The following is a 57,671-nucleotide window of genomic DNA, read 5'->3' as shown; positions in this document are numbered from 1 at the left end:
AAGATTGAGTAGGGTTAAAGGTACGAGCGTCACCACCATTAATTAAATCTTTCAAACTTAATTGGGTATAACCAAAACTGAGATTTAAATGATCTGTGAGCTGTCCTGCAAGACCAAATTCATAACCTTGTGAACGTAAGTCACTGACTTGAGTTTTACGTGTTGTTGGTAAGCCATCTGAATTACGTAAAGGATAGTTACTTTCTTCAGTACGGAAAATAGCCATTGTTGCAGTCAATTTATCATCTAGCCACGAACTTTTTACACCAACCTCATAGCTTTCACCTTCGATCGGTTTATTAATACCACCATCTACAGCTTTAGTCGTTTGTGGGCGGAAAATTGAGCTATAACTCATGTACCCTGTATATTCAGGAGTGAAATTATAAGTGATGCCTGCATAAGGCAAAACTTTATTTTCATCATAAATAGTGTCTGCGCCATAACTTGTGCCTTTGCTTTCAGCTTGCACATAGTTTGCACCTAAAAGCAGCCTTAAATCATCGCTTAAATGCAGACGTGTCGCCGCATAATAGCTTTGATTTTTTTGCTTCATATGCATTTCACCACTGGTTTGAGAAAAATCCCAAGTCGGTTCAGGAGGTGTCCAGCTGGTTAGGTCCGTAGTGAGGTGATTAGCATAACTACCACTATAGCCTAATTCATTACTGTCGTTTTCAGACCATGAATATCCGACAGTGGCTTCATGCCGTTGTCCAAATAATGGATAAGTCCCTGAAAAATTAAGATTGGCTTGGCGAGCTTTATTATCATCTACATATATACCAGGCCATAGGTATACGCCTGAAGTTCCATCGGCACTTGGATTCCCCGATAAAAACAGGAGTTTTGAATTCCGTGTTGTATGCTTTTCATCATAAGAGAGTTTTGCAACCCAATCACCACCAAGTTTTTGCTGTAACTCGGCAAAATAATTTTTGATATTGGTATCCCAATAGGTCCAATCAGGGCTGTAGTTATAGTCTCTTGAATAATCTAACTGCTCACCTTCAGTATTAATCAGTGGGTTTGCACCCCAGTTATTACCATTCGATTTATTGTTGGTTTCGGTATAACCCGCAGTAAATAAAGTTGAGTCAGTGAGATCTGCTTCAATGATTGCACCAAATCCATTTTTCTCAAGTTCATAGTTATCTAAATAACTATCACCCGTTTGCTCATAACCAAATACACGGCCACGAATTTTACCATCTTGGGTTAGCGCAGATGACACATCAGCTTCATAACGTTGCGTATTCCAAGAACCATAGCTTGCATTAAAAGAAGCCTGTAAGTCTTGAGTCGGGCGTTTACGGATCATGTTAATGGTTGCACTAGGGTCACCTACACCATTATTTAAAGCATCTGCACCTTTTACCACTTCAATTCGATCAAACAAAAAACTGTCTGGGTTGTCGTTATTATAATTATAACTTTCTAAAGGAAAACCAACGCCGTCTACAAGCACATTTGAAATTTCAAAACCACGTGCAAGATAAGTTGTACGATCAGTTTCCTGATTACTCACAATGACGCCAGGAACATTACGCAAAACCTCACGTGTACTATTTAGTGCGAAGTCATCAAGTTGTTGACGTGTCACAACATTGACTGTTTGAGGTGTTTCTTTGAGTGGGATATTTAGTTTAGTTGCACTAATGGACTGTTGAACAATATAGGATTTAGACTGTTCAGAGCTTTGTGTTGCTTGATCATCACTTGCTTGTACGGTAATGGTTGCTAAGTTTTGCGTGTCTTGCGCAAAACTATACTGAGCGCTAAGAATAGCTAAACTAATGATAGAGAGCTTAAAGCTGCGAGAGGAGATGTTGAGCATTAATAAATACTAATGAGAATAATTATTAATAAGTTTATTGTTTATTTGTGTGCTTTACAAGTTATTTACAATTGAAAAAATAAATCAAAAATTATCTTTGATTGAGGCGATATGAAGTGGTTAAGAGTTCATGAAGGCCATTGATGTAAGTTGACGGCACTTTATCATTGTTGCTTAAACATACCCACGCCAAACTAAAAGACGCTATGTTATGATGCATGGGTTGAAAAATAAGGAATAATGCTTTGCAAAATCGGAAACTTAAAATTGGAATCGTAGTGGGTGAAGTATCGGGTGATACTTTAGGTGCTAAACTTATTCGCAGTTTTCGTGAGCAAGGAATTGATGCAGAATTTGAGGGTATTGGTGGCCCGCAAATGATTGCAGAGGGTTTCAAGAGCTTTTATCCGATGGATATTTTGTCTGTTATGGGGTTGGTTGAGGTTCTTAAAGACATTAAAAAGCTTTTTGCTGTACGTGATGGACTGGTAGAGAAGTGGACAGCCCATCCTGTCGATGTGTTTATTGGGATTGATGCACCAGACTTTAATTTGCGCCTTTCAAAAAGTTTAAAGCAAAAACAACTGCCCATAAAAACCGTGCAGTATGTTAGTCCTTCCGTCTGGGCATGGCGTCAGGGACGGGTTCATGGCATCAAAGCTTCTATTGATTTGGTACTGTGTTTATTTCCGTTTGAAAAAGCATTTTATAAAAAATGGGATGTTCCTGCTGCGTTTGTAGGACACCCCTTGGCGAGCCAATTGCCTTTGGAAAACCCAATTTTACAAGCCAAAGAAGAACTGGGTTTAGATCTGACCCAAAAGCATATTGCGTTATTGCCGGGAAGTCGACGTGGTGAAATTGAAAAGCTCGGTCCACTGGTTTTAGATGCTGCAAAATTGCTCTACGCCAAATATCCAAACTATCGCTTTGTGATACCAGCAATCAATGATGCACGTAAGCAACAAATCGAAGCTTTGCTTACTCAGTATCCAAAAGCATTGGTCGATCAAATTGACTTGCTTGAAAACTCAGGCACCGAGTCGAAGATTGGCCGCCAAGTTATGAATGCCGCTAATATTGTAGCTTTGGCTTCAGGTACAGCAACTTTAGAAGCTATGCTGTTACACCGACCAATGGTGACCTTCTATAAGTTGAACTGGCTCACCTATCATGTGGTGAAATTCTTGATCAAGATTCAATATTATTCATTGCCGAATATTATTGCGGGCAAGAAAGTGATACAAGAATTAATTCAAAAAGATGCAACAGCTGAGAAATTGGCGGCTGAAATTGAAAAATTAATGAATATTGAAACCGCACAGATTCAGGCTATGCAGCACATTACCATGCATAAACAGTTACTTGCAGGTAATAGTGAAAACCCTGTTGAGGCGATTTTAAATATTTTAGATTAATTCTCTTTAAGACATCGTGATAGTGCAGTGAGAAACAACCCAAACGTATTTGGGTTGTTTCTTTTTATTTTAAGGTTTTAGTCCAACAGCTTTGGCACGTGCAGCATGTAACTTTTTATAACTGTCGATTAAACGTAAGTGACGGTCCAAACCTTCAAGTTTCATACTGGTTTCTGTTAAACCATAGAAACGAATACGACCTTCAACTGTGCCTATGACCGCATCCATACGTTCATCACCGAACATACGGCGGAAGTTGGCTTCATACTCTTCCAGTTCCATGTCGTCATCTAACATCACTTCGAGCACGACATTCATGCATTGATAGAACAGACCACGTTCAACGGTATTGGTGTTGTATTGTAAGAATGCTTCAACCAAGTCTTTCGCTTCCTCAAACTGCTCTAATGCAAGATAGATGAGTAGTTTAAGTTCAAGCAGAGTCAATTGACCCCATTCGGTATTGTCATCAAACTCAATCCCGATCAAAGTCTTGATTTCAGTATAGTCGTCTAGCTCACATTCTTCTAAACGTTCAACCAGTGCTTCGAGCTGTTCGTCGTCTAAACGGTGTAAGTTGAGGATGTCTTCACGGTAAAGCAACGCTTTGTTGGTGTTATCCCAAACCAAGTCTTCAACCAAGTAGATTTCTGAGTAGCCCGGTACCAAGATGCGACATGCTGTTGCGCCTAAATGTTGGTAAATGGCCATATAGACTTCTTTGCCCATATTTTCCAAAATACCGAACAGTTCATCAGCCTCATCAGCATTTGAGTTTTGGCCTTGATTGGTAAAGTCCCACTCGACAAAGTCATAGTCTGATTTGGCACTAAAGAAGCGCCATGACACCACACCACTTGAGTCAATGAAGTGTTCAACAAAGTTATTGGGTTCAGTGACCGCATTTGAGCTAAATGTTGGGCGAGGTAAGTCGTTCAGACCTTCAAAACTACGACCTTGAAGTAGCTCAGTTAAGCTACGCTCAAGCGCAACTTCAAAGCTTGGGTGTGCACCGAAAGAGGCGAATACACCACCTGTACGTGGGTTCATTAACGTCACACACATCACAGGGTATTGACCGCCTAGAGAGGCATCTTTCACCAGTACCGGGAAACCTTGCTCTTCTAAACCTTGGATGCCCGCTAAAATGCTAGGATATTTTGCTAAAACCTCTTGCGGTACATCTGGCAGGGTCAGTTCACCTTCCAAAATTTCACGTTTTACCGCACGCTCAAAAATTTCAGACAAACACTGTACTTGTGCTTCAGCTAAGGTGTTTCCTGCACTCATCCCGTTACTAAGGTATAAGTTTTCAATCAAGTTTGATGGGAAGTAAACCACTTCAGCATCAGACTGGCGAACAAAAGGTAAAGAGCAAATACCGCGCTCAGTTTTCCCTGAGTTGGTGTCGTATAAATGCGTACCTAATAGTTCTTCTTCAGGGTCATAAATTTCAAGGGTGTACTCATCCAGTACACCTTCTGGCATTTCACCATTTGGACCTGGCATGAACCATTTTTCATCTGGATAGTGCACAAACTCGGCATTGGCAATGTCTTCACCCCAGAACTGGTCGTTATAGAAGAAGTTACAGTTCAGACGTTCAATGAACTCACCCAGCGCAGAAGCTAAAGCGCTTTCTTTGCTTGACCCTTTACCGTTGGTAAAACACATTGGCGATTGAGCATCACGAATATGTAAAGACCATACATTCGGTACAATGTTACGCCAAGAGGCAATCTCAATTTTCATGCCCAGACCAGCCAAAATACCTGACATATTGGCAATGGTTTCTTCTAAAGGCAGGTCTTTACCTGCAATGATGGTGCTGCTTTCAGAAGCAAGGCTTGGAATAAGCAGGGCTTGTGCATCGGCATCAATGCTTTCTACTTCTTCAATAATAAACTCAGGGCCTGTTTGGATTACTTTCTTAACCGTACAACGGTCGATAGAGCGCAAAATACCTTGGCGATCTTTTTCTGAAATGTCCGCTGGGAGTTCAACTTGAATTTTGAAAATTTGTTTATAGCGGTTTTCAGGGTCAACAATGTTGTTTTGTGACAAGCGAATGTTGTCGGTTGGGATGTCACGTGCCAAACAATACACTTTGACAAAGTAAGCCGCGCAAAGCGCAGAAGATGCTAAAAAATAGTCAAATGGACCGGGTGCAGAGCCATCACCTTTGTAGCGAATCGGTTGATCGGCAATGACTGTAAAATCATCGAACTTCGCTTCTTGGCGAAGATTATCGAGATAATTAACCTTGATTTCCATGCTGGCACCTAAATTTTCTTATATGTCAGCATGGACATATAAGAGATAAAATATTGAAAAATAAGCCGAATCACGGATGAAAACTGGACTTAAAAAAGTGTGGCTAGAGCGAAAAAGAACAAACAAGCAGTGGTTTGAAGCCATCTCTAGCAAGGATGCGGGATATTATAGTGTGATTTTCACAAGATGCTAATCTTTGTCTGCAAGTTCAGGGTATTTATCTTGATGGACAAAGACATAAGCTGAGAGAAGATTGCTATTAAACCATTACGGACGAGCATTTTAAGTTGGGTTTGGATTATTTCTATATTGGCTTGGGCTCATTTGGTACTGTCGTTTAAAGCTTTGGCTAAAAGCCGTTTCTGAGTTATAACCCACCCGATGTGCTATTTGCTGAATGGTTCCTTGTCCATTACGTAAGTATTGAGCGGCTAAACGCAGACGGTGTTGTTGTAAATAAGCCAAAGGGCTAGTGCCTAAAATTTGGCTAAACAATGTGGCAAATTTAGATCGTGACATACAACACTGTTCCGCAAGGGACTCAACTGTCCAAGGCTGTGCAGGTTCCGCATGAATTTTTGCAAGGGCATTGGAGAGTTCAGGGTGAGACAAAGCACTCAGCCAATTGTTCGAATCTTGTAGCGCATCAATATAATCACGTACACATTCAATTAATAAAATACTCACCAAATGATCCAAAATTTTGTCACGGCCTGGGCGTATACGTTGGACTTCTAGAGCGAGAAATTGCAGTCCAATTTGTAACCATTCAGGTACTGTGCTGAGATCTTTGTGCTGAAGGTGAATAAACGCGGGTAAGGCCTGTACTAAAGGACGCGCCATGATTGGGTCCATATGTGCATGTAAGGCCAAGATCACGGTTTCTTGTTGTGTCACATTACTCCCAAAAGTGACTTCTTTATGTTGGTTTTGGGCAAATAAGTCAGAAATATCGAATACTTCTAACAGTTGGTCGGTAGTTGAGGAGCGACACTCATGGCTTGGCCCTGAAGGCAGTAAGATCAAGTCTCCGACTTCAGCAACAATAATTTGTTTAGCATCTAAACAAATGGTGAATTTTCCTTGAAGTACCGCATAGGCCATCATGGTGGATTGTTCGGTATAGCGAAAAGCCCACTCACCGTGCGGTTTAAGGTAGAGGTACTCAGATTGGTTGAGGTGTATATCTTCAAAAATTTTACTTAAAGCATCCATACTTTACGGTTTCTAGTCTTTATTTCTTAGGCTTAATATTTGATTTAGGGTCAATTTAAGTCATTTTAGGCCAAGGACGATTACGCTGTTTTCTTGGACGTTAGCAACTGTTCTTTATGTCCCATTTCTAGAAATATAAAGGCATAACAAGAAAATTGGAAGAATGGTAATGAATGCATCAGTGAAAATGACGAATTCTAGCGTGGTCGTCAAAAATGCAGCAGGGATCGATAAAAAGCGTTTTGGCTGGTTATTGAGTCCTGGGCTTCCTGTGATTGGCATGGGCATTTTAGCGGGCTATCATTTTGGTCCGAAACCCACTAAGAAAATCTTCGCTTTGGGTGGGCCGCTGTTACTGCATGTCATTATTCCTGCGGTAGATGGTTTGGTCGGTGCGGATGAAAACAACCCTTCAGATGATGAAATTAAGGTCTTGGTAAATGACCCGTACTATGACCGTATTGTGAAATTGTTCATTCCGCTACAAATGGCAGCCAATTTGTTTGCAGGTTATGTGGTGACTCGCCAAAATGTCTCGATGCTCGACCAAATATTATTGGGTGTCTCCATGGGGGCAATTAATGGAGTAGCGGTAAATACAGCACATGAGCTGTGCCACCGTCCTAAAAAATCAGATCATTATTGGTCGCATATGACTTTATCGCCGTTGGTCTACAACCATTTCCGCATTGAGCACCCTTATGGGCACCATAAACGTGCTGCAACGCCAGAAGATCCTGCTTCATCGAAAATGGGGGAGACTTTTTATGAGTTTTGGCCACGTACCGTTTTCGGTGGGTTGAAGTCGGCGGTTGAAATTGAACATAAACGCCTAAAACGAAAAGGACTGTCTTTTTTCTCTAAAGAAAATGAACTGTTTCATGGATGGGCGATGAGTGCTGGTTTTCATGCAACCATGTTGAAGTTGTTTGGTAAAAAAGTGACGCCATATCTGGTGACACAAGCATTTTATGGCGTGAGTCTGTTTGAAATTATTAATTATATTGAACACTATGGTTTAAAGCGTAGCCAAAAAGAAGATGGCAGCTATGCGCGAACCATGCCAGAACACAGCTGGAATAATAACAATATTGTGACTAATTTATTCTTATATCAGCTACAACGCCATTCAGATCATCATGCCTATCCAACCCGCCCATTTCAGGCCTTAAGACATTTTGATGAAGCCCCTGAGCTACCAAGTGGTTATGCCACCATGTTGATTCCAGCGTTAATTCCAAAGCTATGGTTTAAAATGATGGATCAAAGAGTGTTCGATCACTACGAAGGTGATTTGACCAAAGCCAATATCTTGCCAAAGCGCCGTGCTCAAATCTTTAAGAAATTTGGATTAAGTGCTGACTAAACTGTGATATTTCAGCGCTAGCAAGCTGCATACATAGTTGACATCGAACTTACAGTCATTGATTCGTTAAGTGCCCGTAAGTTCGATGATCATGATAGGTGTACCGCTAAACTTTCTTTTTGAATAGGCATATAATGCTGGGTATGTAGTGAAAATATTGAACAGAAATGACACCTGCAACCAAACTTTTAAAAGCCAATAAAATCGATTTTTCTATTCATGAATATGAACATGATGCCAATGCAAAAAGTTTTGGGCTTGAAGCCGCGGAAAAATTAAATCTACGTGTCGAAGAGGTGTTTAAAACACTGTTGGTGACCGACGAAAAAAACTATTTTGTTGCGATTCTTCCTGTACACCATCAGTTAAACTTGAAAAAAGTTGCACAGGCAGTGGGGGCAAAAAAACTAAAAATGTCCGATCCTAAAGATGCAGAACGACTGACAGGTTATTTGGTCGGTGGGATTAGTCCTGTTGGACAGAAAAAAAGGTTAAAAACCGTGATTGACCAAAGCGCAGTACAGTTGGAAAAACTCTATGTCAGTGGGGGGAAGCGCGGCTTAGATATCGGTTTAAAACCGCAGGATTTAGCAAAAGTGCTTTCAGCCACTTTTGCAGATGTACTGGATGAATAAAGAGCAGTGACGTTTTCGATGCTTTATCTATTATATTAATTTAGTCTTGAGTTCTTTTGAGTATTAATTTGAGCACAAATGAAAGCCCATTCAGGTGACTGAATGGGCTTTTCCTTATGAAATATAGGGAAATTTTATAGTTCGAATCAATTATAAATTCATAAACTATCATTTAAAGCTATGGTGTAATTTTATATAGGCTTTATTAGAAAAACTGATTAAATTTTTAAAAGTATTAAAAAACAATAATATATGTTGGTGTCGTGCGTATATTTTCAAAATTAAACAAAATTGCAAAGACAAATGATAATAATTACCATTAACATGCTTTTGCAGCGTTGGCCAACGTGAACACCTTTAAGAAACATAATTACATGAAATGAGCTTGGAATAAGCTTTAAAAAGAGGAAATGGTCAGATGAAAGAGCTAGCCAATCGCTTGGCGATGCAGCATCTTGTCAATGCATACTCACAAGAAACAGGCAAGGCAAGCTTGTTTGAGAAGTATCAACAAAATTCAACTCAACTCGCGTTTAGCCAAGGTTTGACGCTGTTATCTTTGCCGCTGAGTTTAATCCAAGCACAGCTTTTTGTTCCGTTGAGCTATGTCAGTCGTGTCGGGCGACATCGTATTGCGGCTTTACCGCAAATTTTTCAAAAAGGCCAAAAGCTTAACTTTAGCGCAGCAGCCATGGTCAGTCTGTTACTAGAAGAGTTAGTGCAACAATCCGAATGCCATGTCGATGCTGCATCCTTGGTTGAGCGTTGGATTCAAAGTCGTGATGCATTACAACAGTTTTTAAATATTCGGGCAGAGGATTTTGATGCGCTCGTACAGGTTGAACAAGGTTTTATAGAGTCTGAACAGGCTTTGATTTTAGGTCATAGCATGCATCCTGCACCGAAAAGCCGAACAGGTTTTGTCCATGAGGACTGGCAAAAATATTCTCCCGAAGCTTGTGGTCAGACCCAACTGCATTATTGGTTGGTGGCACCTGAATATATTGCAGAAGGAACAGCGCTTGAGCAGGCTTTTTCAATACAACTTAAACAAGAAATCAAATGGCATTTGTCTGAATCGGAACTTGAAACCTTAGCTGCATATGTACATTACAAGCTGCTACCACTGCATCCATGGCAAGCTCGCTATTTACAAAGCAAAGTATGGTTTAAAAGTTTAAAAGCTAAACTGAAAATCATCGATTTGGGTGAAAAAGCATGGATATTTTCACCAACCACTTCTGTACGTACTTTGGCGAGTTTTAACGCGCGGTGGATGCTGAAACCTTCGCTTTCAGTGATGATTACCAACTCTATCCGCGTCAATTTAGCAAAAGAATGTCACCGTGGTGAAATGACCCATCGACTTTGGCACAGTGAGTTAGGGCAAAGTATCTTAAAGCAATGTCCAACTCTAAAAGCGGTCAATGATCCTGCATGGATTGCTCTTCAGTTAGATGGTGAAATCATCGATGAAACGATTTGTATTGTACGTGATCAGCCGTTTACTCCCGAACAGCAGGTCACGTGTATTGCTTCATTGTGTCAGGATCATCCCGTAGAAGAACGTAATCGTTTTAATGCATTATTTGATCAAATTGCTTCTCAACAAAAGTTAAATGATAAAGCACAAATCGCTCATGATTGGTTTAAGACCTTTTTAAACATCAGTCTGAGCCCACTCATGTACGTCTACCATCGTTATGGTATGGCCTTTGAGTCACATCAGCAAAATGTCTTGGTTGAATTGAAAGATGGCTGGCCACAGTGGCTATGGCTACGGGACAATCAAGGTTTTTATTATATCGAAGAACTCGCAGATGAAATTTTACAACAATTTCCAGAACTACATGATAAAGCCCATGCGGTAGGTTCAAAGGCTTTTGTCGATGAGCGCTTTAGTTATTATTTCTTTGGCAATACCTTGTTTGGCATCATCAATGCCATCGGTGCAACAGGTTTTGTTAGTGAGCAAGATTTACTGTCTGTTTTACAGCAACACCTCTTTGACCTTTTGAAGCAATATCCAGAGAGTAGTTTGATTCAAAGTCTGTTGTATCAACCGACGCTGCCTTATAAGGGTAACTTACTGACCCGTTTACATGAACTAGATGAATTGATTGCACCCGTTGAAAATCAGTCTGTCTATATTCAGTTAGCCAATCCGCTCTATATCAAACAAGAGGATGTCCTTTATGCTTGATTTTATTGCGATTGGCCTTGGGCCATTTAACTTAAGCCTAGCCAGTTTATTGCATGAAAAGACAGAATTGCACTATCTATTTTTTGAAAAAAAAGCGCAGTTCGACTGGCATGCAGGTATGCAACTTCCCAATACTGTCTTGCAAGTTCCATTCATGGCGGATTTGGTGTCGATGGTCGATCCGACCAGTCCGTTAAGTTTTTTGAATTACCTAAAATCACAGCAGCGCTTATATAAGTTCTACTTCCTTGAGCAGCCTCATATTCCGCGCCGTGAATATAACCATTATTGCCAGTGGGTGGCAGATCAACTGGGTCATATACAGTACCAGTCAACGGTGAAGGCCATTTATGCCAAAAGCGAAGGTTTTGAGGTGGTGGTTGAGCAAGGCGGGCGTTTTATTCGTTACTTGTGTCGAAACTTGGTGATTGGTTCGGGCAACCAGCCTTATCTACCTGAATGTCTGCGTAAGTTACAACAACAAGTCCCTGAAAAATGTATCCATTCAGCAGAGTACTTAACCCATAAAAAAGACAAGCTCAAAGGCAATGTCGTAGTTTTAGGCTCAGGACAGTCTTCTGCTGAAGTCTTTTTAGATTTGTTCGATCAGCAGTATCAACATGACTGTGTATCAACGGCTGACTTTAAGTTGCATTGGCTGACGCGTTCCAATGGTTTTTTCCCGATGGAATATGCACCTTTGGGATTGGAACATTTTAGTCCGAACTATACCCAACATTTTTATAGACTTTCAGAAACACAAAAAGCAGCGCAGTTGAAAGATCAAAGCTTGCTGTACAAAGGCATTAGTGCCAAAACCATACGTGAGATTTACCAAAAACTTTACCATCGTAGTATTGCCTCTGCTACACAAGCAACACATTTGCATGCACAAATTCAGTTGCTTAATGCTGAACTACTGGAAAGTCAGCACATTCGCTTGAGCCTTGAACATACGGTAACCAAGCAACGTTTTTATATGGATGTTGATTTTGTAGTGGCATCTACAGGTTATTACAGCCCTGAGTTTTCATTTTTAAAATACTTAAAGCCCTTGATTACAACAGATCAAGCGGGGCGTTGGAAGGTGAGACAAGACTATCGTTTGCAACATACAGCAATGGGGGAAATTTATGTGCAAAACCAAGAAATGCACAGTCATGGCGTAGGTACACCAGATTTAGGCCTAGGCGCATTTCGTGCTGCAACCATTGCCAATCAACTATTGGGTTATCAGCTTTATGAGCTGGACAGCAATGAAGAGACCTTTCAGCATTTCAACGCTGAGCAGAACCCTGAAATGTATGTGCAGAATGACACATCTATTACACGAACAGCTGCTTTAGCACCATCGATTCCTAAATCAAAAAATATTGAGCAGCGCAAAATACAAACAGGGGCACATCCCTCTATGCAGCCTTATACATTCGAGAAAATCATATGAGCTTTGCACAACTTCAAGTGAATCAGAAACAGTGGCGTTTGGCGGGACAGCGCTTAATTGAAATGGCGATTGCTGAATTTCTATATGAAGAAATTATTCAAGTGACCTATTTAAAGGAAAATCGTTACCAGCTGACGCTGGATGATCAAACCTATACTTTTAAAGCACAAAACTATTTATTGGGACATTGGCAGATTGAGGAGGGTTCAGTACGTGAATTGAGCACGGTTGAAGATCTGCCTGCATGGAACTTACATACTTTTATTCGCGCGTTTTCAAATCAAACCGAAGTTAAGCCTTTTACCAAGGCATATCTCATCAAAGAAATGAACAATACATGGTTAGCTGAGGCGCATTTATTTGATGAAAGTCGTTTAAGCAGTGAAGCAGCATTGACGGCATCGCATCATGAAATTGAAGGTATGCTCCGTGGTCATCCGTGGTTGATTATGAGCAAAGGTCGTATGGGTTTTGGTTATGACGACTACTTAAGTGCCGCTCCAGAACTTTCGCCAACGGTCAAAGTACTGTGGCTCGCAGTGCATCGTGATTTGGCAGAGTTCCGTTCTACTGAGGAGTGGCAAGCAGGGAGACTTTATCAATATGAGTTGGATGCAGAAGAGTTAGAGAGCTTTGAACAACAGTTATATGAAAGAGGCTGCTCTTGTCGTGACTATTTCCTTATTCCAGTACATGCATGGCAGTGGCATCAATGGTTAGTGCCAACTTATGCCAATGAAATCGTGGATCGGCGCATTATTGAACTAGGCGTTGGGCAAGATGATTATGTACCTATGCAATCGATTCGCACGCTTTGCAATATCAGTCAGCCTGAGCGTCATTATGTCAAATTACCGGTCAGTATCTTCAATACCGCAGTGTATCGTGGCTTACCTTCTAAACGAAACTTAGCAGCTCCAGCCGTCACAGCTTGGCTAAAGCAGATTCAATCTCAAGATCCAGACTTGAAACAGTCAGGCGTTGCATTCTTAGGTGAAGTGGCAACTTTGACTATTCATCAGCCTTGTTTTGATCAGATTGAAGGTGCGCCGTATCAGTTTAAAGAACTGTTTGGGTGTTTGTGGCGTGAAAGTGTAGATCCAGTGATTGGAGCAGGTGAACAGGCACTTTCTCAAGCGGCTTTATTACATCGAGATATCAATGGCCAGTCAATATTAGCTGTGTTGATTCAAGCGTCAGGTTTGAGTCCATTACAGTGGTTAAAACGCTTTGCCGAGGTATCGGTCACTCCACTCTTAATCTGTTTGTACAAATATGGCTTGGCTTTTTCTCCACATGGGGAAAATACCATGCTCATTCATGCCAATGGCGTACCGCAGAAAATGGTGCTGAAAGACTTTATTGATGATATCAATTTGGTTGATGAAGACTTTCCAGAATTGGCAAGTTTACCTATCGAAGGGCAAATTTTACTGCGTCATCCTGCGCATGAACTCAGTCATTTTATTTTCACGGGACTGTTTATGGTGCATTACCGTTATATCTGTAATGTATTCCTACAAGACTACCCTGAGCATAGCGAAGTTGAATTTTGGCAAACCATTTCATCGGTCATTGATGCTTTTCATCAGGCGCATCCAGAGTTGGCAGAACGCATCGAAAAATTTGCCATGTTTAGAGCCGAATTTGAAAAAATTTGTTTAAACCGAGTGCGTCTATTTACCACCAGTTATAACGATGAAGCAGAACGTCCTGTCCCTGTATTTTTAGATCCAATTGCCAATCCTGTCAGCCCTGAAACTTTAAAACGATGGTCAGAGCAGGTATCTAAGTCAACTGACGATACAACCACAAAGCGTATTGCATCATAAAAAACCAAAAAATTTAGCAGGCTACCATATGAAAACACTTTCACAGCAACTTCCCGATTTTTACGAATATTATGAGAATGAGACGCAATTTTACTTGCGCCAAGTACAGTATCCGCAGGACTTAGCACTGTTACATAAATGGATGCATGAGCCTCATGTTATTCCACAGTGGCAGCTGAATAAGTCTGAAATCGACCTTGCTGTTTATTTTGAAAAAATGCTGGCCGATGACCATCACCGTTTGTTGATCGTTGGGGTGGATGGGCAGGATGTGGGCTATACCGAAATCTATGAAGGCAAGCGTGACCGTCTAGGACGTTATTACGATGGTGATGATTTAGACCTCGGTTGGCATTTATTGTTTGGTGAAAAGTCGGCTTTCGGTAAAGGCTACTTGCGTCCAGTAATGCGGCTATTAGGTTTTTATATTTTTGAAAATGCACCTTCCGACAAAATTGTCGGGGAGCCTGACCATACGGTTAAACCCTATGCCGCAGTGGTCGAAGAAATGTGCTATGAGGCGCAGCGCTTGATCCCGATGCCTGAAAAAACGGCCATGTTGTATTACTGCTTTAAACAAAAATTCTATGAAAAATTTGGGGGGTATTTAACTGATTCAAATGCATTTATGCAAAACCATAATCCACTCAATAGGACTGAGGAACTTACATGAGCTATAGCTCAGAACATATACAAATCATGGACATGCGCTTTTCAGCGCATGTCACTGTTGCCGAATTTGAACAATGGCTCAGTCAAGTTGAACGTTTTTTCTTAAAAAAACAGAACTTTGTTTTGGTCATGCAAACCGATATCGGTACGGAATTTCCTGAGGAATACCGTCAACTGCAAGCGGTTTGGTACAAAAAGTATAAACAACTTTTCTTTCAATACTGCTTGGGTCTGGTTCGAATTGCACAAGACCCAACCGATCAACAACGACTGAATACACCTTCACTGCATGCTGCATGGCGGGTGCCTTACTACGTCACACTTGATCATTCTGATGCACTGCAATGGGCAGTGCAGAGGTGGATATGCAAAACCTAAATACACAAAGAGCAACACGCCAAATCTCAGCTTTGAGCTTAGCCGTTGTCATTGTTTTATATCTGGCACATGCCTTGCCTTTGTATTTTTACAATGTGGCATTGCCCGCTATTTTGCGACATCAGGGGGTAGATTTACGTTGGATTGGAATGCTGTCGCTACTTTATATTCCATGGGCGTTTAAGTTCTTATGGGCGCCACTCATTGACCGACTTTATATCAAGAAGTTAGGTAAACGAAAAACATGGCTGCTCTTTACACAAATAGCCCTAGTACTTGGGGTATTGGCCTTGGCATTTACCCAGTTCTCTTATGGGCTGGTGGTGTTTGTTGTGATTGGCTTGTGGATTTCAAGCTTTGCGGCGACTCAAGACATTGCCATTGATGGTTATACCGTAGAAACCTTTTCAGCATCTGAGTACCGCCTAGGTAGTATGGCTCAGAGTATAGGGGTGGCTTTGGGGAGTATGTTGGGGGGCGCAGCTACACTGTGGCTCTACCAGTACTATGGTTGGGAAAGCGCATTGGTGTGTTTAGCACTCATGACCGCTTTAACGATGTTTGCTGTTTTTTATATTCAAGAAAATACAACCGAACAGACGAATATCGCTAAACAAGCGCCAAGCTTAATCCGTGCTTTTAAACGACCAGAGATTTTATCTGCCTTGGTCCTGATCCTATGTTATCGCGTGGTGGAAGCACCAGCAATGGCGATGCTCAATCCAATGCTGATTGACCAAAAATGGACGCTTGCCCAAATTGGGGTGCTGATGTCTGTGATTGGAGCAGGTGTTGGTTTGTTGGCGGCTGTGAGTGCCGCATTTTTATTGAAAAAAATTCAGGCTACACAGTTGCTTATTTGGGCGGGGTGGTGCCGAACAGCATTGTATGGGGTGATTGGCGCAGCCATTATTTTGGGCTGGTTAAACCATTGGCATTTGCTCTTGGGGGGATTTGTAATTGTTATGCTTGCGATTCGTTATGTCGCGATGACTTCATTATATGCCTATTTCATGCAAAGCAGTTCCAAAGAACAGGCAGGCACGGACTTCACCATCTTGGTGTGTTTTGAACTGTTGGTTTATTTCATCGGGGGAGCCGCATCGGGCTTTTTAGCCAAATCACTTGGCTATGGCAATTTTTATGTGGTGTTGGCGGTTGCATCTGTAGTCAGTGTACTACTGAGCCAATACATCATTGCACGTCATCAAAAAACTCAACAAAAACTGTTGAATCAAGAAATTTAATAAAAGGAAAAAGAAATGAACCGTTTTATGTTACCAATGCAATTGACTTGTTTAACACTGGCTGTATGTACACAGTTATATGCTCAAGATAACGTTCTAACAAATTCAGCAAGTCAGACAAGTAGTGTTGGGGCCCAACAAAAAGAAACCACACAACTCGCACCGATTGTGGTGACAGCAACCCGCTCTGCAAAGAGTATTGCAGACATTGCGGGCACCGTTTATAGCATTGATCAAGCTGAAATTGAAAAACAGGCCAATGCAGGTCGTTCAACTGCTGACATTATTGGCTTTTTAATTCCTTCATTGACACCAAGTTCAGGTACAACCAGTAACTATGGGATGACCATGCGTGGTCGTGCAGTGCAATACATGATTGACGGAGTACCTCAGACAGGTTCTCGTGATAGTTCACGTCAGTTGAATAGTATCAGCCCAAATTCGATTGAACGTATCGAAGTGGTATCTGGTGCAAGTAGTATCTATGGTGCAGGTGCGACAGGCGGGATTATTAATATTATTACTAAACGTGGTGGTCAAGACCCAATTAGCTTTGAATCTAAACTCGGTGTGACGTCGGGTGATAGTATCCGTAGCGCTGCTATGGCATATGAAGCATTCCAATCGGTTGCCTTTAATCAAGGTGATGTGAGTGGTTATTTAGGTGCGAGTTATAACAAACGTGGCGAATTTCAAGATAGTCACGGTGAGCGTATCGGACCTGAAGTTGCACAGACTGATCGTCAAGACACAGAAACTGTCGATGTGAATGGTCGTCTAAGTTGGCAATTTACTGACAATCAAAAGCTAAGCTTTGGTGCGCAATATTATAATGATGAGCAAGATAGTGAGTATGGTCCTGATTATGGTACAGGCTTAGCCGTCCTGTTTGGTGCGGAGCCGACTTTAAATGCTGTAAAAGGTTTAGATCTCGATACTCAGCCAAGAACCAAACGTTCGAACTTTAATCTGCAATATGAGCATCAAGATTTATTAGGGCAGATATTAAATGCGGAAGCTTATTATCGTTCAGAAACAGGGCGTTTTTATCCAAGTGCAAATTATTTAGCACATTCTGCAATTCCAAGTGGTGGTACATATATCGTAACGCAATCTGAAACTGATATTGATGTATGGGGCGCTCGACTTGCTTTACAAAAAGCCTTTGATCTTGGTAGCCGTAGTCTGAACCTAACTTATGGTATGGATTATGATTTTGAGCAAGGTTCTCAGACTGCACAACAATATAATCTTGGAACCTTTATGGCGAGTAATGGTTTGACACTCGATCCACAAAATGAATATGCCTTTGGTCCAGATGTTGATACGTCGAAATTTGGTCTTTTCTTACAAACACAATTCGATGTTACGGATCACTTAAATCTACAAGCTGGCATTCGTCATGAGCGTATTGATAGTGAAGTTCAGGACTCGATTCCTTACAGTGAAGCGATGGTTGCAGATGCTATTCCAACATATACACCAGTTGCTTTAAATGGTGGTAAGGTAAAGCATGATGCGACATTATTTAATTTGGGCGCGCTTTATCACTTAACAGATGCTCAACAAATTTTTGCAAACTTTTCTCAAGGATCAAATTTACCTGATATTCAACGTATGCTTCGTGATGTACCCGCAAGTTTTACTGTGAATAGTCAAACTATTGATCCAATTAAAGTCAATAACTATGAGCTGGGATGGCGTGTACAAGCTGCAAACGGTTTAAATGCGAGTGTCACCACTTTCTATAATGACTCAGATAAAAGTTTAAAATTTGGCCGTCCCAACTACACGATTGAAGTACTAGATACCGATGAACGCGTTTATGGTGTTGAAGGAAATCTGTCATATCGACTACAACCGAATTGGACAGTGGGTGGAACCATGGCTTATACCCGCGGACAGTTTAAAAATACCGCAGGAAAGTGGCAAGAGCTAGACGCAATTCGTGTTGCACCACTGAAAGGCACGGCATTTTCTGAGTGGCAGTTTAACAACGATATGAGCCTGCGCGTTCAATCTCTTGCTATCGGTGGTACAGATAAAGCCAAAAAAGATGCGGTAAAGTATGGTTCAACGCTTCCTGCTGAAATCAAAGGTTTCGCAACAATGGACGTTATAGCCAATGCCAAAGCAGGTCCTGGTACTGTGGGCTTTGGTGTGTATAACGTATGGAATGCAGACTATAAAACTGTATTTAGTCAGGCTGTCGCACCAACCTATGGCGCCATTTCAAGCTTAGCAGCTCAAGGTCGAACCTATGGTCTGAGCTATACATTAAAATATTAATTGCACAACCAGAGGTAGCTTTCAGCTACCTCTTTGCTTTGTAATCTCGCTTTAAGAAATGGTTTAAATAATAAAATGAATAGCAATAACAAAATCTTTATTGCAGGCAGCCTTGCCAATGGCGCTTGTTTTTCGATGATTTTACCTTTACTTGCACCGTTTATTCGGCAACTGGGGCTGACTGAACTGCAAGGTGGAGCATTGGTTTCGGCTGGTGCTTTGGTGATGGCCATTTCAGCTATTTATATTTCCAAACAAACTCAAAAATTCAGCATTTATCAATTGTTAAGTATCGGTTTTATCGGTATGGCGATCACTTGGGGCTTATTTGCGGCGGTACTCAGTTATGGGCTGAGTTATGCCATTTCATTTGCTGCTTTGTTTAGTTTATTGATATTGACCCGTGCCAGTACTGGCTTTTTTATGGCGATGCCACAAATTGCGCTGCAGAGTTATGTCATGACGGCTTTTCACAGTGAACAGGAACGTAGCCAGAATATGGCGAAGTTTGGCGCGCTGAACAGTTTAGGCGTGGTGATAGGTCCTTTAGCGACGACATTATTGTTGACATGGAGCATGTTGACACCATTGTGGGGTGCAGTGGCTATTCTAACGGCTATGGCGGCTTGGATTGTACTAGGCTTTCAAGGGAAGCAAGCGTCACAGACACAAGAACGGGACGAAACCACAGCGAAATTACAAGACGTGTCTACAGAAAAGCTGCAATGGTCAAAGTTAGGGATTTGGTTATTGCTGGGCTTTAGCCTATATGTCGCTATTGTCACCCTGAATTTAACCGCTGGTTTTTATATCCAAGATCGATTTCATTTTGATACCTACCAAAGTGCAGTGTATTTTTCTCAGTGTTCATTGATTGTGGGGATAGCGCTCGTTTTGATGCAATTGGCGATTTCAAAATGGTTTAAGTGGTCGATTAAACAATTGCTTTGGGTCGGTCTTGTGACGATGGTTTTGGGTTTATTACTTTCACTGAGTGCCAGTCAGATTTGGACTTTCCAAGCAGCTTATATTTTTTACGGAATCGCCGTGGCCTGTTTAATCCCAGCTTTTACCACGGGGGCAGCCCAAACCGCACCAACCACGCTACAAACTACAATTGCTAGTTTATGCACAGCTACGCAAGCACTGAGTTTCGTTTTTGCACCGTTGTTAAGTACAGGCTTATATCAGTGGAATCAGCATTTACCCTATTATTTTTTATTGGCATTGATGACGGGGCTGATGCTGTACTTTAGCTTTAAACACATACAAGTAAACAAGGATCTCAGTAGTGTGGTATGAGATCCTTTATTGATGATGTTTAACCAAGAAGATAAACGACAGCGTGAATTAAACTTGGGCCAAACAGCACCATGAAAATACCTGCCAAAACCATACTGAGGCAGGCCGCGACGCCTTCTTCTTTATGACGTTTGAAAGCAGTGCTGGTACCAAAACCATGTGCGGCACTACCCAATGATGCACCTTGAGCAAATTTAGAATCCAATTTTAGAACAAGCAATACGCTGTTAGCCAAGAGTCCACCAACGATACCTGTAATCACAGTGAATAAAATCACCAGCTCGACTGAGCCTCCGACGGCTTGCGTGACTTCCATGGCAAAAGGGGTAGAGATAGAGCGGCTCATCAGACTGTAACTGGTCACAGCATCAAAATGGAACAAACGTGCCAAGTAAAAAGAGCTGACTACGCCAACCAACATACCCACGATAATGCCTAAAGCAATCGAAAAAGCATGCTGCTGAATGACTTTGCGATATTCATAGATCGGGATGGCAAACGCGACCGTTGCAGGGCCTAACATCCAGACTAACCATTTGCTGTAGTACATATAGTTGTCATATTGGATGTTGAAAAACACCAGACACAAAATAATCAGACAGGGAATAAAAACCGCTGGTGAGAGCAATACATAAGGATGTTTTTGATAAAACTTTTTACCCCAAAGATAGGCCAGTACAGTCCCGATAAAACAGATCAAGGCAACGAAATGAATATGCATGATTGTTCCTTAAATTTGACTTTTCAACTGATGTGACTGCTTGGGCTTTTTTTGAAACTTGGCTTCAATCTTAAAGCCCAAGAAAACACAGTATGCAGTGCAGGTCATCACGCAAATGGTCCCAAGGACAATAGATAAAACGAGTTGCCAACCTTGGGTAAGAAAAAGATGTTTATATTTGATTAAGCCAATAATACAAGGAATAAAAAACAACAACAGCTCAGCTAAAAGTAGATCCGAACCTGACTTAATCCAGTCCAGCTTAAATACACCCGCTAACAGAGAAATAAGTAAAAGCGTTAGACCCACGACCCCACCTGATATCGGTAAAGACAGGGCGACTTGTATCAGCGTTCCGATATACCAAATCCCAATCAGCAAACCTACTTGAAGAGTAGAACGATAAGGCAATTTGAACGAACGCATTGGAAGGCCACAGAGTATAAGTTGTTGGTGTTATTTTAAGTTTGACCTGATCGTGTAATTATGAATAATAAAATAATAATTATGCTTAATTGGAATAATATTGGATTTTAAAGCGCTAAAAATATTTGTGCAGCTGGTGAAAAGTCACAGTTTTAGTCTTGCTGCGGAGGAACTATCGGTGACTCAACCCACTATTAGTAAATCTTTAAAACAGTTAGAAGATGAAATAGGGCTGCCTCTATTTCATAAAGGCGAAGCAGGGCGCAAGCGAGAAGTCAAACTGACCTATATGGGAGAACAAGTCTATTTACATGCTGTGCAGATTTTGCAGCAGGAGCAACATATCTTTGAAGCAGCAGATCAAATTCGTGGGCTGAAACAAGGTGTGCTGAGATTGGGTTTGCCACCTTTAGGCTCAGTATTGTTGAGTTCCTTAATCGTTAAATTTCACAAATTGTATCCCAACATTGAATTGAACTTTTTAGAAGTCGGCGCGACAGGCATTGAAGAAGCCATTTTGGCCAAAAAAATTGACGTTGGGATTTTATTGGGCGAGTTAAAACCCAGCATTCAAGGCATTCAAATTATCGATTCACCGTTGTGTTTGCTTTCCAACTACGATTCACAGTGGAGAAAGCGCGGTGTGGTGCAATTCGCTGAACTCCAAGAAGAGTCATTTTTACTGTATGCAGACACCTTTACTTTAAACCATGTGATTCTAGATGCTGCGATGGCGGCTGGTTTTGAACCCAAAGTGTTATGTAAAAGTAGCCAGTGGGACTTTATTGCCAAAATGGTCGAGTCAGGTGTCGGGATTGCTTTACTGCCGCAAATTTATTGTGAGCAGTTAGATCGCGCGAAATTCAGTGTCAGTTTAGTGGAACAACCCAGCTTGCGATGGAACTTAAATATGGCATGGAATTCAACCGTGGTGATGAATCCTGCAACACGTGCATGGTTATCGATCATTGATGAATATAAAGATCAAATTCATTTTTAGAAGTTTTATCTTCAGACACGCTTTATTAAAAAAATGATCTACATGGTTACGTTTTGATTACTTAATATTACCTAGTGGTTACAAAAAAACGCCTAAATGCTAATTTATTGATCAATAAACAGACAAAAATGTTTCATAAAATCAGATCAAAGTCTCTGTGCCCGATTTTTGTATAGTCTAAGTGCAAACATAAAAACGGAGGCTAAATGTTTAAATTTAAGAATGATATTGTGCATGGTGCGCTTTTTGACATGGATGGAACAATGTTTGATACCGAGCGTTTACGGTTTCAAACCTTGAAACAGGCATCCAAAGAGCTGATTGGGGTTGAGTTTTCAGATGCCTACCTTATGGCATGTTTAGGTTTAAGTGCCCGAAGTGCGGAGGCCTTGGCGCAAAAGCAATATGGACAGGAAGTTCCCTATGCTGAGATTCGTAAGCGTGCAGATGAATTAGAATTAGAAACAGTGCGCCAATATGGTGTGCCGATTAAAAAAGGTTTGGTACAAGTTCTAGAACGCTTACGTAAAGCAGGATTACGTATGGCTGTGGCGACCTCGAGTCGAAGAGCGATTGCTGAAGAGTATTTAATCAATGCCAATGTTTATAAGTTTTTTGACGTCTTGGTGTGTGGTGATGAGGTTGAAGAGGGGAAACCACATCCTGAAATTTTCTTAAGTGCGGCACAAAAACTAAACCTTGAACCTGCGCAGTGTTTTATGTTTGAAGACTCGGAAAATGGTATCCGCTCGGCACATGATGCTGGGGGCATCTGTGTACTGTTTAAAGATATTAAAGAACCCAATGCAAGCATGTTGGCACATGCCAATTATTATTTTGAAAATATGTATGACTATCTAACGGAATTAGATATCTATAGCACGCATCTGGAAATGCCCAATTTACAAGAAAGCTTTCCTCAAACTTTAAATCAACTAACTGTGGGGATTCATGGATTTGGCGCCATTGGCGGAGGCTATATTGCACAAATCCTGTCGCATTGGGATGGCTATACGCGTCCTAAAAAAATCTATGCATCTACACGCAACAGTTTATACCGTTCAGCTGTAAACGCTTTTGGGGCGTATTGTATTCGCTATGGGCAAGTGTCTTATGATGAGCGTATTGAAAATATGCATATTATTGATGCTGAAGACTTACAGCAGATGCATGCCATGTACGTCGAGTCGAGTTTAATTGCAATTTGTTTAGCTGAAAATGCATTAGCCAGTGAAGCTGCAACCATTGCACAGGGTCTCTACGCACGCTATCTGGCACAAGATGAGCAAGTTAAAACTCCACTGACGCTGTTAATTATCTTAAATAAAATAGGCGCCAAGCAGTTGGTTCTAGAGCAGGTACGTAAAGCCTTGGTGGAATTAACAGACCATGCTGTTGCTGATTTTATTTTAGAGCAGCACTATTTCTGCGATACGGTAGTCAACCGTATGGTGTCTAAGCTGAGCGATAAAAATCTATATCGTCAACTGTGTATTAAATACAATATTTTTAAGCAATATCAACTTGATGACGAGAGTAATCAAATTGAAGTTGAAGATGTTAGTAAGCTCAGTGCAGAACAAGAGCGCCGTGCCAGTGAATATGTAGAAGATTTAAGGCAAAATTTCCAACCCAGTCATATTTTACAGCATATGGATTTAATCCTTTTCAATGCTGAAATGGATATGCCGATTTACGTGGAAAATAAAAGTCCCTTACTCAGTAAAATGCGTCAAATGATCTTGGTCGATCAAATTTCAGATATTCAACTTATTAAAAACCGTTTATGGAATGGCGTACATGCCATGACTGCATGGTATGCAAGCCTACTCGGGCATCAGACTATTGGTGTGGCGATGGGCGATCCGCGAGTGCAGTATTATGTTGAAAAACTGCTTGCAGAAGTGACGCAGGGTCTGACGCATTACCTGCCAAAACGCAAAAATGATTTAACGCGTTTAGCCCGAAGTTTTGATCAATCTTGCCAGTATGCCTATAAAGATCCATGTAGTCGGGTTGGGCGTGATCCACTGCGTAAGTTGAGTGCATTTGAACGTGTATTTTCATCGGTCGCATATAATGTCTCGCATGGCTTTTCTTTTGAAGCGCTATTAAGTGGTGCGATCTTTGGCTATTTGTATTTGATGGAAGAAGAGGAACAGCCCATAGATGTGTTGTTAGGGCATTTGAAGCAACAACTTCAACAGATGAACCTGTCAAAAGCGCACAAAAAAGCGCTGTATTATGTCATTCAAAAACGTCTCAATGAATATCAAAATGGTGAGTTGGGAATGGAAGAATTTATGATCCCTGACCAACCTCAAAAGGCTGAAATGAGCTGTGCTTAAGCCTTCATGACGTTCAGATGTCTTTGAGCCGACTAAAATGTGGAAACACCATAAGAAAAGCTGGGTAAAAAGAGCTTTTCTTATGGTCTTAAATCTTTTAACGTTAGACCTAAGAGAGACTTGGTTTTTTTACAATGAAATGGGATGAGATCGGGGAACAACCGTGTTCAATTGCACGAACGCTGTCAGTGATTGGCGATCGGTGGACGATGTTGATTTTACGAAATGCATTCTTGGGTGCACGCCGTTTTGAAAGTTTTCAACAAAACTTAGGTGTCACTCGTCATGTGCTTTCTGAGCGTTTAAAGCGTTTGGTTGAACATGATATTTTGGAGAAAAGACCCTATACAGATCGCCAAGAGCGCTTTGAATATTGTCTGACTGAAAAAGGCCTAGCTTTATACCCAGTGCTGATGTCCATGGCAACATGGGCCGATCAATGGATGGACGAAGGCTTAGGTCGTCCCGTGCAATTTATTCATAAAACCTGTGGGCATAGCATTCAGCCACATTTGGTTTGTAACGAATGTGGTGATGCTATACATGCCAAAGACATCAAAGCGATACCGACACAGGTTTATGTCGATGCTTTAGCTGCTCAATCAGACGTTAAACAAGCTTAAGTTTATAAACAGTTTGCAGGTTTTGGCACGCCTGCCAAACGACTCAGATGGCGCGCTACAAGCCCAGTATTAAACTTTTCTTGCAGTATGGCATTATTGATGTCTGCACTGACTGTTTTCATTAAAAACTTAATCAGCGGACGTGTTGCAGGTGAGTGTCCAAACTGTTGGTAAAATTGACGCACTGCCATGAGGATTTCAAAGTGCCAATCGGTCAATTCAAGCTCTAAAGATTTTGCTAAATCTTTTGCAACCTCTTGATTCCAAATGGTGTAATCGACTAAATGACCATCTTGGTCTAATTCTAAATTCATCTAAACACTCAAAACTATTTCAAACTGATACAACGACTATGGTTTAAGCATAGCTCAGCAAACCTAGTATAGCTGATGGTTTCTAAATTACTCGGATGGACAGCAGCAATATTTTCAGCATCCTGTTCAAGCACAAATATACAAGGCAACTGCTGAATAAAAGTATGCTGTATATACAGGGCTGCATCACCCATTAAAACCACATCATCCCCTGATTGATAGAGGTTTTGTAATTTACTCAGCGCTTGTTCCGTCGCGGAAAATGGAGACTGTACGAAATAAAGTGTTTTGCTCATAATTGTTTCCTTACCAATATAATACATGGTCAAACTGTTGTATTAAATTGGAATTGAGTTCAACACATTCAATTTCTTGCTCGGTTTGTTGAACAAAAGCAGAAGCTTGATTCTTGGTTTCAATCCAAATCGGGCTTAAGTCATAAAACTCAAAGCTATCAACCATGTTTGAAGCCAGTTTAAACGCATGTTTTAAGGGTTCAAATGATTGAGCATTGTTTAATAAGCTGAGTGCAGCATCTTGTAATAAGACTTTGACTTCACAGCCAAAAGTTGCAAGAACCATGGTTGCAGAGAGGCTTTCATGCACCTGCAAAGAGTTTAAATTGGCTTGGGTTAAAATAACAAGTACAGATTTCACACAATATACCTTTTAAAAGCAACAAATTCTTGAAAACTTAGCACTTAGAATTGAATTAAGCGCTTTGCAGACTGAACGGCATCGGCCAGTTCCCCTAGGCCTACCAAGTCAAAACCTGTAGCAAGATTATGCTGTGCTAACTGATGACGCTGTGCATTTTCGGCATCGGTAATTCCTCGGGCCAAAGCTGCACTTACACAAACGGGTAGGCGAATGGCGAGTTTTTGCCACTCAGAACATAGATTCCGTTGGTCGTCAGGTACCCATTGCAGGGCATTGGCAACTTGAACAGCATCTTGGTAGAAAAACACTCGAAAGGGTTCATTTTTCCCATGCAGTGCTTGCGCTAAACCTAGAGCATGCCATGCATGAATTGAACTCGGTGCGGAGGTAATTAGTAATAAAGTACTCATCAAACTTCACTAGAGGAATGTCCAAAGCTTGCTTGGTACATTCGGACTTCATAATAAAAAGGTAGTATACAATGATTTTAGTGACTGGTGGTTTAGGCTTTATAGGCTCTCATATTGCTTTGAGCTTTATGGCGCATGGGCAAGAGGTCATTATTGTAGACAATTTATCCAATGCGAACTTACAAACTCTTGAACGATTAGAATTTATTAGTGGCATGTACGTGCCTTTTGTCAAAATTGATATACGAAATACCCCTGCTTTAAACAAAGTTTTTGAGCAGTATTCCATCGATGCGGTGGTGCATGCTGCAAGTTTTAAATCGCTTGAAGAATCTGTACTGAAGCCTTTGGAATACTATAATGACAATGTCAGTTGTATCATGAGTTTACTGCGTGCCATGCAGCGCACAGGTGTCAGAACTTTGGTTCATCTTTCAAGTCTTGCGGTCTATGGTGAATCCAGCCTACATTTAGAAGAAGATTTAGAACTGAATTTCGGCTATCCAAACCCGTATATCAAATCGCAGCAAATGGTCGAAGAAATTATTCGAGATACAGCAAAAACGGATAATGAATGGAAAATTGCAATTTTAAGAATGGGCAATGTCGCAGGCGCATTTGAAAATGCGATGCTCGGAGAATCGTTTCCGCCTTTACCGAAAAATATTATTCCACTGTTGATGCAAGTCGCTGCAAAACAGCGTGATCATATTGAACTTAGAAAAAGTGCACAAACCACAGATCATACCGTAGAGCGTAGTTTTTTACATATCCTCGATGCCTGTGATGCGATTGCGGCTTCGCTACAATGGTTAAGTACTCAACAGTTTGCTTGTGAAGCCTTTAATATCGCAGGTCAAAGTGTATCGATACAGCAGTTGGTTGAAAAAGTTGAAAATGTAACACAAAGTGATATTGCTACAGTCGATGTTGTGGATTCGCATATCGTGGAATTAGATCAGGTCGCAGCAGAGTGTAGTAAAGCGAAAAACGTTTTACACTGGCAAGCGAAACGCAGTTTAGAACAAACCCTTGAAGATGGATGGCGTTTCTACCAACAAAGTTTAGATGGCCGTTAATTAATTTACTGATAACAATTATCATTTACATATTTTTGCTTAATCATTAAGATAAGGAAAACAAGCGCAAAATAATCATTTTGCAATTCACTTAAAAAGGAAGAGGTTAAAATGCAAACACGTATTGAACATGACACGATGGGCGAAGTTGAAGTACCGAGCGAAGCACTTTGGGGTGCTCAAACTCAGCGTAGTTTGCAAAACTTTAAAATTGGCAGTGAACGTCTACCACGTCCAATGATTCGTGCCATGGGCTTAGTGAAAAAAGCAGCAGCACAGACCAATGCTGAACTTAACCAAATTCCACAAGAATTGGCGCAATACATCGTGGGTGCTGCGGATGAAGTGATTGCAGGGCAGTGGGATAGTCAGTTTCCTTTGGTGGTATGGCAAACTGGTTCAGGCACGCAAAGCAACATGAACTGTAATGAAGTGATTGCCAATATCGCCAATCAGAAACTCGGCAATCCTTTAGGCGCACAAAAACCTGTACACCCGAATGATCACGTGAACCGTGCTCAGTCGACCAATGACTCGTTCCCAACGGCGATTCATGTCGCAGCAAGTATTCAGATCAATGAATTACTGATTCCTGCGGTTACCCAGCTTCGAGATACTTTAGAGGCAAAGTCTCAAGCATTTGCTGACATCGTCAAAATTGGCCGAACTCATTTACAAGATGCGACACCCTTAACCTTAGGCCAAGAATTTAGCGGTTATGTTTCTCAGCTCGATCACGGCTTAAAGCGTTTACAACAAGCACTTTCAGGTTTGTATGAGCTGCCTTTAGGTGGAACGGCTGTAGGTACAGGGCTGAATGCTCATCCTGATTATGCAGAAAAATCAGCGGAGCAACTGGCACAGTTGACTGGACTGCCTTTTGTGACTGCACCAAATAAATTTGAAGCATTGGCTGGGCGTGATGCAGCAGTGTTTGCCTCGGGTGCATTAAAAACGCTTGCGGTAAGTTTGAATAAGATTGCCAATGACATTCGCTGGTTGGCAAGTGGCCCGCGTTGTGGTTTTGGCGAGTTACGTATTCCAGAAAATGAGCCAGGCTCAAGTATTATGCCGGGGAAAGTGAATCCGACTCAAAGTGAAGCGATGACCATGGTGGTGGCTCAAGTCTTAGGCAATGACACCACGATTAATGTTGCGGGCGCATCGGGTAACTTTGAGTTGAATGTATTCATGCCAGTGATTGCGCTTAATTTATTGCAGTCGATTCAGCTTTTGGGTGATGCATGTAATAGTTTTAATGATCACTGTGCAGTGGGTATTGAACCAAACCGTGAAAAAATTGATCACTTCTTACATGACTCATTGATGTTAGTTACGGCTTTAAACCCAGTGATTGGCTATGAAAATGCAGCGAAAGTTGCCAAAACAGCCTATAAAGAAGGGAAAACGTTAAAACAGGTGGCCGTAGAATTGAACTTAGTCACGGCTGAGCAGTTTGATGAAGTAGTACGTCCAGAGCAAATGATTTCACCAAATGTAAAATAGCCCTTGGTCCAGATGCTCAACTAAAGAGCAAATGAACACCAGCGGTTTTTATCTTTGGGCGAAGTCGGTACAATGGTCGACTAAAGATAAACTGCTGATGAGTTACCATGCTTGATATTTATTTGACAGATGTTCAGAAAAACGTGCAATTTAACGATTATCCGGGTGAACATCCTGTTAAATTTGTTTTAAATTTCAAAAAGATTTTCCCAAGTGTTATGGAGTTATTACTTCCTGTTCTACCTGAAAATGAAAATCTTGAAGAAATGACATGGGAATCAACCACGACTGACTTTGAACTTTTCAAACTGTTGTTGAGTGGTTGGGGCGTTATTGAATTACGCTTAAACGCGATCAAACAGTTTAAAGATAAAGATTTTGCCGATGCTCTAGTGAAACGTGCACAACAAAAGCGCAAAGACTTTGCAAAAGCACAGCAACAGTTGAAAACAGTTGAACTCGATTATTTATTTATGCATGAGATTCATGCATTGATCGATGCAGAATTGGTTGAACTGGGTGAAAAGTTCTATTTACCCGTTCTTCGTGACTTATGGAAAAATAAAATTTCCACTCAAGTCTTAGAAGCCAAATTTTAAGTCATTCAAAAATCCTCCAAATGGAGGATTTTTTATATCGATAGCAAAACTATGTATTTGCGAGCACAAGAAAGTATTTAAACTGCATCTAAAGCAATAAATTTTATTATTTGGTCAAATGTTGGAATTAATATTGCTTGATACATTGCGTCATCATTCACAGTATAACCGTAAGGATTTTATAATATGTCAAATCAGTTCATCGACTTAATCACAAAGCGTCGTACCATTTATGCCATTGGTAAAAAGGTCGAGCACAGCCCTGAATTTTTAACTGATTTGATTCAAACTGCCATTAAACAAAGCCCATCATCGTTCAATTCACAGTCATCTCGGGCGGTAATTTTATTTAATGCGGAACATGAAAATTTTTGGACTTTTGTGGCTGAAAAACTGAAGTCTTACGCTAAAGATGAAGAAAGTGCGGCTAAAACAACGGCAAAAATGGCCAGTTTTGCAGCAGGTGTGGGAACAGTTTTATTTTTTGAAGATTTAGATGTAATTCAGAATCTACAAGAGCAATTTCCATCTTATGCTGAAAATTTCCCAGTATGGGCAGAGCATTCAACTGCAATAGCACAGTTTGCAACTTGGACTGCATTACATACCTTAGGTTTAGGTGCATCTTTACAGCATTACAATCCAATTGTAGATGAGGAAGTCCATGCTGAGTGGGATGTGCCTGCAAGTTGGAAACAGCGTGCACAACTAGTCTTTGGTTCGGTTGAGGGGGAAGCTAAAGAAAAAGGCTTTGTGGATGATGCTGTACGCTTTAGGGTCTTCAAATAATCAATGAAAAAGCCGCTTTATATAGAGCGGCTTTTTAGGCTTAGTTTTTACAGATCGGCTACTTCTTCAGTTTGCGGTAGTCACTCGGGCGAATAGGGCGTGTGCCGCGCCATAAACCTTTCTTGTGCTTTTTCGCATGACTTTGTAAAGCATTCATATGTTTCAAATGCTTTTTATCCTTAATATAGTCCTCATAGACCCATGCTGCACCACGTTTGACCATTTCTTCATTCATACTTCTCCGAAAACGATAGATTTCACCTACACAGCGACCGTAACGGTCAATGTCTGTAATTCGAACACGAACCACTTTCCGATAAACCATTTTTTTGATTAAGCGTTTGGATTCAGGCCCATAGCTTTGAGTCGACTCAGGTGCATCAATATAGGCAAAGCGTAATTTGGTTTCAGAGCGTCGAAAGTTAAACCGATAACATGTCAGCGTATCACCATCACTTATAGCCGTAATTCGGCACCAATAGGTTTTACCTTTTTTAAAGGGATGGAGAAATTGGCTGAGAGCATTTTGTATTTTATAAAAAGTAAATACCAGCATTAGGCAAAGGGCGAAGCCAATACCGATGAGCCAGCTATTGGACAGGTGATCAAACATAGAGGAGAGTAATGGAAAATAAAAATATCAAAAAGACATTGTATGGCAGATACACTATTTAAAATGTTTTAAGTGATCTCAAGTGTTTATTTTTCATAAGAGAATAGATGTTTAATTAAACAAGTAAACTGGAACAAATTTTTAACGAAGTAAAATAGCCATTAGTCAGTTTAATTGAGTGAATTTGTATTCCTTTAAATCATTTGAATGCTATTTAAGCTGATATTTTCATAAGACAAATAATTATTTATCCCTGATAACAAAAAATATACCGAATAGTTTTGAGAACAATACATTGTTTTGTTAGCATATTTTTGTAAAATTAAGGTCATAATAATGATAAATAATATTTCCAGTATTTTGGATAAGCTTGGTTTTGGACTACAAAAACGAGCAATTAGTATTCAACTTTCAAATGCAGCTGTTAATTCTCAAATCATGCTGCAACGCCTCGAAGGTTATCATGGTATTAATGATGGGTTATCCTTAGAACTGATCTGCTTATCTACAAATCCATATATCGAATTAAAACAATTTATTGGATGCCAAGTTGCCGTTGATCAGGTGACAGATTCAGGCCAACTATATAGAACTACAGGTATTATTACAGGTGCAAGCCAAGGGCAAAGTGATGGTGCTTTGAGCCTCTATCGGCTCACCATGCAGGATACCACTAGTTTACTGCGCAAACGGTGTAATAGCCGTGTATTTATGAATAAAAGTGCGGTGGAAATTTGTGAAATTATTTTCAAAGAATGGCAAAGTAAAAGCCCTTTGTTTGCTGCTAGTCTAAAATTAGATACCAGTGGTTTAAGCAGGAATTACGATATACGCCCTTTCTCTATGCAGTCGAATGAAAGTGATTATGCGTATTTAACTAGGCTGTTACGTGAAGAGGCGATTAATTGGTTGGTTGATGAGTCTCATTTTTTTGTCTCAAGTAACGATGACAATATTGAGCCACAAATACTTAAGTTAATAGATAATAATGCTCAATTTGAAGCAATTGAGCGAAGAAGCATTCGCTATCATCGTTCAAATGCCACAGAACAATTAGATAGCATTACAAGCTTTATTGCGCAACGTCAATTGCAACCGACAGCCATTCACGTACAACGTTGGCAAGCTGATCGTTTGAGGCAAGAAGACGCAAGTGGTTCAGTGATCAGTTCACATCAGCACAGTGCCCAGCAAGATAATGAAAGTTTAACTTTGGAGCAAGCTTGGAATATCTCACCTGCTTGGATTGGGGATCTAAAAGGGGAAGATCAGGCTACTGCTTCAGGAAATGGCCAATTAGATAAACTCAATAAACAGCTGAATCAATATCAGGCTTTGCAGGCAAAATATTTTATAGCAAATAGTAGTGTACGTGATACTCAAGTTGGCTATTGGTTTCAGTTGAATGATCATCCAGAGCTAGAGAAGAACCATAGTCCAAAGGATAAAGAATTCTTAATCTTAACGAAGCATTTTTATAACCAAAACAACCTGCCTAAAGATATCAAAGATCAAATTGAAAAGTTGTTAAGTTTAAGTCATTGGGCAACCAGTAAAGACAGTGATCAAGAACGTCAAGCAAATGAGCTAACTGTCGTACGTCGTACGATTGAGGTTGTTCCTGAATATGATCCATTGACTCATCGTCCTGCTGCACATGTACAACGCGCTAAAGTCGTGAGTGATGGTGAAGAAATCCATGTTGATGAATGGGGGCGAATCAAGGTCCGCTTCTTATTCACACGTACAGAAGACCATGCACACGATGGTGGTGCAGGATCAAATGATACTGATACCGATTCAGCATGGGTAGATGTTCTTACCCCTTGGGCAGGCGAAGGTTATGGTGCACGTTTTTTACCACGTAAGGATGAAATGGTTGTTATCGACTTCTTTGATGGCAATATTGATCGTCCATTTGTGACTGGCCGTATTCACGAAGCGCAGCGTTTGCCAACCAAATTTGATATTAAAGGACAACTCCCTGATACCAAAAAACTTAGTGGAATCCGTTCAAAAGAAGTCGGAGGTGAAGGTTACAACCAACTGCGTTTTGATGATACAACAGGGCAAATCAGTGCCCAGTTACATAGTAGTCACGGTGCAACCCAACTGAACTTAGGGAATTTAAGTCATCCAAAAGACAAAGCTGAAAGTGATGGTCGTGGAGAAGGCTTTGAACTCAGAACTGATCATGCAGGTGCTATCCGAAGTAAAGGGCTATATCTTTCAACGTTTGTTCAAGACAAAGCAACCGATACACACTTAGAGACAAAAGAAGCCATCCAAAATTTCACAGAAAGTTTGGAAAGTATGAAGGCACTATCTGAATATGCAGTTAAGCAAAAATCTGAAGCTGCAGATATGCTCGAAAATATTGATCAATATATTAAAACGATTGAATCACAATGGTCTGACTTAAAAGCAACGAAAGATGCTCTGATGCTCTTGGCATCACCAGAAAGTATTTCTCTGGTTTCAGGGAAAGACATTCATATGAATGCTTTGGATAGTATTACCGTTGGCGGTGTTCAATCTATCAATGTTAGTACAGATGAACAGCTCATATTGAATGCCAAGAAAAAAGTCAGTGTTTTTGCAGGCGAAGACGATCTAAAAATTTATGCAGCAAAAGGCAAATTTGATCTGCAATCACAAGACAATGTCTTAGATGTTTCAGCACGACTAGACGTCAAAATAACCTCATCTGAAGGCAAAGTAGAAATTCACAGCCCGACCGAAATTGTATTTAAAGCAAAAAACAGTGCCTTAAAAATTAATGGTGATGGGGTTACCGTCATTACACCAAATAAATTTACTGCCAAAGCCAGTCAACATCTCTTTACAGCAGGTGCGAGTGAAAGTCCTACACTTCCTCTTTTCCCTAACAATATTTGTTGGGAATGTCTCGCTCGACGAGCAGCACAACGTGGTGCTTTTATTAACAAAGGAGATGGAATGTAAATGATAGGCAACCAAAGTCTCCAAATTTTCTTTAAAACATTTGAAAAGTATCCGCTTGATCAAGTTGGATTAAACGTTTATGCATTAGCCGATGCAGCCCAAGATAAAACATTCTTAAAAGTTTTAGAGCACTTAAGGCAAAAATGCCTCTTGACAGAAGCAGGTGGCGAAAAGGCTAGAGAAATCTCTCCACATTTACTGCAATTACCAAAAGACTTTACTGCACTCGAATGGGAGTGGATAGAAAAAAATATCGCTGGCACGACCAAAATGACGATTATTATTTCACCCTTGTCATTTGATTACTTATATAAACACTTACGCCAATTCTTAGATGTCGAATTCGATGGTGGTCTAGAAATGATGTTAGCATTTTGGGATCCTGCTATCTTAGCAACATTGGTTGGTCACAAAGCCGATAAAACATTATATGTACAAGGGCCTGTATTCAATCCACAACAAATTGAAACCTTGCTTAAACCGATTCAAAGTTGGTGGTACTGGGATCGTTCAGGTAATTTGCAGGGCATATTTGGCTTGAATGAGCGTGTTGAATTACTTCCATCCATAGAAACACCACTACACTTTTCCGCTGAACAAGAAGAAATGATGGTCGAGGCAACCTTTCCCGATAATTTGATGTATTATCTTAAACTCAATAACTCATTTTTAGTCGATAAAATTGATGATGATACTCTGTATCAGTTGGTGGTTAAGAGTATCCCTAAAGCAAGAGCTTATGACTTGTCAGGTACACGTGATATTTTAAATTTCATCTGTTTAAAGCTGATTTACAAAGATCAATTTGAGTCAGATCATAATTTACAGTACCTGTTGATTCATTTGAAAGATAAAAAATTCACAATGGATCAAGTGATGAATAATGTAATGGCTAAAGCTGAATAATATAATTTTAGTTTTTTATATACCTTATTAAAATGAATCAACATACATTCTCAAGAAAGAGTAAATATGAATTACAAAGTATTATTTTTTTTACTTATCATTATACCAGTGACATTATCTGGCTGTATCGGAAACTGGGCATATGGACAGATTTAAGCAATGATATTGATTCATCCTAAAAAATTAATTTTAATATCAGTAATTATTTTTGAATTAATTGGATGTACCAGTATTGGACCAAATACAACATATTACATGGGAGAAGTATCCTTTAATTATAATCCAGCGTATGCAAGCTATATGGTGAAATTAAATGGTACAGAAATAGGTGGAGGATATGGAAGATCTATGAATACTTCTCCAGTAAAAGCTGGAACTTAAATTGTCACATGGATGGATGAAAAAACAGGGCAAGTTCATAATGCTACAAATGAAGTCAGCCTAACAAAAGAAGACATTAACGGAATGAAGTACTTGGCGGTACACTTATATCCAGATGATAGTATTGAAATTTCAACATCCAATAATTGGCCAAATCCGACTGTAAAAGGTAATGCTTGGTATGATAGGTTAACTAAATAGATCTAAATAATGTTTACGAAAACGATTAAAGCTATTTAATCTATATAAATTAGATATGTTTACATAGATTAAATATTTTAAAGAAAACAAGGAACTACTATGAATATAAAGAAGTTAATCCTACTACCTATCAGCTTAGTTTTTAGTGCTGCAGGTTGTGCAGGTATTGGACCAAATGCTACATATTATATGGGTACAACATCAGCTAATTATAATCCAACTTATAATACTTATGACGTCAAATTAAATAATCATATTATTGGCGGAGCCATTGGATCCATGAATACATCTGCCGTAAAAATTGGTTTACAAGACGTTACGTGGAAAGATGCAAAAACTGGTGAATTACATAAATCAAAGAATCAAGTTATTTTAAATAAAAATGATGTTAAGGATAAAAAATACCTTGTTGTTCATTTATATCCTGATGATACAATTGAAATTATAACTTCTCTTAATTGGCCAGTCCCAACGGAGAAAGGATTAAAGTGGCGAGAAAAAATTAAAAATAATGGAGCTAAATAATGTTTACAAAAACAATAATAAAACGAACAACAGAAACCAATAGTGATGTTTCCAATACACCGCCTACTGCAAAACAGGATTGTTCAGATGTAGTCCATATTTCAGTTTTTTTTGATGGTACAGGTAATAACAAAGATGCTGATGAAGAAAAAAAGAAATGGTCAAATCCAGCTAGGTTGTGGAAATCTGCTGATCAGCATGCACAAGAAAGTGAGAGTAATGGGTGTAAGTCAAATTATGCAATCTATGTATCAGGCGTAGGCACACGTTTTAATGGTGAGTTAAATATATTTCAACGTGCACTCGCTATGATGCAAGACCATAGTGGTTTTGGCCTTGGTGTGGGGACAGGTGGAACCCGACGCTTAGATTATGGCGAAGATCAACTTAATGATGCCTTAAAGCAAGTCATGATTTTAAATGCAAAAAAATCAGAAATAGACACAGGTAAGTATGCCAATGAAAAAAAAGTGTATAGTTTTGCAGAGGTCGATAATAGTTTAAAGCAACATCGCCTCATTAAAAAAATTAATATTTCTACATTCGGCTTCTCTCGTGGAGCAGCTCTAGCCCGTGCATTTACGAATCAATTTATGTGGCAATGCGAATCTGATTGTAACGGTTTAAGTTACGGCACTGGAAAATACCCTATTGAATTTAAATTTATGGGTATCTTTGATACCGTTGCCTCATTTGGCTTACCCGCGACCAACTTAAATAATAATTTAACCTTTGAAGGTCGGGATATGGTCATTGATGAACGCATTAAAATGTGTGTGCACCATGTTGCAGGAAATGAGCTGCGCTTTGCTTTCCCTGTCGATTTAATTCATAAAGGAAATGGTCAAATTGCCAATCCAAATTGGAAAGAACTTGTTTATCCAGGCATGCATTCCGATGTTGGTGGTGGCTATACACCTGGTAGTCAGAATGTAAATGATAACTTTGCCCGTATCCCATTGAAAGACATGTTGGAAGATGCTGTCAGTGCAGGTGTTCGAATGTTTGACTATAATCAATTAAAAGAAAAATATGGGGCATTATTTACTGAACAGTTTGAAATTCAAAATGAAACACAGCGTTTGTATGATGCGGTAAAAGCACAAATGTTTTCTACAGGAAAAGTTCAAGATCAAATTGCTGCTGCAATGAAAGTTTATTATAGTGCGTATGGAACATTGGCGAGAAGCAAGACAGCCTCTGTCAGTCAAAATGTGCGTAAAGATAATAAATTTCGTGAAATATTACCGATCGGCCCATCAGATATGGCAACTGAAATCAGCCGCTTAGAAAAATTACAAAACCTAACAGCACCTAATAAATCTGGTGGAATAAATATTTTTAGAATATTGTCACCTGTTTCAAAAGCATATGAGTTTTTCTTAGACGTAGATGATTGGGAGTTCGCGAGTTGGCATAAAGAATCAACACCAGAAATTATGAGCTTTTATCAAAACTATATTCATGACTCTAAGTACGGTTTTATGAGTAATGCTGAACCTTTTAGTTATTTCCGTCAAAGAACGGTATATGAGTCCCGTCGTAGTGGAAAGGGCGAAGAGGTAGATCAAAAAACTGCAGAAGATAAAGCAGTATGCGCTGTGGTAAATAGGGAAGTACAACACGAAGAATTTTTTGATGCATTTGAACGAGCTAAACAAGAAGATTTACCGTTAGCTATGTAAAAAGAATAAACTCTTGGTACGGTCGCTAAGTTCTAAACGGCTTTAATTCCTTATAAATGCTATTAAGAAATTAACATTTATTCCATATTTTAAGCATCTTAAGATGAGATGCTTATTGTTTACTTTCAAATTGAGTGTTCCTACAAATGGTTATGGTGTATATAACAAAGATACAGAATTAGAAAAAAACAAGGAGTAATTTGTAAGACTGGTGCGTTGGTTGTTTAGAGGTTCCAAATGACAGTCAATACAGGAACTAACTTAGAACTTCGATTTTTTTTAAATTTCATAAAATAGCCTAAGCAAAAATTTTATAAATTTCGTTCCTAAAAAAAAGGTGTCTTTTATTTTCAGTTAAATTTTTATGCCAATAAATTCCAATATTCATCTGCGGCAGTTTCACAGGAACATCAAAAATATTGAGCAGAGGGGAAACATGCAAATGGCTCAAAATATTTTGAGGAATCGTTAAAATTGCATTTGGATATTGCTCTAAAATTTGTAGCGCAGTGGAATAGTGCTGACAACGCAAAAAAACCTGCCTAGACAGTTGCTTACGATTTAAATGAACATCTTCAACCAAAACACCAGTACGCCGCGAAGATACACCAATATGTGGTGCAGCCAAATACAATTCAGCATTGATTTGCTGGAGCTGAGTACAAGCCACAAACTGGTCTTTGACCAAGCTCTCAAATTGAATTTTATCGCCAAAGTTTTGTTCCAAATCAATTACAAAATCAATTTGCTGAGAAACTAAATCAGCATCTACTGTTTTACGGTCAAGCTTGCTACTCATGAACTGAATACTTAGTCCAAGTTTCTGAAAGTGAGCAACTAACTTTGGGAAAACAATTGGTTCGATTTCATCATGAATCGCAATTTTTAGGCTTTGAACCATGTTGGGGTCGAAGCTTTGCTGCTGCATGGAAATACTTTGAATTGCAATTAAAGCATTTTTAATAATTAGGTAATTTTGTTCTGCAAAAGGTGTTGGAAGCATTTGGCTGCCAGAGCGAACAAATAAATCATCCTTTAAATGGCTACGTAGACGCTGCAAGGCATGACTAGCAGCAGACTGCGTAATCGACAAGATTTGAGCTGCTTTAGAAATACTTTTTTGCTCATAAATTGCAATAAAAAGCGGGTATAAATTGATATCGATGCGATGAAAAAGCCCCATATCAATGGGTGACTTACTATGAATACTGTTCATGCTGATCTATAAAATAAAATCATTTTGTTCATATTAGTTTTCAGGTTATGTTGATGTAAAGCGAAAATATCAAAATAGATCGAAGGAAGCAGCCATGTTTGAACTTTCAGCACGTGCTCAAGATTATGTAGAACGTACCAAACAATTTATTCAAAACGAAATTGAGCCGATCGAAACTGACTTTTGGCATGAGGTACATGAACTGAACCAAGGTGGCGACTGGACCAAATGGCAGTGGCCTGTACAACTTGAAACGCTCAAAGCCAAAGCAAAAGCTGCGGGTTTATGGAATATGTTTTTGCCATGTCCTGAATTGGGCCAAGGTCTATCGGTTCAAGAGTACGCTCATATTGCAGAACTCACAGGTCGCAGTCTTCTTGCGCCGACCGTATTTAACTGTAATGCGCCTGACAGTGGCAATATGGAAGTATTGTGGCGTTATGGCTCTGAAACTCAAAAGCAAGAGTGGCTTACGCAGCTTTTAGATGGAAAAATTCGTTCTGTTTTCTGTATGACAGAACCAGCTGTTGCTTCATCCGATGCGACCAATATGCAAGCAACAGCCGTGATCGAAGGCGATGAGATTGTGCTAAATGGCCGTAAATGGTGGTCTTCAGGCTTAGGCGACCCCAATGCCAAAATTATTATTTTTATGGCACATACACCAGATGAAACGAAAGATCGCCACCATCAACACTCGATGGTTTTAGTGCCTGTTGAAACGGCTGGTGTCAAAATAGAACGAATGTTACCAGTCTTTGGTGACTACGATGCTCCACATGGTCACGGCGAAATTAGCTTTAGTAATGTTCGTGTACCTATTTCTAACTTTATTGGTGGCGCAGGTCAAGGTTTTGAAATTGCCCAAGGTCGTTTAGGGCCAGGTCGTATTCATCACTGTATGCGCTGTATTGGTGCTGCGGAAAAGTCTTTAGAATTGATGATCGATCGTGGTATGAGTCGTACTGCATTTGGCAAAGAAATTTTAAAATTAGGTGGAAACCTAGAGCGCGTGGCTGATGCACGTGTTGCAATTGATCAAGCACGTTTATTAACCTTGTATGCTGCGTATAAAATGGATACTTTAGGGAATATGGCAGCGTTAACCGAAATCTCTGCCATTAAAGTCGTTGCGCCAAGTGTGCTTGAAAAAGTGGTCGATATGGCGATTCAAATTCACGGCGGAGCAGGTGTGTCGCGTGATACACCTTTGACAGGTTTCTTCGCTCAAGCACGTTCACTGCGTTTGGCCGATGGACCGGATGAAGTCCATAAAGGCATGATTGCTAAATTAGAACTGGCAAAACGCGACTATAGTACACGTCGTAAAAAATAATAGAGGAGAAGATCATCTCTTTAATTCATCGTGTTGAAATAAGAATAGATGATCTTCTAAGTTATAAAGAAAAGATTGATAGTTTGGGAAAAAAGAATGTCAGCGATTGATGTAGGTGGAACAGTTCGGGCGGGTGAAGAACTGGATGCTGTAGCTGTAGAAAACTGGCTCAAAGCACAAGGAGTCGACCTACAAGGGCAGGTTGAAGTCACGCAATACTCAGGCGGTGCATCTAACTGGACGTATAGATTGAAATACGACAATGTCGATCTAATTCTACGCCGCCCACCCAAAGGTACCAAAGCTAAATCTGCACATGACATGGCACGTGAATATCATGTGCAAAAAAATTTAACCCCTTTTTATCCTGTACTTCCCAAAATGGTTGCATTGTGTCAGGACGAGTCTGTTCTTGGCTGTGACTTCTACGTGATGAAACGTGTAGAAGGCATTATTCCACGGGCCAATTTACCGAGAGAGTTAGATTTTAAAGAAGCCCAAGTTCGTGAGTTGTGTATCAATGTGATTGATAAACTGATCGAACTTCATCAAGTCCCGTACCAAGGCACGGAGCTTGAGAACCTTGGTAAAGGTGAGGGTTACTGCCGTCGTCAAGTGGAAGGTTGGGACGCTCGTTTTGAAAAAGCCAAAACCATTAACGTCCCTTCATTTAAATATGTGCGAAAGTGGCTGAAAGATAACATTCCAGCAGACTCAAAAACTTGTGTAATTCATAACGATTGGCGTTTTGATAATGTCATTTTAGATCCGAATCATCCGACACAAATTATTGGTGTTTTAGATTGGGAAATGGCAACGCTCGGCGATCCTCTGATGGACTTAGGTTCGGCTTTGGCATATTGGGTTGAAGAGTCGGATAGTGCACTATTTAAAGCGACACGTCGTCAACCGACAAATCTTAAAGGCATGTTCACACGTAAAGAAGTGGTCGATTATTATTTAGAAAAAACAGGTTTAGAAGTAGAAAATTGGACCTTTTATGAAGTCTTTGGTATTTTCCGTTTAGCTGTGATTGCTCAACAAATTTATTATCGTTATCACCACAAACAGACCAATAATCCTGCCTTCAAAGATTTTTGGATTTTAATTCATGCTCTCCATATTCGCGCACTTAAATTGATTGGTTTACAAAAAATTGAAGCCAATGAAGTCGCTCAAAAATACATTGTTAAAATGAAGGAAATATTAGGCAAATGACCACTATTTATTTCATTCGCCACGGGCAAGCATCTTTTGGTGCAGAAAGTTATGATCAACTCTCTCCCAATGGTGAACTCCAAGCCAAAATTTTAGGTCAATATTTTGATCAGATCTTAAAAGAAGCGCCTGTGGTGGTGTCAGGCTCCATGCAGCGACATCAGCAAACGGCATGTATTTCTTTGGCTGAGTGCTTTCCTGAAGTAGATGTTTTAACAAATTCTGCATGGAATGAGTTCAATCATCAACAAGTCTTCGCTCATTACGAACCGCGTTTTAACGAGCCACATTTACTAAAAGCCGATGTGGCTAAAGAATCGAACCCACGTGCATATTTGGCCAAGATATTTGAAGGGGCAATTGAACGATGGACAGGTGGCGACTATCACCATGAGTACGATGAATCATGGCCTGAATTTAAAAGTCGAATTGAAGTCGCTTTACAAGATTTGTGTGATGAATTGGCTCAAAGCAAACCGCGCTATGCTGTGGTGTTTACTTCAGGCGGTGTAATTTCAGTGGTTGCAGGTAAGCTGTTGGGTTTAAGTCCAAATAAAACCTTTGCCCTAAATTGGGCTATTGCCAACAGCAGCATGACCACATTACGACTGGTGGGCAATGAACCGCAGCTTTTAAGTCTCAATGAACATCATTTTATTAAAGCCGAAAACTCAAACTTACTGACATGGATCTAAGGACAGGATTAAGACATGGCTAAAACAATTTTAATTACAGGGGCAAGTTCTGGCATTGGTGCAGGTATGGCGCGCGAATTTGCACAAAAAGGCTATAACTTGGCAATTTGTGCACGACGCTTAGATCGCCTTGAAAGTTTAAAGCAGGAACTTGAAAGCAAGTACGGGATAAAAGTCATCCCTAAAGTTTTAGATGTGACCAATTACGATCAAGTGTTTGAAGTTTTTCGTGCATTTAAACAAGAATTTGGCCATTTAGACCGTGTGATTGTAAATGCTGGAATTGGAGATGGACGTCGAATTGGTAAAGGCAGTTTTGCGATTAATAAAGCCACGGTTGAAACCAACTTTATTTCAGCTCTAGCGCAGTGTGAAGCTGCAGTTGAAATTTTCCGTGAGCAAAATGCAGGGCATTTGGTTGTTATCTCTTCTATGAGTGCAGTCCGCGGTATGCCGAAACATTTGACAGCGTATGGTGCAAGTAAAGCAGGTGTTGCACATTTGGCCGAAGGTATTCGTGCAGAACTGCTCAATACCCCAATTAAAGTCACGACTATTTTTCCTGGCTATATTCGTACAGAAATTAATGAGGGTGCAAAACCACTGCCTTTTGAAGTCGATGAAAAAACAGGTTCACGACTGTTGGCCGCAGAAATTGAAAAAGCCCCTGTAAAAGCCTATGTTCCTAAATGGCCATGGCTACCACTAGGTTTGGCGATGAAAATTTTACCGCTGAAATTGGTCAATAAACTGGGTTAATGATTGAAATAAAAAGGCTGTAAATCAGCCTTTTTATTTTTAACTATGTGAGTGCCTTCTAAATACAGGTTGCTATTTCCAGATGAGCATTTGAGTGCATTCATGAGTTGGTCATAATACCGAGGTAGCATTGAAGAAAAAAGGTGATCAAGATGTCCACACAATTCGACTTTGTTTCAGTCAGAAAAAAGCCCAATGTTCATTTTGGTGGGCGTTCAATTAGTCATGTTATTCAATGTGAAGATGGTTCACAAAAGACCCTTGGGGTTATTTTGCCTACAGATCAACCGCTGACTTTTGAAACACATGTCGCAGAGCATATTGAAATCGTTTCAGGTCAATGCCAAGTTAAAATTGGGCTACAGACTGAAATGAGGCTGTATCATGCAGGTGAAAGTTTTGATGTTCCTGCCAACAGTCGCTTTAGTATGATGGCAAGTGAAGTCGTAGATTATATTTGTCACTTAGAAAAATAGCCGAAGATAAAGACTTAAAATGGCTAGAACAACGTTAATTCTTTATTTCTGAAGAATATTTAAGTCTGTGTATCGGTGCAATTCAACGTATACTATTTTCATCTTTCAGTTAGCTTAGACCCAGTCACTGAATATGCGATTAAAAATTTATACGCTGGCTTTGATTCCAGTCATTCTATTTCAAGGTTATGCCGTCAAAAAAAATACACCAAGATTGGCTGAACCCGAAGGAGAGCGCATTGGACAAAAAGGCGTGGGTAAGTCGCTTTCCTTGCTCATTTTGGGGGATTCAGCGGCGGCTGGTGTTGGTGTAAATGTTCAAGATGATGCCTTATTGGGTTCAATTTTAAAAGAACTGTCATCTGAGTTTAGTATTCAATTTTATTTACACGCAATGACGGGATTCACCACAGATCAGGTCATTCAGTCCATCCAAACACTTGAGACACAGCATTTTGATGTCATCATTACTTCTGTGGGCGTAAATGACATTACAAAATTCACTTCGCCGCAGGCTTGGATCGCAAAACAGAAGCAGCTTTATCACATACTCAAACATAAGTTTAGTCCACAACTAACACTTGCATCGGGTGTACCCCCGATGGATCAGTTTCCCGCACTTCCAAACCCACTTGCATGGTTGTTCGGTCAATATGCCAAAGCGATGAACCTAGAATTAGGCCAATTTGTCGCACAGCAAAAACAGATGGAGTGGATAGAGTACGATCTAAAGAAGTTTTTGGCTTTAAACTTAGCTATGGCCAAAGACGGTTTCCACCCCAGCAAAGAAATTTATCAGTATTGGGGTAAACAAGTGGCTGAAAAAATACGCCAATCTTTTTAAAATGCAATAAAGACAATTTTTTATAGCTTATGACACATTCAGTTGAAATCGAAAAACATCCACTTAAACCGTTCCTCCCAGCTAATGCCAAATTATTGATGCTGGGCAGCTTTCCGCCGCCCAAGACCCGCTGGAAAATGGACTTTTACTATCCAAATTTTCAAAATGATATGTGGAAAATATTTGGCCTGTGTTTTTTCCAAGATAAAAATTATTTTCTCAATATCGAGCAGAAGACATTTAAAGAACAACAGATCCGTACATTTTTAAATGAACGGGGCATTGCGATTTTTGATACGGCCTATGAAGTGATTCGCCAAAAGGGCAATGCTTCAGATAAGTTTTTGCACATTATTACCCCAACCAATATACAACATTTACTTGAACAAATGCCCAGATGTCATAGTGTGATGACCACGGGCGATAAAGCCACTGATACGCTTATGCTGTCTATGCCTACAGGTACGTTAAAACCACAAATTGGCATGAAGTCCGAGACACATTTTGCTGGGCGAGACCTGAGGCTTTATCGGATGCCATCTTCTTCTCGTGCCTATCCTTTGGCTTTAGAGAAAAAAGCCGAAGCTTATTACAACTTATTTTCTGAAATAGGCTTACTTTAGGTTACTATTTGGATTATCCACATGACTGAATATTCCAGCCATTCGTAGATGGTTGGTCTGCTTTAGTCTTCGTACTCAACATAGTCCCAGAGATTAAGCCGCGCTTTAATCTGTTTACATAGTTGTGGCAGCATAGGAAATAATGTTCCATCAATCCATAGGCTGAGTGCACCTGCCGAAAGTGGTTGTTGCGATTCATCGATCAATTGTGCACCTTTCACCAAAACAAAAGTCTCTTCGCTTGCAGCTGTTTCGATCCCTTTAAACTGAACCAAAAGTTCATGGCCTGTATCTTGGATTAGCCACCCCAGTTCGATTTGGATATTTTGATTGGATTTTAAAACGACTTGCCCTTCAACCATGTCATTGTCACTCAAACAGTCATGTTCAACACGCACTTTACTTAGAAACCATTCTTGTCGAGCAAGATCTTCTAGTGTTTTGTAAGGGGTTAAAATATTACTGAGATTAAACTGACGACTTAAATCAAAAAATTGCATTACTAAACTTTGTAAAGGGGAGATAAAAAAGATGGGCTGCATGTTAAATCAAAGTGTGTACTGAGTAAAACCTTTCAAGCCCTTGAATGAATTTAGGTATCAGATCCAATTATTCTGTACGAGTCTTATATTCAAAGTTGTTCATTAAGAAGAGCAATAGATAAAGCATTTTTAAGCTGAGCCTAAAAAACAAAGCACTCAGCACAAACGGAAAGCTATCGTACGTTAGAGAATATTTATGATGTCACTCATATGTAATTACATCATCCATTCAATGGGTAGGTATGACACGGCTTTCATCATAAAACGCTGAAATTTTGTAGTTTCGGGTTCTTTTTGATGTTCAATGACACTTCCATCTTTTTGATGTTCAAGCCAAATGATATCGCCTTGAGGATTAAGCTTTAACTCATATGCAATATGCGGGAGAAATTCATCTAACTTGTGTGAGATTGCATTTTGCAATTGATCTGACTCTATCACTAAGCCCACTTCTGTATTTAAATGGGCTGAGCGTGGGTCAAAGTTAAACGAACCGACAAAGACTTTTCCGTCTATATCAAAAAATTTGGCATGGAGCCGTGAGGAACTTCGACCTTTAGCTGGAATCACATGACCAGTTGCCACTTCATACCAGGTGTATTTCTCTCGTTCGATATAGGGTTTAAACTCATACAGTTTGACGCCATTTTCGAGCAAGCCACGGCGATATTTTTTATAAAATGCATGCACAATGGCAACATCATTAGCCAATAACGAATTGGTTAAGACCCGAACTCGAGTTCCATTTTTTGCCAAATTGGAGAGATAGTCGGCACCTGCTGTGGTTGGAACAAAATATGCGGAGACCAACTCCATATGCTTTTCAGGCTTGCCCATCAAATCGAACATTTGTTTGACAATGATTTCATCAGGCTTTGCTTCACCACGAATTTTATTAGGAGAATCGGCAATGAAATAAGCCTTTGCCCAGTTAACAGGATGTTTAGTTAGCTCTGAATCGACTTGTATCCGAGCCAAATCAATTTTCTGTTCAATCACATTTTTATCTAAGGCATCCGCTTCATAGTGCTGTTTTAATTGAGCCAGTTCTTCTTTTGTTCCACGACCCACTAATTGGGGAATTGTATAACTGAGATCATCATTCCAGAAATTTAGAAATACGCTATTGGCATGTTCTACAGCTTGCCCATAAAACAAAATGTCCAAATCGGTAAATTGGAATTTTTCACTGGCATCAAAGTATTCACTGCTGATATTACGACCACCAGTTACCGCAATTGCACCATCAGCAATGATCAGTTTGTTATGCATACGATGGTTAATGTGATTGAAGCGAAAAGCATAATCAATCACACGTAAATGACGGTATTTGTAAGGATTGAATAATTTGATTTCAAAATTGGGGTGAGCACTCAGTTTTTTGAGAGTTTCATCAAGTGCAGTGCCATTTTGGTCATCAATCAATAAGCGTACTTTCACACCACGATCTGCAGCATTTAACAGTTCATGCAACATCATATGGCCTATAAAGTCATCTCCCCAAATATAGTATTGGACATCTAGACTGTGCTTCGCCTCTCGTATCAAATGTAAGCGTGAGGCAATACTCATAAATGCTTCGTCTAGAGCTAAATAGGCCGTAAGTCCCTGTTTTTGCTGTACAGACGCATCTTGACCATTAAGCCAATGCTGTGCATATATCTCTACAGGGTCTGAAGGCTTAGCTTGATTGGGGGCGAGTTGACATCCCGCCAATGTTAAAACGGTGCTCAACAAAATCAGCGGTCGACAATGAGTTCGTATCGGCATATTTATTTTAAAGACCTAATTTTTATACGTTATACATTTCACATGTTATAGGTTGAAACAGAGAATAAAAAGCGGTTGCTGTAGCGCATCTGTTAAAGACCTGTTAAGGATAGCGAAAATGAAATCACGTGCAGCTGTTGCCTTTGGACCTGGACATGCTCTTGAAATTGATGTTGCTCCACCACAAAAAGGTGAGGTTTTAGTCAAGATTACCCATACAGGTGTATGCCATACCGACGCATTTACTTTATTTGGTGATGATCCTGAAGGTATTTTTCCAGCAGTTTTAGGCCATGAAGGTGCGGGTATCGTAGTTCAGGTCGTTGAAGGTGTAACCAGCGTTCAGCCGGGTGATCATGTTATTCCTCTGTATACGGCTGAGTGTGGCGAGTGTTTATTCTGTCAGTCAGGCAAGACCAATCTATGTGTTGCAGTCCGTGCGACGCAGGGCAAAGGTCTGATGCCAGATGGTACAACGCGTTTTTCTTATAATGGGCAACCGATTTATCACTATATGGGCTGTTCAACCTTTTCTGAATATACCGTTGTCGCAGAAGTGTCTTTGGCTAAAATTAATCCAGATGCTAACCCTGAACACGTCTGTTTATTGGGTTGCGGCGTGACTACTGGTTTAGGTGCAGTCAAAAATACAGCCAAAGTGCAAGAGGGAGATACCGTTGCAGTCTTTGGTTTAGGTGGTATTGGTCTCGCTGTTGTACAAGGTGCAAAAAAAGCCAAAGCCAGCCGTATTATTGCGGTTGATACGAACCCTGACAAATATAAATTAGCAGCAGAATTCGAGGCAACTGATTTTGTAAATCCGAAAGATCATGACCGTCCTGTACAGGAAGTCATTGTTGAAATGACCGGTTGGGGGGTTGATCACTCATTTGAATGTATTGGTAACACCAATGTCATGCGCTCAGCACTTGAATGTGCACACCGTGGTTGGGGCCAGTCGGTGATTATTGGTGTGGCAGGTGCAGGCCAAGAAATTTCAACGCGCCCATTCCAACTGGTTACTGGCCGTACATGGAAAGGGACGGCTTTTGGTGGTGTAAAAGGTCGTTCACAACTGCCAGGTATGGTTGAAGAAGCAATGACTGGCGACATTCGTTTAGCTCCATTTGTTACGCATACCATGGGTCTCGACAAAATCAATGAAGCCTTTGACTTAATGCATGATGGAAAATCAATCCGTACTGTGATTCATTTTGAAGACTAATTCGCTGTAAGATGTTTAAAAAACCAAGCTGCGGCTTGGTTTTTTTGTTTTTGATTAGAAGAAAAGTGAATTGGCAGAACTGTTCATTTTGTTAGACAAAAATGATAAAAAATGTCAATTCGTTAGATTTTGTCCTTTTATGACATAGTCGAAAATAGGTTCTCACCTTATCTTAATGTCTCAATAATGCACACTTGTATAAAAATAAACTAAAGCAGAGGGTGACTATGGGAAAGCATGTTGAATACCGTCCCGAATGGGTACGCGAAGATTTCATCGATTTTCTGACTGAAAAAGTAAATCCGCTATGGGCATGGAAAAAAGCCAAAGCGCGGATTGTTGCAAAGCATCACTTATCAGATGACTTCGTGTACATGCAGTTACAGCCAAATCATCATTTTAAAGCAACCGACTATCAAGCTGGGCAAAGTATCTTAGTGACAGTACTCATTGCTGGTGTACGTTGGCAGCGAAGCTATTCGATTGTTGAGATTTTAGAAAATGGTAATCTTGTGATTGCTGTCAAACAACAGGGCAAAGTTTCAAATGCACTCACTCAACAGCCTGTGAAAAGTGTAGTTGAAATTTCCCAAACGCAAGGCGAATTTGTTTTAAAAAGTCAGCTTCACTCTGCATTGATGATTGCCTCGGGGAGTGGTATTACCGCAATTTACGCATTGATTAAGGCTGCATTAAAACGCCCACAAACAGTTTCCAATATCGATCTCATTTACTTTACGCGGGATGATGCCTTTCGCGCAGAACTGCAAAGTCTGGTCGAACATTATCCGCAGTTTAAATATCACCATATCAATACATTGACCCATAAACAACATCTGAGCCAAGACTTGCTTAGCCAAAAGATTGAAGGTCTTGAACAACGTGAATGCTATGCCTGCGGTGCTGCCAATATGATGCAAAGCCTGACAGAAATTTATCAGGCTCTAGACTTAGTTGACTATCTGCATACCGAATACTTTCAAATTGTTGTCGATCACACCCAAAGTGCTCAAGTGGTCACGTTTCAACGTTCTCAGCAACAGTTTCAGGCCAAAAGCAATTTATTAGACAGTGCAGAACAGGCGGGTTTACGTCCCGCACATGGTTGTCGTATGGGCATTTGTAATACTTGTTCATGTACCAAAGTTCAGGGTGTGGTGCGGAATCTGCTCACAGGTGAGCTTGATCAAAACAATAACACACAAATTAAATTATGCATTTCACAGGCGGTTAGTCCTGTTGTGATCAACCTTTAAGAAGGTATAGATATGAATCTTCCCGTTTATTTTAGTGAAAGTAGTAAATCCAAATATTTAAGTCCTGCACAAATCGAAGAGTTTGGTGCGAAAGTTGAAGCGATCCGTCGTGAAGTGATGGAAAGTCTCAATGAAAAAGATGCTGAGTATATTTACAAAATCCGAAATTTTGTGCGCTATAGCGAAATAAGCGCACGTGCAATGCTCATGTTTGCAGGATGGCTGCCTCCAGTATGGCTCTTGGGCACAGGTTTATTGGGGGTATCTAAAATCGTAGAAAATATGGAGCTTGGGCATAATGTCATGCATGGTCAGTTTGACTGGTTAAATGACCCGAGTCTCAATGGGGCAAATTATGACTGGGACACTATGGCCACAGGCCCCGACTGGAAACATACGCATAATTATATCCACCATACCTACACCAATATTGTTGGTATGGACCATGATGTCGGCTATGGCTTAGTCCGTGTGAGCGATGCACAGGTCTGGGAACCTCGCTTTTTGCTAAATCTGCCTTTAGCTGCACAATTGATGGTGTTTTTTGAGTGGTATGTTGGTATACAAAATCTGCATATAGAGGATGTGGTCGCCTATAAAACAAAAACTTGGCACGAAGTTTGGGCAGAGTCATATGATTTTAGGCAGAAAATGAAACGCCAAGTGATTAAGGACTATGTCTTTTTCCCAATCATTGCCGGGCCAAATGCACTGCCAGTTTTTGCAGGAAATGCGGTAGCCAATGTTATTCGTAGTTTATGGGCATCCGCGGTGATTTTTAATGGTCACTTTACCGAAGACTCTGAAAACTTTGAAATGGACAATATCGACAATGAAACACGGGCCGAATGGTATCTGCGTCAAATTCGAGGCTCAAGTAATTTTAGTGGGACACAGGGCTTGCATATCTTAAGCGGGAACTTGAGTCATCAAATCGAACATCATCTTTTCCCGGACATGCCAGCCAATCGCTACGCACAAGTCGCGCCCAAAATTAAAGCACTGTGTGCAGAGTATGGAATTCATTACAATGAAGCGAGCTTTATCAAACAGTTTTCATCTGTTTGGGTGAAATTGGCTAAATACTCGCTGCCAAATGAATGTTATGAAAAAAGTGACCCTACACAGTCTTTTCTGAAACACAATCTGAGTTTATTGAAAAAAAGAATCTTTAAATCATAGCTCACAAGTATGTACCAGAGCAGAAACTTTATTGGATAATATTGACCCATTAGGTTTCTGCTTTTTTTTTGCACAAAAGTAGGGCGTAAAACCCCTCTATATGATGTCTTTGTGTAAGTCGGATTAAATTTAATCATTATGTGAATAGTCGGTATTTACTTAAAATAAATTATTGTTAATATTGGTTTTTCAGTGAAAGTTGTTTAGCTTTGCTATGTCGCTCAAATGAATACTCATTTGCTATTGAAAACGGCTCTCAGTTATTTGTGTAATAGTTGCAATTTTTCATTGGTATACGCTTATATAAGTTGTATATGATGCATATTGTGATGGTAATCACGCAGCGTCATTATACTTATATTTACTTTTTTGTTTTTCATTGTTTTTCATGACTTTGCTTGATTTCTTTTTTAAACAATATGTCTGGTTATGGACTAAACCAGCAAGTTTAAGTTGCAGATAATTATTATGTCTCGAACCCATTCACAGCCTAAGAATAAATCTAAAAAGATTGCTTATGATCAACAGGCAGGAATGAGTTCTACTTCAAAAAAAGACCACCATCTGATTGATATTATTCCTCAGCTTTTTTGGATTCATAATGACGTCTGCAAATATATAAATTTACCCTTACGCCAGTATGTGGGAGGAATGGATTTATCCGCAGATAGCTTCAATTTGGTCGAATATATTCATCCAGAAGATGTGCCAGCATTAGATGAATTTTTGCATCAACCGATAATTGCCGAGCTCACATTTGAAAAAACCTGTCGGATTCGTAATCATCAGGGCCAGTATCATTGGTTCTTAGTCCAAGGTGAAATGGATCGCTCTACGGCTGGATTTCAACTGAGTTGCACTGATATTCATCAGGGCATGAAAATTTATATCGAGTCTTTGGCGCTGTTACGTGCCCATTCGGATATGTTAAATGCCAGCGTAGACTGCATTATTGTGGTTGAGCCAGATGGTATGGTCACCCATATGAATAAGTCGGCATGTGTCATGTTATTGGGAAGTGCAGATGTTAAGTACTTTGGTATGTCTTGGGTCGAACTTTTGCCTCCTGCGGTGCGTAAAAAAGCCAAAAAAGCATTGTATGATGCAAGCCAAGGCCAAATTTCGCGTTTTAATGGCATGAGTTTATCGGACGGTAAAGTTTATTATTGGGATAATGTTCTGACACCTGTACTTGATGTTGACGGAGAGACCCAGAGTATTTTATGTGTTTCACGTGATATCACGCTACAATATCTGACAGAACAAAAATTAAAACAAGGCAGTGAACGTGATGAGTTAACCGGTTTAAATAACCGACGTGCGTTTAAAGAAAAAATCAGAAAACTGTATAGTAGTGCACGTGATAAAAAACAAAAGTTAGCCGTCATGTTGATGGATTTAGATCACTTTAAAACCATCAATGACACACTCGGTTATGCCGCAGGTGACCACCTTTTAAGAATTTTATCGAAACGTTTAAAACAAATTTTAGAAGGGCGTGCTTTCTTGGCACGTCTTGGCGGGGATGAATTTGGTGTGATTATTCCGCATGTACAGCATATAGGTGAACTCAATCAAATTGCCCAGCAGATTTTGCAACAACTCGAGATTCCCATCACATTTTCGGGGAACTACATCAATGTGGCATGAGTATTGGATGTGGCCTCTATCCAGATGATGCCAATGACCTCAGTGAGCTACTCAAGTGTGCCGATACAGCACTGAATGATGTTAAAGCACAGGGCCGCGGTGGTATGCGCATGTTTGATCAGGATATGTTTAATGCGGTACGGGAGCAATCTGAACAACTTAATTGTGCGCATCAAATTATTCGTAATGTTGCCATCGAGGCTTTCTTTCAACCGAAAGTGTGTTTAGGTTCAGAAAGAATTATCGGTTATGAAGCGCTCTTACGTTGGCGTGATGATCAGAATAACATTCAAAGTCCTGCACGAATTGCAGCAGCCTTTAATGATTATGAGTTATCCAGCCGTATTGGTGAGATTATGCAGCATCAGGTCTTCAAGCAGATTACTGAATGGCGGGCAAAAGGCTTACAGATTGTACCTATTTCAATTAATGCAGCACCTGTTGAGTTTATGCGTGATAATTTTGCAGAGATCTTCTTAAAACGTCTCAAAGCCTACCGCATCCCCTCGAAATTTGTTGAAATCGAGGTCACTGAATATCATTTGGCTGAACGCGGCTATGAATACGTGGTTCGTGCCTTAAAAAAACTCAAAGCAAATGGTGTGCGAATAGCATTGGATGATTTTGGTACAGGGCATTCTTCTCTTACTCATTTACGTGACTATCCTGTTGATATTATTAAAGTTGACTGCTCTTTTGTGCAACATTTAAGCGATGATAAATCGATTTATGCTATTGTCGAAGGGTTAGCCAAGCTTGGTCCGATTTTATCGATGGATATCGTTGCTGAAGGGATTGAAACTGAAACACAATTGCAGCTTTTAAGAGATATGGGCTGCCATATTGGGCAAGGTTATCTGTTTAGTCCGCCTGTTTGTGCTCAGCAGGCAGAAATGCAGTTGCTAAAACTACACTAGGCATGGCTTCAATAGCGACTGTTCTCATGAACTCAAACATGATTAAGCCATTGAGTTAAAGGCGAAGGCAGTAGCTTAAACAGGATAGAACTGAATTTTTTGTATAAAAAAGTGTTGTAAAAGCAAAAAAATCAGCGTATTTTAAATTTCAGATAACATATTTTTGAAGATATAAAAATGTTAAAGCAACCTGTAATCTCTAACGCAAATTATTACTTCTGGCAATTTAGATAATTGCCTGAACGCGTTCGGGCTTCAAAAGGTTGCCCACCTAGTTAATACCTGATCGGCAACCCTGGTCAGGTTTTTTTATATCTGCTGTTTTAATAAATTTTGGAGTACTTCATGAAAACAACTAACTATTCATACTTTAGCAACTTTTATTGGTTTTACTTTAGTCAATTTATGACTTTAGCCCAGCAATCCATTAGACCCATAACGCTCAAATAAAAGATCGGACTGAAGACCACAGTCCAAAGGATACAAACCAATGAATGCTCTAAATACTGCACTACAAAGTACTCAAACGACAGTTCAAGAAACACTTTTAAGTTTACCGCAGCAACTCAAAGCCCAGTTGCCACTTTCAGCACCATTAAAACTACAAATTGCTGAACAGCGTCAAACCATTCAAAATATATTAGAAGGCAAAGACCATCGTTTAATGGTCATTACTGGCCCATGTTCCATTCATGACCCTATTGCGGTTTTAGAATACGCTGAAAAATTAAAACAACTACAAGCCAAAGTTTCAGATCAGATTTTCTTCGTAATGCGTGCTTATATTGAAAAACCACGGACTACGGTGGGCTGGAAAGGTTTTTTATACGATCCTTTACTTGATGGATCTTCCAATATGCAGTTGGGATTAGAGCAGTCTCGAGCATTGTATTTAGCGATTATTGAAATGGGTTTGCCGATTGCTACAGAAATTTTAAGCCCGATGGCGACTGCTTATTTCGACGATCTGTTGGCATGGGGAGCTATTGGTGCGCGTACCAGCGAGTCGCAGATTCATCGTGAAATTTCGAGTCATATGCCATTCAGCATTGGTTTCAAAAATGGCACAGATGGTTCAATTCAAATTGCTCTGGATGCGATTCAGTCTGCATCAAACCCTCACCAGTTCATGGGAATTGGGCAGCAAGGCATGGCATGTATGCTTCAGTCCCAAGGAAATCCGAAGCCACACTTGATTTTACGTGGTGCAAACTCGGGGCCTAACTATGCTTTAGCCGATATTCGTCATATGCAAGATAAAGTCAAAGGTGAATTACCTGCTTTGGTGATTGACTGTAGTCATGGTAACAGTAGTAAAAATCCACTCAATCAACCTAATGTATTGCGTCGAATTGTTGCAGAACGTATGCAAAGCAATGTGTGTGGTGTCATGCTTGAAAGTCATTTGGTTGATGGTAATCAGAAAATTTCAGATGACATGGTCTATGGTCAGTCTGTTACCGATGGCTGTTTAGGCTGGGAAAAAACCGAGCAAGTCCTTTTAGAGGTTGCCGACACATTACGCAGCCACGCTGTTCAACGGAGTGCTTAATCAACGCAGCCAAAAAGACCTTTCAATGAAAGGTCTTTTTTTTGTGATCCAGTTCAATAAATGAAGATAATAAATTGAAAAATAAGCTAAAAGTTATTTATCAAACGATAAATTAGGTTGAGCTAGAGCATAAACTTATGCAAAATCAGAAGCCTGAAACAACACGATAAAAAATTGTATTTTGAATAAAAGAAATGCTTTTTAAAGTCAGCTATTTGCACTAATTTTAGAGAACACTATGTATTCTGCAGAACTTTTAGAAGAAGCCCGTCGGATGATGTTTCACATGCTCAGCAAAGTGGTTGAGTATGGTGGTTCAGACTTATTTATATCTGCAGACTTTCCGCCAAGTATTAAGCATCAGGGCCTTATGAAGCCATTGGGTCAACAAAATTTGCCATCTGATCAGACTAAGCTCTTTGCATATAGCTTAATGAACGAAAAGCAACGATTAGAGTTCGAAACTGAGCTGGAGTGTAATTTTGCAATTAGCGTTCCCAATGTTTCGCGTTTTCGTGTCAATGTTTTTCAGCAGCAACTGCATGTGGGGATGGTGATTCGTACGATTACCGCGGAAATTCCTAACTTCACCAAGTTACAACTTCCAACGTCTTTAAAAGACGTGATTATGGAAAAACGTGGTTTAGTATTGGTCGTTGGGGGTACCGGCTCGGGTAAATCTACGTCTTTGGCGGCCATGATTGATCATCGAAATGAAAACTCGGCAGGGCACATTATTACGGTTGAAGACCCAGTGGAATATGTTCACAAGCATAAGAAGTCGATGATTACTCATCGAGAAGTAGGTGTGGACTGTCACTCTTGGCACAATGCTTTGAAAAATACTTTGCGCCAAGCGCCCGATGTCATTTTAATTGGTGAGATTCGTGACACAGAGACTATGGAGCATGCCATAGCTTTTGCGGAAACAGGTCATTTATGCCTTGGGACACTGCATGCCAATAATGCAAATCAGGCTTTAGATCGAATTATTAACTTTTTCCCAGATGAACGTCGCAATCAACTTTTGATGGACTTATCCTCCAATATGAAGGCGATTATTTCACAGCGCTTGGTACGAACTGAAGATGGGCGTGGTCGCCGAGCAGCAGTAGAAATCATGCTTAATACACCCTTGATGTCAGACTTGATACTTAAAGGGAATTTCCACGAACTTAAAGAAGTGATGTCGAAGTCACGAGAGTTAGGCATGCAGACTTTTGATCAGGCTTTGTTTGATTTATACAATCAAGGTGCAATTGCTTATGAAGAGGCGCTACGAAATGCAGACTCGGTCAATGAATTACGTCTACAGATTAAATTAAAGAGTAGTCGTGCTAACCCACAGTTAAACTCATGTAGTGCTTTGTCTTTTGATCAAGCGGTTGCCGAAAAGGCCAAAGAAGCTGAAGAAGAGAAAGACGACGCTTAATTTTTGAGTCCGTATGTTCATTACTATGGGCATACGGACTGATGTTTTAAGCGGTTTTCTTTCTATTCGTAATAAAGGCATAGAAAAATAAACTTAAAACGGTTGTCAGTGCACAGAATAAATAGGTAAAGCTATAACCTTGCTTAGAAATGAGTACGCCCAACAATATAGAACCAAGTGCAATACCCAAGTCATACATGGTAAAGAATGTAGAGGTCGCATGGCCAATCCGATGCTTTTCCGCACCTTGAATAGCTAAAGTTTGTAGACAAGGCTGTGCAGAACCAAAGCCCATGCCAACGCATACTGCCGCAACCAATAAACCCGTCAGAGATTGAATCTGACTGAGAATCACAAGCCCTAAGCTAAATAATATAATCGCTGGGTAAATCACATAATTTGCCCCACGACGGTCATAAACTTTGCCTGTAATTGGGCGTAGACTCATCATGGAAATCGCAAAGACGATAAAAAACAAGCTCGCGTAGTTCAGTAGATGTTTAGACTCTGCATAAGTTGAAATGAACGACATGATACTGGCATAGGAAAAAGAAACCATCATGCCCATAATTGAAATATTCAAGGCATTAGTTTCAACAAAGTCATGGATACTGAGCTTGCGCTTCACGGCAGGTGTCAATTTTTGAGTGGTCTGCTGAATTGGGATAAAGAAGCAAAACAAGAAACCGAGACAGACACTAAACGCTAAAATTCCTGCGACCATTGGATAGGATACGGACTGGATCAGTGTTAAACCGAGGAATGGCCCAAGTACAATCCCTAGATTAATGGACATGACAAAATAGCCCATGCCTTCGCCTTTACGTTTTTCTGGAATAAATTCATTGACAATAGGTACGGCAACTGTGGTGACGATACTGAACCAAATGCCATGTAGAAAACGAATCAGTAACAACAGGTGTAAATTATCAGCAAACAAATAAGCCAAGGAAAACAAACAAAATAGGGCTTCCGCGATAAAAAGCGTTTTCTTATTTCCCAGTTTTTCAATAATGAGTCCGCTAAAAGGGCGAACTGCGATAGACGATGCCATGAACAAAGTCATGGCAAGGCTGCTTGTGCAAGGCTTCCACCCAAATCATTCAAAATATAGAT

The 57,671-nt window shown here is 40.1% G+C and carries 50 protein-coding genes and 2 pseudogenes (2 of these 52 cut by a window edge); 37 read left to right on the top strand and 15 right to left on the bottom strand.

Translation table 11 applies throughout. The features are described from left to right. Window positions 1-1,837, bottom strand: the 5' portion of a protein-coding gene (locus MF4642_RS06050; protein WP_078425639.1) for a TonB-dependent siderophore receptor. 323 nt of this gene lie to the left of the window's left edge; the window shows 1,837 of its 2,160 coding nt (coding positions 1-1,837); its start codon is at window positions 1,835-1,837; the stop codon falls past the left edge of the window. 245 nt (window positions 1,838-2,082) lie between these two features. Here MF4642_RS06050 and lpxB point away from each other — a divergent pair, with 245 nt between their 5' ends. Then, window positions 2,083-3,255 (top strand): lipid-A-disaccharide synthase, encoded by a 1,173-nt coding sequence (lpxB, locus tag MF4642_RS06045; RefSeq protein ID WP_078425638.1) that lies wholly within the window; start codon window positions 2,083-2,085, stop codon window positions 3,253-3,255. Window positions 3,256-3,324: 69 nt separating this feature from the next. On the opposite strand, the gene MF4642_RS06040 is transcribed toward lpxB, so the two are convergent. Continuing rightward, window positions 3,325-5,529 (bottom strand): OsmC domain/YcaO domain-containing protein, encoded by a 2,205-nt coding sequence (locus MF4642_RS06040; RefSeq protein WP_078425637.1) that lies wholly within the window; start codon window positions 5,527-5,529, stop codon window positions 3,325-3,327. Window positions 5,530-5,811: 282 nt separating this feature from the next. Next, on the bottom strand, window positions 5,812-6,744 hold the full coding sequence (locus MF4642_RS06035) for a helix-turn-helix transcriptional regulator (RefSeq protein ID WP_078425636.1): 933 nt from the start codon (window positions 6,742-6,744) through the stop codon (window positions 5,812-5,814). A 169-nt stretch (window positions 6,745-6,913) separates the two neighbouring features. On the opposite strand from MF4642_RS06035, the gene MF4642_RS06030 reads away from it, so the two are divergent. The 10 genes from MF4642_RS06030 to MF4642_RS05985 all read left to right on the top strand — a co-directional run bounded on the left by MF4642_RS06030 (window position 6,914) and on the right by MF4642_RS05985 (window position 20,112). Beyond that, the gene (locus tag MF4642_RS06030; RefSeq protein ID WP_078425635.1) at window positions 6,914-8,110 is read left to right on the top strand and encodes an alkane 1-monooxygenase; all 1,197 of its coding nucleotides are present in this window, start codon (window positions 6,914-6,916) and stop codon (window positions 8,108-8,110) included. Window positions 8,111-8,277: 167 nt separating this feature from the next. Further along, window positions 8,278-8,745: a Cys-tRNA(Pro) deacylase gene (ybaK, locus tag MF4642_RS06025; RefSeq protein ID WP_005399552.1), complete on the top strand. Its 468-nt coding sequence runs from the start codon at window positions 8,278-8,280 to the stop codon at window positions 8,743-8,745. Window positions 8,746-9,163: 418 nt separating this feature from the next. Next, window positions 9,164-10,948, top strand: coding sequence for an IucA/IucC family protein (locus MF4642_RS06020; protein WP_078425634.1), 1,785 nt, complete (start codon window positions 9,164-9,166; stop codon window positions 10,946-10,948). After that, window positions 10,941-12,392 (top strand): lysine N(6)-hydroxylase/L-ornithine N(5)-oxygenase family protein, encoded by a 1,452-nt coding sequence (locus tag MF4642_RS06015; RefSeq protein WP_078425633.1) that lies wholly within the window; start codon window positions 10,941-10,943, stop codon window positions 12,390-12,392. The genes MF4642_RS06020 and MF4642_RS06015 overlap by 8 nt, the downstream gene beginning before the upstream one ends. Beyond that, window positions 12,389-14,224: an IucA/IucC family protein gene (locus tag MF4642_RS06010; protein WP_078425632.1), complete on the top strand. Its 1,836-nt coding sequence runs from the start codon at window positions 12,389-12,391 to the stop codon at window positions 14,222-14,224. The genes MF4642_RS06015 and MF4642_RS06010 overlap by 4 nt, the downstream gene beginning before the upstream one ends. Before the next feature lie 28 nt (window positions 14,225-14,252). Further along, a complete protein-coding gene (locus MF4642_RS06005) occupies window positions 14,253-14,897 on the top strand; it encodes a GNAT family N-acetyltransferase (RefSeq protein WP_062034856.1) in 645 nt (214 codons plus the stop codon). Then, window positions 14,894-15,274, top strand: coding sequence for a hypothetical protein (locus MF4642_RS06000; protein WP_078425631.1), 381 nt, complete (start codon window positions 14,894-14,896; stop codon window positions 15,272-15,274). The genes MF4642_RS06005 and MF4642_RS06000 overlap by 4 nt, the downstream gene beginning before the upstream one ends. Beyond that, on the top strand, window positions 15,262-16,521 hold the full coding sequence (locus MF4642_RS05995; RefSeq protein WP_078425630.1) for an MFS transporter: 1,260 nt from the start codon (window positions 15,262-15,264) through the stop codon (window positions 16,519-16,521). The genes MF4642_RS06000 and MF4642_RS05995 overlap by 13 nt, the downstream gene beginning before the upstream one ends. A gap of 15 nt (window positions 16,522-16,536) precedes the next feature. Then, window positions 16,537-18,810, top strand: coding sequence for a TonB-dependent receptor (locus MF4642_RS05990; RefSeq protein ID WP_078425629.1), 2,274 nt, complete (start codon window positions 16,537-16,539; stop codon window positions 18,808-18,810). A gap of 75 nt (window positions 18,811-18,885) precedes the next feature. Continuing rightward, a complete protein-coding gene (locus MF4642_RS05985) occupies window positions 18,886-20,112 on the top strand; it encodes an MFS transporter (RefSeq protein WP_078425628.1) in 1,227 nt (408 codons plus the stop codon). Between the two features lie 19 nt (window positions 20,113-20,131). Here the strand turns inward: MF4642_RS05985 and MF4642_RS05980 are convergent, their stop codons facing one another. After that, window positions 20,132-20,833, bottom strand: coding sequence for an LrgB family protein (locus tag MF4642_RS05980; RefSeq protein ID WP_078425627.1), 702 nt, complete (start codon window positions 20,831-20,833; stop codon window positions 20,132-20,134). Window positions 20,834-20,842: 9 nt separating this feature from the next. Further along, on the bottom strand, window positions 20,843-21,259 hold the full coding sequence (locus tag MF4642_RS05975; protein ID WP_078425626.1) for a CidA/LrgA family protein: 417 nt from the start codon (window positions 21,257-21,259) through the stop codon (window positions 20,843-20,845). Between the two features lie 100 nt (window positions 21,260-21,359). Here MF4642_RS05975 and MF4642_RS05970 point away from each other — a divergent pair, with 100 nt between their 5' ends. From MF4642_RS05970 to MF4642_RS05960, 3 genes are all read left to right on the top strand, one after another. Further along, window positions 21,360-22,259, top strand: coding sequence for a LysR substrate-binding domain-containing protein (locus MF4642_RS05970; protein WP_078425625.1), 900 nt, complete (start codon window positions 21,360-21,362; stop codon window positions 22,257-22,259). A 206-nt stretch (window positions 22,260-22,465) separates the two neighbouring features. Next, the gene (gene mtlD, locus MF4642_RS05965) at window positions 22,466-24,607 is read left to right on the top strand and encodes a bifunctional mannitol-1-phosphate dehydrogenase/phosphatase (protein WP_078425624.1); all 2,142 of its coding nucleotides are present in this window, start codon (window positions 22,466-22,468) and stop codon (window positions 24,605-24,607) included. Window positions 24,608-24,741: 134 nt separating this feature from the next. Next, window positions 24,742-25,230, top strand: coding sequence for a winged helix-turn-helix transcriptional regulator (locus tag MF4642_RS05960; protein ID WP_058869534.1), 489 nt, complete (start codon window positions 24,742-24,744; stop codon window positions 25,228-25,230). Window positions 25,231-25,232: 2 nt separating this feature from the next. Here MF4642_RS05960 and MF4642_RS05955 read toward each other — a convergent pair whose 3' ends face one another. The 4 genes from MF4642_RS05955 to tusD are packed head-to-tail and all read right to left on the bottom strand — an operon-like array spanning window position 25,233 to window position 26,614. Next, window positions 25,233-25,544: a TusE/DsrC/DsvC family sulfur relay protein gene (locus MF4642_RS05955; RefSeq protein WP_078425623.1), complete on the bottom strand. Its 312-nt coding sequence runs from the start codon at window positions 25,542-25,544 to the stop codon at window positions 25,233-25,235. Window positions 25,545-25,558: 14 nt separating this feature from the next. Continuing rightward, window positions 25,559-25,840, bottom strand: coding sequence for a DsrH/TusB family sulfur metabolism protein (locus MF4642_RS05950; RefSeq protein ID WP_078425622.1), 282 nt, complete (start codon window positions 25,838-25,840; stop codon window positions 25,559-25,561). A 10-nt stretch (window positions 25,841-25,850) separates the two neighbouring features. Continuing rightward, complete coding sequence (locus MF4642_RS05945) at window positions 25,851-26,201, bottom strand: hypothetical protein (protein WP_005399536.1); 351 nt, start codon at window positions 26,199-26,201, stop codon at window positions 25,851-25,853. A gap of 44 nt (window positions 26,202-26,245) precedes the next feature. Next, window positions 26,246-26,614 (bottom strand): sulfurtransferase complex subunit TusD, encoded by a 369-nt coding sequence (gene tusD, locus MF4642_RS05940; RefSeq protein ID WP_078425621.1) that lies wholly within the window; start codon window positions 26,612-26,614, stop codon window positions 26,246-26,248. A gap of 71 nt (window positions 26,615-26,685) precedes the next feature. Here tusD and MF4642_RS05935 point away from each other — a divergent pair, with 71 nt between their 5' ends. From MF4642_RS05935 to MF4642_RS05920, 4 genes are all read left to right on the top strand, one after another. Further along, a complete protein-coding gene (locus tag MF4642_RS05935) occupies window positions 26,686-27,693 on the top strand; it encodes an NAD-dependent epimerase/dehydratase family protein (RefSeq protein WP_078425620.1) in 1,008 nt (335 codons plus the stop codon). A 111-nt stretch (window positions 27,694-27,804) separates the two neighbouring features. After that, on the top strand, window positions 27,805-29,199 hold the full coding sequence (gene fumC / locus MF4642_RS05930) for a class II fumarate hydratase (protein WP_078425619.1): 1,395 nt from the start codon (window positions 27,805-27,807) through the stop codon (window positions 29,197-29,199). A gap of 107 nt (window positions 29,200-29,306) precedes the next feature. Then, complete coding sequence (locus MF4642_RS05925; protein ID WP_010326627.1) at window positions 29,307-29,798, top strand: hypothetical protein; 492 nt, start codon at window positions 29,307-29,309, stop codon at window positions 29,796-29,798. A gap of 186 nt (window positions 29,799-29,984) precedes the next feature. Continuing rightward, window positions 29,985-30,587: a nitroreductase family protein gene (locus MF4642_RS05920; RefSeq protein ID WP_078425618.1), complete on the top strand. Its 603-nt coding sequence runs from the start codon at window positions 29,985-29,987 to the stop codon at window positions 30,585-30,587. Window positions 30,588-30,645: 58 nt separating this feature from the next. Here the strand turns inward: MF4642_RS05920 and MF4642_RS05915 are convergent, their stop codons facing one another. Further along, window positions 30,646-31,200, bottom strand: coding sequence for a thermonuclease family protein (locus MF4642_RS05915; RefSeq protein WP_078425617.1), 555 nt, complete (start codon window positions 31,198-31,200; stop codon window positions 30,646-30,648). A 336-nt stretch (window positions 31,201-31,536) separates the two neighbouring features. Between MF4642_RS05915 and MF4642_RS05910 the strand changes: the two genes are divergently transcribed. The 5 genes and pseudogenes from MF4642_RS05910 to MF4642_RS05890 all read left to right on the top strand — a co-directional run bounded on the left by MF4642_RS05910 (window position 31,537) and on the right by MF4642_RS05890 (window position 37,862). Beyond that, window positions 31,537-34,164, top strand: coding sequence for a type VI secretion system Vgr family protein (locus MF4642_RS05910; RefSeq protein WP_078425616.1), 2,628 nt, complete (start codon window positions 31,537-31,539; stop codon window positions 34,162-34,164). After that, complete coding sequence (locus tag MF4642_RS05905; protein ID WP_078425615.1) at window positions 34,165-35,070, top strand: DUF4123 domain-containing protein; 906 nt, start codon at window positions 34,165-34,167, stop codon at window positions 35,068-35,070. A gap of 159 nt (window positions 35,071-35,229) precedes the next feature. Beyond that, window positions 35,230-35,652 (top strand): annotated as a pseudogene (locus MF4642_RS05900) (hypothetical protein). 99 nt (window positions 35,653-35,751) lie between these two features. After that, window positions 35,752-36,177: a hypothetical protein gene (locus tag MF4642_RS05895; RefSeq protein WP_078425614.1), complete on the top strand. Its 426-nt coding sequence runs from the start codon at window positions 35,752-35,754 to the stop codon at window positions 36,175-36,177. Continuing rightward, complete coding sequence (locus MF4642_RS05890) at window positions 36,177-37,862, top strand: T6SS phospholipase effector Tle1-like catalytic domain-containing protein (RefSeq protein WP_078425613.1); 1,686 nt, start codon at window positions 36,177-36,179, stop codon at window positions 37,860-37,862. The genes MF4642_RS05895 and MF4642_RS05890 overlap by 1 nt, the downstream gene beginning before the upstream one ends. Before the next feature lie 298 nt (window positions 37,863-38,160). On the opposite strand, the gene MF4642_RS05885 is transcribed toward MF4642_RS05890, so the two are convergent. Then, window positions 38,161-39,078: a LysR family transcriptional regulator gene (locus tag MF4642_RS05885; protein WP_005399530.1), complete on the bottom strand. Its 918-nt coding sequence runs from the start codon at window positions 39,076-39,078 to the stop codon at window positions 38,161-38,163. 94 nt (window positions 39,079-39,172) lie between these two features. Here MF4642_RS05885 and MF4642_RS05880 point away from each other — a divergent pair, with 94 nt between their 5' ends. The 7 genes from MF4642_RS05880 to MF4642_RS05850 all read left to right on the top strand — a co-directional run bounded on the left by MF4642_RS05880 (window position 39,173) and on the right by MF4642_RS05850 (window position 45,029). Further along, window positions 39,173-40,414, top strand: a complete 1,242-nt coding sequence (locus tag MF4642_RS05880; RefSeq protein WP_078425612.1) for an acyl-CoA dehydrogenase family protein — start codon at window positions 39,173-39,175, stop codon at window positions 40,412-40,414. Window positions 40,415-40,510: 96 nt separating this feature from the next. Next, entirely contained in the window at window positions 40,511-41,632 is a 1,122-nt protein-coding gene (locus MF4642_RS05875; protein WP_078425611.1) for a phosphotransferase family protein, read from the top strand. Beyond that, window positions 41,629-42,327, top strand: coding sequence for a histidine phosphatase family protein (locus MF4642_RS05870; protein WP_078425610.1), 699 nt, complete (start codon window positions 41,629-41,631; stop codon window positions 42,325-42,327). Before MF4642_RS05875 ends, MF4642_RS05870 begins: the two co-directional genes overlap by 4 nt. Before the next feature lie 15 nt (window positions 42,328-42,342). Then, window positions 42,343-43,086 carry an SDR family oxidoreductase gene (locus tag MF4642_RS05865; RefSeq protein ID WP_005399526.1) on the top strand — a complete coding sequence of 248 codons (744 nt, stop codon included), beginning with the start codon at window positions 42,343-42,345 and terminating at the stop codon, window positions 43,084-43,086. Between the two features lie 152 nt (window positions 43,087-43,238). Then, window positions 43,239-43,562 carry a pyrimidine/purine nucleoside phosphorylase gene (locus MF4642_RS05860; protein ID WP_004693265.1) on the top strand — a complete coding sequence of 108 codons (324 nt, stop codon included), beginning with the start codon at window positions 43,239-43,241 and terminating at the stop codon, window positions 43,560-43,562. 133 nt (window positions 43,563-43,695) lie between these two features. Beyond that, complete coding sequence (locus MF4642_RS05855) at window positions 43,696-44,406, top strand: SGNH/GDSL hydrolase family protein (RefSeq protein ID WP_078425609.1); 711 nt, start codon at window positions 43,696-43,698, stop codon at window positions 44,404-44,406. Between the two features lie 29 nt (window positions 44,407-44,435). Further along, the gene (locus tag MF4642_RS05850; RefSeq protein WP_078425608.1) at window positions 44,436-45,029 is read left to right on the top strand and encodes a uracil-DNA glycosylase family protein; all 594 of its coding nucleotides are present in this window, start codon (window positions 44,436-44,438) and stop codon (window positions 45,027-45,029) included. 62 nt (window positions 45,030-45,091) lie between these two features. On the opposite strand, the gene MF4642_RS05845 is transcribed toward MF4642_RS05850, so the two are convergent. Together MF4642_RS05845 and MF4642_RS05840 are read right to left on the bottom strand one after the other, a co-directional pair. Continuing rightward, the gene (locus MF4642_RS05845; protein WP_078425647.1) at window positions 45,092-45,529 is read right to left on the bottom strand and encodes a hypothetical protein; all 438 of its coding nucleotides are present in this window, start codon (window positions 45,527-45,529) and stop codon (window positions 45,092-45,094) included. A gap of 258 nt (window positions 45,530-45,787) precedes the next feature. After that, window positions 45,788-47,341 carry a phospholipase D family protein gene (locus MF4642_RS05840; protein WP_078425607.1) on the bottom strand — a complete coding sequence of 518 codons (1,554 nt, stop codon included), beginning with the start codon at window positions 47,339-47,341 and terminating at the stop codon, window positions 45,788-45,790. A gap of 118 nt (window positions 47,342-47,459) precedes the next feature. Between MF4642_RS05840 and MF4642_RS05835 the strand changes: the two genes are divergently transcribed. The 5 genes from MF4642_RS05835 to MF4642_RS17135 all read left to right on the top strand — a co-directional run bounded on the left by MF4642_RS05835 (window position 47,460) and on the right by MF4642_RS17135 (window position 53,571). Next, complete coding sequence (locus MF4642_RS05835) at window positions 47,460-48,566, top strand: S-(hydroxymethyl)glutathione dehydrogenase/class III alcohol dehydrogenase (RefSeq protein WP_078425606.1); 1,107 nt, start codon at window positions 47,460-47,462, stop codon at window positions 48,564-48,566. A 227-nt stretch (window positions 48,567-48,793) separates the two neighbouring features. Further along, on the top strand, window positions 48,794-49,822 hold the full coding sequence (locus tag MF4642_RS05830) for a flavin reductase family protein (RefSeq protein WP_078425605.1): 1,029 nt from the start codon (window positions 48,794-48,796) through the stop codon (window positions 49,820-49,822). Between the two features lie 12 nt (window positions 49,823-49,834). Then, complete coding sequence (locus MF4642_RS05825) at window positions 49,835-51,004, top strand: fatty acid desaturase family protein (protein WP_078425604.1); 1,170 nt, start codon at window positions 49,835-49,837, stop codon at window positions 51,002-51,004. Window positions 51,005-51,472: 468 nt separating this feature from the next. Continuing rightward, window positions 51,473-52,654, top strand: a complete 1,182-nt coding sequence (locus MF4642_RS17140; protein WP_227518521.1) for a diguanylate cyclase domain-containing protein — start codon at window positions 51,473-51,475, stop codon at window positions 52,652-52,654. Then, window positions 52,651-53,571, top strand: coding sequence for an EAL domain-containing protein (locus tag MF4642_RS17135; protein WP_227518520.1), 921 nt, complete (start codon window positions 52,651-52,653; stop codon window positions 53,569-53,571). The genes MF4642_RS17140 and MF4642_RS17135 overlap by 4 nt, the downstream gene beginning before the upstream one ends. A gap of 398 nt (window positions 53,572-53,969) precedes the next feature. Here the strand turns inward: MF4642_RS17135 and MF4642_RS17345 are convergent, their stop codons facing one another. Next, on the bottom strand, window positions 53,970-54,083 hold the full coding sequence (locus MF4642_RS17345) for a hypothetical protein (protein WP_157843581.1): 114 nt from the start codon (window positions 54,081-54,083) through the stop codon (window positions 53,970-53,972). On the opposite strand from MF4642_RS17345, the gene MF4642_RS05815 reads away from it, so the two are divergent. Together MF4642_RS05815 and MF4642_RS05810 are read left to right on the top strand one after the other, a co-directional pair. Continuing rightward, the gene (locus tag MF4642_RS05815) at window positions 54,062-55,123 is read left to right on the top strand and encodes a 3-deoxy-7-phosphoheptulonate synthase (protein ID WP_078425603.1); all 1,062 of its coding nucleotides are present in this window, start codon (window positions 54,062-54,064) and stop codon (window positions 55,121-55,123) included. The genes MF4642_RS17345 and MF4642_RS05815 overlap by 22 nt on opposite strands. A 238-nt stretch (window positions 55,124-55,361) precedes the next feature. Continuing rightward, the gene (locus MF4642_RS05810; RefSeq protein ID WP_078425602.1) at window positions 55,362-56,555 is read left to right on the top strand and encodes a PilT/PilU family type 4a pilus ATPase; all 1,194 of its coding nucleotides are present in this window, start codon (window positions 55,362-55,364) and stop codon (window positions 56,553-56,555) included. A 46-nt stretch (window positions 56,556-56,601) separates the two neighbouring features. Here the strand turns inward: MF4642_RS05810 and MF4642_RS05805 are convergent. Then, a pseudogene (locus tag MF4642_RS05805) lies at window positions 56,602-57,671 on the bottom strand (MFS transporter) (it continues 108 nt past the right edge of the window).

The organism is Acinetobacter sp. MF4642 (assembly GCF_002018925.1).
GTDB lineage: Bacteria > Pseudomonadota > Gammaproteobacteria > Pseudomonadales > Moraxellaceae > Acinetobacter > Acinetobacter johnsonii.
This window is presented reverse-complemented; position numbering and strand designations above follow the sequence as displayed.

Coding starts and splice junctions, on each gene's coding strand:
- MF4642_RS06040 (WP_078425637.1), bottom strand. CDS start 5,529: ATGGAAATCAAGGTTAATTATCTCGATAATCTTCGCCAAGAAGCGAAG.
- MF4642_RS06035 (WP_078425636.1), bottom strand. CDS start 6,744: ATGGATGCTTTAAGTAAAATTTTTGAAGATATACACCTCAACCAATCT.
- MF4642_RS06030 (WP_078425635.1), top strand. CDS start 6,914: ATGAATGCATCAGTGAAAATGACGAATTCTAGCGTGGTCGTCAAAAAT.
- ybaK (WP_005399552.1), top strand. CDS start 8,278: ATGACACCTGCAACCAAACTTTTAAAAGCCAATAAAATCGATTTTTCT.
- MF4642_RS06020 (WP_078425634.1), top strand. CDS start 9,164: ATGAAAGAGCTAGCCAATCGCTTGGCGATGCAGCATCTTGTCAATGCA.
- MF4642_RS06015 (WP_078425633.1), top strand. CDS start 10,941: ATGCTTGATTTTATTGCGATTGGCCTTGGGCCATTTAACTTAAGCCTA.
- MF4642_RS06010 (WP_078425632.1), top strand. CDS start 12,389: ATGAGCTTTGCACAACTTCAAGTGAATCAGAAACAGTGGCGTTTGGCG.
- MF4642_RS06005 (WP_062034856.1), top strand. CDS start 14,253: ATGAAAACACTTTCACAGCAACTTCCCGATTTTTACGAATATTATGAG.
- MF4642_RS06000 (WP_078425631.1), top strand. CDS start 14,894: ATGAGCTATAGCTCAGAACATATACAAATCATGGACATGCGCTTTTCA.
- MF4642_RS05995 (WP_078425630.1), top strand. CDS start 15,262: ATGCAAAACCTAAATACACAAAGAGCAACACGCCAAATCTCAGCTTTG.
- MF4642_RS05990 (WP_078425629.1), top strand. CDS start 16,537: ATGAACCGTTTTATGTTACCAATGCAATTGACTTGTTTAACACTGGCT.
- MF4642_RS05985 (WP_078425628.1), top strand. CDS start 18,886: ATGAATAGCAATAACAAAATCTTTATTGCAGGCAGCCTTGCCAATGGC.
- MF4642_RS05980 (WP_078425627.1), bottom strand. CDS start 20,833: ATGCATATTCATTTCGTTGCCTTGATCTGTTTTATCGGGACTGTACTG.
- MF4642_RS05975 (WP_078425626.1), bottom strand. CDS start 21,259: ATGCGTTCGTTCAAATTGCCTTATCGTTCTACTCTTCAAGTAGGTTTG.
- mtlD (WP_078425624.1), top strand. CDS start 22,466: ATGTTTAAATTTAAGAATGATATTGTGCATGGTGCGCTTTTTGACATG.
- MF4642_RS05960 (WP_058869534.1), top strand. CDS start 24,742: ATGAAATGGGATGAGATCGGGGAACAACCGTGTTCAATTGCACGAACG.
- MF4642_RS05955 (WP_078425623.1), bottom strand. CDS start 25,544: ATGAATTTAGAATTAGACCAAGATGGTCATTTAGTCGATTACACCATT.
- MF4642_RS05950 (WP_078425622.1), bottom strand. CDS start 25,840: ATGAGCAAAACACTTTATTTCGTACAGTCTCCATTTTCCGCGACGGAA.
- tusD (WP_078425621.1), bottom strand. CDS start 26,614: ATGAGTACTTTATTACTAATTACCTCCGCACCGAGTTCAATTCATGCA.
- MF4642_RS05935 (WP_078425620.1), top strand. CDS start 26,686: ATGATTTTAGTGACTGGTGGTTTAGGCTTTATAGGCTCTCATATTGCT.
- fumC (WP_078425619.1), top strand. CDS start 27,805: ATGCAAACACGTATTGAACATGACACGATGGGCGAAGTTGAAGTACCG.
- MF4642_RS05925 (WP_010326627.1), top strand. CDS start 29,307: ATGCTTGATATTTATTTGACAGATGTTCAGAAAAACGTGCAATTTAAC.
- MF4642_RS05920 (WP_078425618.1), top strand. CDS start 29,985: ATGTCAAATCAGTTCATCGACTTAATCACAAAGCGTCGTACCATTTAT.
- MF4642_RS05915 (WP_078425617.1), bottom strand. CDS start 31,200: ATGTTTGATCACCTGTCCAATAGCTGGCTCATCGGTATTGGCTTCGCC.
- MF4642_RS05910 (WP_078425616.1), top strand. CDS start 31,537: ATGATAAATAATATTTCCAGTATTTTGGATAAGCTTGGTTTTGGACTA.
- MF4642_RS05905 (WP_078425615.1), top strand. CDS start 34,165: ATGATAGGCAACCAAAGTCTCCAAATTTTCTTTAAAACATTTGAAAAG.
- MF4642_RS05895 (WP_078425614.1), top strand. CDS start 35,752: ATGAATATAAAGAAGTTAATCCTACTACCTATCAGCTTAGTTTTTAGT.
- MF4642_RS05890 (WP_078425613.1), top strand. CDS start 36,177: ATGTTTACAAAAACAATAATAAAACGAACAACAGAAACCAATAGTGAT.
- MF4642_RS05885 (WP_005399530.1), bottom strand. CDS start 39,078: ATGAACAGTATTCATAGTAAGTCACCCATTGATATGGGGCTTTTTCAT.
- MF4642_RS05880 (WP_078425612.1), top strand. CDS start 39,173: ATGTTTGAACTTTCAGCACGTGCTCAAGATTATGTAGAACGTACCAAA.
- MF4642_RS05875 (WP_078425611.1), top strand. CDS start 40,511: ATGTCAGCGATTGATGTAGGTGGAACAGTTCGGGCGGGTGAAGAACTG.
- MF4642_RS05870 (WP_078425610.1), top strand. CDS start 41,629: ATGACCACTATTTATTTCATTCGCCACGGGCAAGCATCTTTTGGTGCA.
- MF4642_RS05865 (WP_005399526.1), top strand. CDS start 42,343: ATGGCTAAAACAATTTTAATTACAGGGGCAAGTTCTGGCATTGGTGCA.
- MF4642_RS05860 (WP_004693265.1), top strand. CDS start 43,239: ATGTCCACACAATTCGACTTTGTTTCAGTCAGAAAAAAGCCCAATGTT.
- MF4642_RS05855 (WP_078425609.1), top strand. CDS start 43,696: ATGCGATTAAAAATTTATACGCTGGCTTTGATTCCAGTCATTCTATTT.
- MF4642_RS05850 (WP_078425608.1), top strand. CDS start 44,436: ATGACACATTCAGTTGAAATCGAAAAACATCCACTTAAACCGTTCCTC.
- MF4642_RS05845 (WP_078425647.1), bottom strand. CDS start 45,529: ATGCAATTTTTTGATTTAAGTCGTCAGTTTAATCTCAGTAATATTTTA.
- MF4642_RS05840 (WP_078425607.1), bottom strand. CDS start 47,341: ATGCCGATACGAACTCATTGTCGACCGCTGATTTTGTTGAGCACCGTT.
- MF4642_RS05835 (WP_078425606.1), top strand. CDS start 47,460: ATGAAATCACGTGCAGCTGTTGCCTTTGGACCTGGACATGCTCTTGAA.
- MF4642_RS05830 (WP_078425605.1), top strand. CDS start 48,794: ATGGGAAAGCATGTTGAATACCGTCCCGAATGGGTACGCGAAGATTTC.
- MF4642_RS05825 (WP_078425604.1), top strand. CDS start 49,835: ATGAATCTTCCCGTTTATTTTAGTGAAAGTAGTAAATCCAAATATTTA.
- MF4642_RS17140 (WP_227518521.1), top strand. CDS start 51,473: ATGTCTCGAACCCATTCACAGCCTAAGAATAAATCTAAAAAGATTGCT.
- MF4642_RS17135 (WP_227518520.1), top strand. CDS start 52,651: ATGAGTATTGGATGTGGCCTCTATCCAGATGATGCCAATGACCTCAGT.
- MF4642_RS05815 (WP_078425603.1), top strand. CDS start 54,062: ATGAATGCTCTAAATACTGCACTACAAAGTACTCAAACGACAGTTCAA.
- MF4642_RS05810 (WP_078425602.1), top strand. CDS start 55,362: ATGTATTCTGCAGAACTTTTAGAAGAAGCCCGTCGGATGATGTTTCAC.